The sequence below is a fragment of the Kribbella sp. NPDC049227 genome, assembly GCF_043197265.1.
Taxonomy (GTDB): Bacteria; Actinomycetota; Actinomycetes; order Propionibacteriales; family Kribbellaceae; genus Kribbella.
Genome location: NZ_JBICST010000002.1, coordinates 749,928 through 807,598, shown reverse-complemented (window position 1 = coordinate 807,598; position 57,671 = coordinate 749,928). Strand labels below are relative to the sequence as shown.

Annotated in this window: 48 protein-coding genes (1 of these 48 only partly in view); 24 read left to right on the top strand and 24 right to left on the bottom strand. The window is 69.9% G+C overall.

The annotated features are described in order from the left end of the window. Positions 1 to 488: the start of a CaiB/BaiF CoA-transferase family protein gene (locus ACGFH6_RS10635; RefSeq protein ID WP_238163955.1), read on the bottom strand. 649 nt of this gene lie to the left of the window's left edge; the window shows 488 of its 1,137 coding nt (coding positions 1–488); its start codon is at positions 486 to 488; its stop codon lies off the left edge, out of view. Positions 489 to 680: 192 nt separating this feature from the next. Between ACGFH6_RS10635 and ACGFH6_RS10630 the strand changes: the two genes are divergently transcribed. Together ACGFH6_RS10630 and ACGFH6_RS10625 are read left to right on the top strand one after the other, a co-directional pair. Beyond that, positions 681 to 2,159, top strand: a complete 1,479-nt coding sequence (locus tag ACGFH6_RS10630) for an amidohydrolase family protein (protein WP_393382406.1) — start codon at positions 681 to 683, stop codon at positions 2,157 to 2,159. A 64-nt stretch (positions 2,160 to 2,223) separates the two neighbouring features. Further along, the gene (locus ACGFH6_RS10625; RefSeq protein WP_393382405.1) at positions 2,224 to 3,048 is read left to right on the top strand and encodes an IclR family transcriptional regulator C-terminal domain-containing protein; all 825 of its coding nucleotides are present in this window, start codon (positions 2,224 to 2,226) and stop codon (positions 3,046 to 3,048) included. On the opposite strand, the gene ACGFH6_RS10620 is transcribed toward ACGFH6_RS10625, so the two are convergent. From ACGFH6_RS10620 to ACGFH6_RS10600, 5 genes are all read right to left on the bottom strand, one after another. Beyond that, the gene (locus ACGFH6_RS10620) at positions 3,045 to 3,443 is read right to left on the bottom strand and encodes a Rieske (2Fe-2S) protein (RefSeq protein ID WP_393382404.1); all 399 of its coding nucleotides are present in this window, start codon (positions 3,441 to 3,443) and stop codon (positions 3,045 to 3,047) included. The two genes, ACGFH6_RS10625 and ACGFH6_RS10620, sit on opposite strands and share 4 nt — an antisense overlap. Before the next feature lie 12 nt (positions 3,444 to 3,455). Continuing rightward, positions 3,456 to 4,004, bottom strand: coding sequence for a DUF6529 family protein (locus ACGFH6_RS10615; protein ID WP_393382402.1), 549 nt, complete (start codon positions 4,002 to 4,004; stop codon positions 3,456 to 3,458). A gap of 8 nt (positions 4,005 to 4,012) precedes the next feature. Further along, complete coding sequence (locus ACGFH6_RS10610) at positions 4,013 to 4,711, bottom strand: hypothetical protein (RefSeq protein WP_393382400.1); 699 nt, start codon at positions 4,709 to 4,711, stop codon at positions 4,013 to 4,015. 116 nt (positions 4,712 to 4,827) lie between these two features. Next, positions 4,828 to 5,604 (bottom strand): maleylpyruvate isomerase family mycothiol-dependent enzyme, encoded by a 777-nt coding sequence (locus tag ACGFH6_RS10605; RefSeq protein ID WP_393382398.1) that lies wholly within the window; start codon positions 5,602 to 5,604, stop codon positions 4,828 to 4,830. Positions 5,605 to 5,675: 71 nt separating this feature from the next. Continuing rightward, positions 5,676 to 6,680 (bottom strand): DUF2278 family protein, encoded by a 1,005-nt coding sequence (locus ACGFH6_RS10600; protein ID WP_393382396.1) that lies wholly within the window; start codon positions 6,678 to 6,680, stop codon positions 5,676 to 5,678. A 100-nt stretch (positions 6,681 to 6,780) separates the two neighbouring features. Between ACGFH6_RS10600 and ACGFH6_RS10595 the strand changes: the two genes are divergently transcribed. Then, complete coding sequence (locus ACGFH6_RS10595) at positions 6,781 to 7,614, top strand: LLM class flavin-dependent oxidoreductase (protein ID WP_393382394.1); 834 nt, start codon at positions 6,781 to 6,783, stop codon at positions 7,612 to 7,614. A 56-nt stretch (positions 7,615 to 7,670) separates the two neighbouring features. Next, the gene (locus ACGFH6_RS10590; protein WP_393382392.1) at positions 7,671 to 8,798 is read left to right on the top strand and encodes a hypothetical protein; all 1,128 of its coding nucleotides are present in this window, start codon (positions 7,671 to 7,673) and stop codon (positions 8,796 to 8,798) included. Between the two features lie 83 nt (positions 8,799 to 8,881). On the opposite strand, the gene ACGFH6_RS10585 is transcribed toward ACGFH6_RS10590, so the two are convergent. After that, entirely contained in the window at positions 8,882 to 12,307 is a 3,426-nt protein-coding gene (locus ACGFH6_RS10585) for an error-prone DNA polymerase (protein ID WP_393382390.1), read from the bottom strand. 64 nt (positions 12,308 to 12,371) lie between these two features. Here ACGFH6_RS10585 and ACGFH6_RS10580 point away from each other — a divergent pair, with 64 nt between their 5' ends. Then, positions 12,372 to 12,707 (top strand): hypothetical protein, encoded by a 336-nt coding sequence (locus tag ACGFH6_RS10580; RefSeq protein WP_393382388.1) that lies wholly within the window; start codon positions 12,372 to 12,374, stop codon positions 12,705 to 12,707. Between the two features lie 22 nt (positions 12,708 to 12,729). Next, positions 12,730 to 13,503, top strand: a complete 774-nt coding sequence (locus ACGFH6_RS10575) for an inositol monophosphatase family protein (protein WP_393382386.1) — start codon at positions 12,730 to 12,732, stop codon at positions 13,501 to 13,503. A gap of 9 nt (positions 13,504 to 13,512) precedes the next feature. Here ACGFH6_RS10575 and ACGFH6_RS10570 read toward each other — a convergent pair whose 3' ends face one another. Then, complete coding sequence (locus tag ACGFH6_RS10570; RefSeq protein WP_393382384.1) at positions 13,513 to 14,271, bottom strand: type 1 glutamine amidotransferase; 759 nt, start codon at positions 14,269 to 14,271, stop codon at positions 13,513 to 13,515. Between the two features lie 60 nt (positions 14,272 to 14,331). Between ACGFH6_RS10570 and speB the strand changes: the two genes are divergently transcribed. From speB to ACGFH6_RS10545, 5 genes are all read left to right on the top strand, one after another. Beyond that, on the top strand, positions 14,332 to 15,357 hold the full coding sequence (gene speB, locus ACGFH6_RS10565; RefSeq protein ID WP_393382383.1) for an agmatinase: 1,026 nt from the start codon (positions 14,332 to 14,334) through the stop codon (positions 15,355 to 15,357). A gap of 75 nt (positions 15,358 to 15,432) precedes the next feature. Then, a complete protein-coding gene (locus tag ACGFH6_RS10560) occupies positions 15,433 to 16,887 on the top strand; it encodes an amino acid permease (RefSeq protein ID WP_393382382.1) in 1,455 nt (484 codons plus the stop codon). Then, the gene (locus tag ACGFH6_RS10555) at positions 16,884 to 17,804 is read left to right on the top strand and encodes a universal stress protein (RefSeq protein ID WP_393382380.1); all 921 of its coding nucleotides are present in this window, start codon (positions 16,884 to 16,886) and stop codon (positions 17,802 to 17,804) included. Before ACGFH6_RS10560 ends, ACGFH6_RS10555 begins: the two co-directional genes overlap by 4 nt. A gap of 2 nt (positions 17,805 to 17,806) precedes the next feature. Beyond that, the gene (gene lysA, locus ACGFH6_RS10550) at positions 17,807 to 19,072 is read left to right on the top strand and encodes a diaminopimelate decarboxylase (RefSeq protein WP_393382378.1); all 1,266 of its coding nucleotides are present in this window, start codon (positions 17,807 to 17,809) and stop codon (positions 19,070 to 19,072) included. Then, positions 19,072 to 20,973, top strand: coding sequence for a primary-amine oxidase (locus ACGFH6_RS10545; RefSeq protein ID WP_393382376.1), 1,902 nt, complete (start codon positions 19,072 to 19,074; stop codon positions 20,971 to 20,973). The genes lysA and ACGFH6_RS10545 overlap by 1 nt, the downstream gene beginning before the upstream one ends. 3 nt (positions 20,974 to 20,976) lie before the next feature. On the opposite strand, the gene ACGFH6_RS10540 is transcribed toward ACGFH6_RS10545, so the two are convergent. Together ACGFH6_RS10540 and ACGFH6_RS10535 are read right to left on the bottom strand one after the other, a co-directional pair. Continuing rightward, positions 20,977 to 23,106, bottom strand: a complete 2,130-nt coding sequence (locus ACGFH6_RS10540) for a transglycosylase domain-containing protein (protein ID WP_393382374.1) — start codon at positions 23,104 to 23,106, stop codon at positions 20,977 to 20,979. 9 nt (positions 23,107 to 23,115) lie between these two features. Continuing rightward, positions 23,116 to 28,632 carry a carboxyl transferase domain-containing protein gene (locus ACGFH6_RS10535; protein WP_393382373.1) on the bottom strand — a complete coding sequence of 1,839 codons (5,517 nt, stop codon included), beginning with the start codon at positions 28,630 to 28,632 and terminating at the stop codon, positions 23,116 to 23,118. A gap of 194 nt (positions 28,633 to 28,826) precedes the next feature. Between ACGFH6_RS10535 and ACGFH6_RS10530 the strand changes: the two genes are divergently transcribed. After that, positions 28,827 to 30,182 (top strand): FAD-binding oxidoreductase, encoded by a 1,356-nt coding sequence (locus ACGFH6_RS10530; protein WP_393382371.1) that lies wholly within the window; start codon positions 28,827 to 28,829, stop codon positions 30,180 to 30,182. Here ACGFH6_RS10530 and ACGFH6_RS10525 read toward each other — a convergent pair. Then, positions 30,179 to 31,027, bottom strand: coding sequence for an NAD-dependent epimerase/dehydratase family protein (locus ACGFH6_RS10525; protein ID WP_393382368.1), 849 nt, complete (start codon positions 31,025 to 31,027; stop codon positions 30,179 to 30,181). The genes ACGFH6_RS10530 and ACGFH6_RS10525 overlap by 4 nt on opposite strands. Before the next feature lie 124 nt (positions 31,028 to 31,151). Here ACGFH6_RS10525 and ACGFH6_RS10520 point away from each other — a divergent pair, with 124 nt between their 5' ends. Next, the gene (locus ACGFH6_RS10520; RefSeq protein WP_393382365.1) at positions 31,152 to 32,294 is read left to right on the top strand and encodes a pyridoxal phosphate-dependent aminotransferase; all 1,143 of its coding nucleotides are present in this window, start codon (positions 31,152 to 31,154) and stop codon (positions 32,292 to 32,294) included. Here ACGFH6_RS10520 and ACGFH6_RS10515 read toward each other — a convergent pair. From ACGFH6_RS10515 to ACGFH6_RS10495, 5 genes are all read right to left on the bottom strand, one after another. After that, positions 32,284 to 33,459: a DegT/DnrJ/EryC1/StrS family aminotransferase gene (locus ACGFH6_RS10515; RefSeq protein ID WP_393382362.1), complete on the bottom strand. Its 1,176-nt coding sequence runs from the start codon at positions 33,457 to 33,459 to the stop codon at positions 32,284 to 32,286. The genes ACGFH6_RS10520 and ACGFH6_RS10515 overlap by 11 nt on opposite strands. Beyond that, entirely contained in the window at positions 33,456 to 34,211 is a 756-nt protein-coding gene (locus ACGFH6_RS10510; RefSeq protein WP_393382360.1) for an amidohydrolase family protein, read from the bottom strand. The genes ACGFH6_RS10515 and ACGFH6_RS10510 overlap by 4 nt, the downstream gene beginning before the upstream one ends. Further along, the gene (locus ACGFH6_RS10505; RefSeq protein ID WP_393382357.1) at positions 34,208 to 34,891 is read right to left on the bottom strand and encodes an amidohydrolase family protein; all 684 of its coding nucleotides are present in this window, start codon (positions 34,889 to 34,891) and stop codon (positions 34,208 to 34,210) included. Before ACGFH6_RS10505 ends, ACGFH6_RS10510 begins: the two co-directional genes overlap by 4 nt. Positions 34,892 to 34,895: 4 nt before the next feature. Then, a complete protein-coding gene (locus ACGFH6_RS10500) occupies positions 34,896 to 36,164 on the bottom strand; it encodes an ABC transporter substrate-binding protein (protein WP_393382355.1) in 1,269 nt (422 codons plus the stop codon). A 97-nt stretch (positions 36,165 to 36,261) separates the two neighbouring features. After that, positions 36,262 to 36,633 (bottom strand): DUF5997 family protein, encoded by a 372-nt coding sequence (locus ACGFH6_RS10495; RefSeq protein ID WP_393382352.1) that lies wholly within the window; start codon positions 36,631 to 36,633, stop codon positions 36,262 to 36,264. Between the two features lie 56 nt (positions 36,634 to 36,689). Between ACGFH6_RS10495 and ACGFH6_RS10490 the strand changes: the two genes are divergently transcribed. Then, positions 36,690 to 37,391, top strand: a complete 702-nt coding sequence (locus ACGFH6_RS10490; protein WP_393382351.1) for a LysR family substrate-binding domain-containing protein — start codon at positions 36,690 to 36,692, stop codon at positions 37,389 to 37,391. A gap of 70 nt (positions 37,392 to 37,461) precedes the next feature. Then, complete coding sequence (locus ACGFH6_RS10485) at positions 37,462 to 37,980, top strand: VOC family protein (protein ID WP_393382349.1); 519 nt, start codon at positions 37,462 to 37,464, stop codon at positions 37,978 to 37,980. 15 nt (positions 37,981 to 37,995) lie between these two features. Here the strand turns inward: ACGFH6_RS10485 and ACGFH6_RS10480 are convergent, their stop codons facing one another. After that, positions 37,996 to 39,996 (bottom strand): GMC oxidoreductase, encoded by a 2,001-nt coding sequence (locus tag ACGFH6_RS10480; protein ID WP_393382346.1) that lies wholly within the window; start codon positions 39,994 to 39,996, stop codon positions 37,996 to 37,998. A gap of 102 nt (positions 39,997 to 40,098) precedes the next feature. On the opposite strand from ACGFH6_RS10480, the gene ACGFH6_RS10475 reads away from it, so the two are divergent. Then, on the top strand, positions 40,099 to 41,196 hold the full coding sequence (locus tag ACGFH6_RS10475) for an aldo/keto reductase (RefSeq protein ID WP_393382343.1): 1,098 nt from the start codon (positions 40,099 to 40,101) through the stop codon (positions 41,194 to 41,196). On the opposite strand, the gene ACGFH6_RS10470 is transcribed toward ACGFH6_RS10475, so the two are convergent. Genes ACGFH6_RS10470 through ACGFH6_RS10460 form a run of 3 tightly spaced genes read right to left on the bottom strand, consistent with a single transcriptional unit; the run spans position 41,183 to position 43,774 of the window. Then, the gene (locus tag ACGFH6_RS10470) at positions 41,183 to 41,779 is read right to left on the bottom strand and encodes a TetR/AcrR family transcriptional regulator (RefSeq protein WP_393382342.1); all 597 of its coding nucleotides are present in this window, start codon (positions 41,777 to 41,779) and stop codon (positions 41,183 to 41,185) included. The genes ACGFH6_RS10475 and ACGFH6_RS10470 overlap by 14 nt on opposite strands. A 25-nt stretch (positions 41,780 to 41,804) precedes the next feature. Next, positions 41,805 to 42,764 carry an aldo/keto reductase gene (locus ACGFH6_RS10465; RefSeq protein ID WP_393382340.1) on the bottom strand — a complete coding sequence of 320 codons (960 nt, stop codon included), beginning with the start codon at positions 42,762 to 42,764 and terminating at the stop codon, positions 41,805 to 41,807. Continuing rightward, on the bottom strand, positions 42,764 to 43,774 hold the full coding sequence (locus ACGFH6_RS10460; protein ID WP_393382337.1) for a hypothetical protein: 1,011 nt from the start codon (positions 43,772 to 43,774) through the stop codon (positions 42,764 to 42,766). Before ACGFH6_RS10460 ends, ACGFH6_RS10465 begins: the two co-directional genes overlap by 1 nt. A gap of 74 nt (positions 43,775 to 43,848) precedes the next feature. Here ACGFH6_RS10460 and ACGFH6_RS10455 point away from each other — a divergent pair, with 74 nt between their 5' ends. Further along, a complete protein-coding gene (locus ACGFH6_RS10455) occupies positions 43,849 to 44,478 on the top strand; it encodes a TetR/AcrR family transcriptional regulator (RefSeq protein ID WP_393382335.1) in 630 nt (209 codons plus the stop codon). Here the strand turns inward: ACGFH6_RS10455 and cpt are convergent. Both cpt and ACGFH6_RS10445 read right to left on the bottom strand, forming a co-directional pair. Further along, positions 44,456 to 44,989 carry a chloramphenicol phosphotransferase CPT gene (gene cpt / locus ACGFH6_RS10450; RefSeq protein ID WP_393382332.1) on the bottom strand — a complete coding sequence of 178 codons (534 nt, stop codon included), beginning with the start codon at positions 44,987 to 44,989 and terminating at the stop codon, positions 44,456 to 44,458. The genes ACGFH6_RS10455 and cpt overlap by 23 nt on opposite strands. Further along, positions 44,986 to 46,239, bottom strand: coding sequence for an MFS transporter (locus ACGFH6_RS10445; protein WP_393382330.1), 1,254 nt, complete (start codon positions 46,237 to 46,239; stop codon positions 44,986 to 44,988). Before ACGFH6_RS10445 ends, cpt begins: the two co-directional genes overlap by 4 nt. Positions 46,240 to 46,339: 100 nt before the next feature. Here ACGFH6_RS10445 and ACGFH6_RS10440 point away from each other — a divergent pair, with 100 nt between their 5' ends. Next, a complete protein-coding gene (locus ACGFH6_RS10440; protein WP_393382328.1) occupies positions 46,340 to 48,265 on the top strand; it encodes a potassium transporter Kup in 1,926 nt (641 codons plus the stop codon). A 3-nt stretch (positions 48,266 to 48,268) separates the two neighbouring features. On the opposite strand, the gene ACGFH6_RS10435 is transcribed toward ACGFH6_RS10440, so the two are convergent. Continuing rightward, positions 48,269 to 48,901, bottom strand: a complete 633-nt coding sequence (locus ACGFH6_RS10435; RefSeq protein ID WP_393382325.1) for a maleylpyruvate isomerase family mycothiol-dependent enzyme — start codon at positions 48,899 to 48,901, stop codon at positions 48,269 to 48,271. A 126-nt stretch (positions 48,902 to 49,027) separates the two neighbouring features. Here ACGFH6_RS10435 and ACGFH6_RS10430 point away from each other — a divergent pair, with 126 nt between their 5' ends. From ACGFH6_RS10430 to ACGFH6_RS10405, 6 genes are all read left to right on the top strand, one after another. After that, positions 49,028 to 50,242: a helix-turn-helix domain-containing protein gene (locus ACGFH6_RS10430; protein WP_393382322.1), complete on the top strand. Its 1,215-nt coding sequence runs from the start codon at positions 49,028 to 49,030 to the stop codon at positions 50,240 to 50,242. A 90-nt stretch (positions 50,243 to 50,332) separates the two neighbouring features. Further along, positions 50,333 to 52,288: a PQQ-binding-like beta-propeller repeat protein gene (locus ACGFH6_RS10425; protein WP_393382319.1), complete on the top strand. Its 1,956-nt coding sequence runs from the start codon at positions 50,333 to 50,335 to the stop codon at positions 52,286 to 52,288. Positions 52,289 to 52,292: 4 nt separating this feature from the next. Further along, positions 52,293 to 54,248: a hypothetical protein gene (locus ACGFH6_RS10420; protein WP_393382317.1), complete on the top strand. Its 1,956-nt coding sequence runs from the start codon at positions 52,293 to 52,295 to the stop codon at positions 54,246 to 54,248. 30 nt (positions 54,249 to 54,278) lie between these two features. After that, the gene (locus ACGFH6_RS10415) at positions 54,279 to 55,511 is read left to right on the top strand and encodes a DegT/DnrJ/EryC1/StrS family aminotransferase (protein ID WP_393382314.1); all 1,233 of its coding nucleotides are present in this window, start codon (positions 54,279 to 54,281) and stop codon (positions 55,509 to 55,511) included. Further along, positions 55,511 to 56,239: a hypothetical protein gene (locus tag ACGFH6_RS10410; RefSeq protein ID WP_393382312.1), complete on the top strand. Its 729-nt coding sequence runs from the start codon at positions 55,511 to 55,513 to the stop codon at positions 56,237 to 56,239. Before ACGFH6_RS10415 ends, ACGFH6_RS10410 begins: the two co-directional genes overlap by 1 nt. Beyond that, positions 56,233 to 56,964, top strand: coding sequence for an amidohydrolase family protein (locus tag ACGFH6_RS10405; protein ID WP_393382311.1), 732 nt, complete (start codon positions 56,233 to 56,235; stop codon positions 56,962 to 56,964). Before ACGFH6_RS10410 ends, ACGFH6_RS10405 begins: the two co-directional genes overlap by 7 nt. On the opposite strand, the gene ACGFH6_RS10400 is transcribed toward ACGFH6_RS10405, so the two are convergent. Continuing rightward, entirely contained in the window at positions 56,954 to 57,493 is a 540-nt protein-coding gene (locus tag ACGFH6_RS10400; protein ID WP_393382310.1) for a GNAT family N-acetyltransferase, read from the bottom strand. The genes ACGFH6_RS10405 and ACGFH6_RS10400 overlap by 11 nt on opposite strands. Positions 57,494 to 57,671: the final 178 nt, after the last annotated feature.

The window sequence follows — 57,671 nt, the reverse complement described above, 5'->3', positions numbered from 1 at the left end:
AACGGCTCGCCGTCCGGATCGCCGGTCAGACTCATCAGCCCGGAGATGGCCTGCACGATCAGGTCGTACCCCGGCAAGGCTGCTCCTCGGGGCCCGCTCCCGAATCCGCTGATCGACGCGTAGACCAGCCGCGGATTGACCGCAGCGACCGACTCGTAGTCCAGGCCGAAGCGCGCCAGCCCACCCGGCTTGAAGTTCTCGATCAGTACATCGGCCCGCCGCGCGAGCTCCTGGGCGACGGCCACATCGCCGGGGTCCTTCAGGTCGAGCGCGATCGACCGCTTGTTCCGGTTGACCGCCAGGTAGTACGTCGAGATCCCGTCGCGGACCGGCGGCTGCCAGGACCGGGTGTCGTCACCGCCCGGCGCCTCGACCTTGACCACCTCGGCGCCGAGGTCGGCCAGCAGCATGGTCGCGTACGGGCCGGCCAGGATGCGGGAGAAGTCGGCCACCAGGACCCCGGACAACGGACCTTTCCCAGCGGGCACGACGCAACCTCCCCGACTATTCCGGACACTTGTCCGCATTGATCTCGTCGCCCCAGTCTCAGCGCGCCAAACCGGCACTGTCAAGGACCGGACGGCGAACCCTTGACACCGCCGACAGGCACTTCGATAGTGACCGTATCGCCGTGATGACCGGCATACGGACGTCTGTCCGACCGTTTTCTGGAGGGGATCATGACCACTGCCGAGACGCCGGTCGCGGGCCGGCCGCTACTGCTGCGCGGCGGGACCGTACTGACCATGGACGACAACCACACGGTGCTGACCGCGGGAGACGTGCTGGTCGTCGACGACCGCATCGCCGCCGTCGGGCCGTCGGTCGACGTCCCCGAGGGCACGCAGGTGATCGACGCCACCGGCGGCATCGTGATGCCCGGGATGATCGACACGCATCGGCACATGTGGCAGACCGCGATGCGCGCGTACGGCGCCGACTGGACGCTGACGCAGTACTTCGTCTGGTACTACCTCGAGCACGGCAAGACGTTCCGGCCCGAGGACATCCACGCCGGCAACCTCACGTCGGCCTGGGAGTCGCTCGAGGCCGGTGTCACCACGACCGTCGACTGGTCGCACGGGTTGCAGTCCGTCGATCACGCCGAGGCCGCCGCGGACGCTCTGCGCGCCGTCCCCGGCCGCTTCGTGCTTGCCTACGGCAACATCCAGGCGGGGCCGTGGCAGTGGTCCGCGGACCCGGCCGTGCGGGCGTTCCTGGAGCGGATCAGGGATGAGGACGAGCTCGGGCTCCAGCTCGCCTTCGACGTCACCGGCGACCCGGCCTTCCCCGAGCGGGCGGCGTTCGAGGTGGCTCGCGACCTCGGCGTCGGCGTCACCACGCACGCGGGCGTCTGGGGCGCGACGAACGACGACGGCATCCGGCTGATGCACGAGAACGGCTTCATGACGCCGCAGAACATCTACGTGCACAGCGCGACCCTGAGCGAGGACTCGTACCAGCGGATGGCCGCGACAGGCGGTTCGGTCTCGGTCTCGACCGAGTCCGAGCAGAGCGCCGGCCAGGGCTACCCACCCACCTGGCAGGTCCGCAAGTACGGCATCCCCGTCTCGCTGTCGATGGACACCAGCGTCTGGTGGAGCGGCGACCTGTTCAGCGCGATGCGTACGACGCTCGGCGCCGACCGGGCGCGTGAGCACCTCGAAGCCCACATGAAGGGCGACACCGTGACGCACAGCCATCTGCGTGCCGAGCACGTGGTCGACTGGGCCACCCGCGGCGGCGCGAAGGCCCTCGGCCGCGACGATCTCGGCAGTCTCGAGCCCGGCAAGAAGGCGGACGTCGTACTGATCAAGAACGACGCGTCTCCGGTGTCGTTCCCGATGGTGCACCCGTACGGCCAGGTCGCGTTCCAAGCGCAGCGCGGCGACGTCCACACGGTCATCGTCGACGGCAAGGTGGTGAAGTACGCGAACCAGTTGGTCGGCGTCGACCTGGCCGCCGTACGACGGGAGGTGGAATCGACCGTGGACTTCCTCCGGTCGGCGCTCGGCGAGGACGCGTGGGCGGCGGGGATGAACCCGGACCTGCCGAAGGACGAGGTGCTGGACAACCCGTACCAGTACACCGAGTACAAGTCGGAGTCCACCCGCGAGGCCCGCGGCACCATCTTCGGCGACCCCGGCTCCGGCGAGTGACAGCGGCCGGGTCGTAGGCTCTCGTCCGGAAACGGTACGTCGTACGACGGGGAGGCAGGAACTGATGGCAGGACGCGGTGCGGGTCCGGACTTCGTCGAGTCGCTGGCTCGCGGGCTGGACGTGCTCGCCTGCTTCGACGCGAACCACCGCACCATGTCGCTCAGCGAGGTGGCGACCGCGGCCGGGCTGGCCCGCCCGACCGCGCGCCGGCTGCTGCTCACGCTGGAGGAGCTGGGCTTCGTCCGCTCGGTCGAGGGCTCCTTCCAGCTGACGCCGAAGGTGCTGACGCTCGGCATGGCGTACGTCGGCGCGCTCGGGCTGTGGGACATCGCGCGACCGCATCTCGAGGAACTGGTGGCACGGACCGGCGAGTCGTCGTCGATGGCGCAGCTCGACGGCTCCGACATCGTCTACGTCGCCCGGGTGTCGGTGCCGAAGATCATCGCCTTGCGGGTCGACATCGGCACCAGGTTCCCGGCGGCCCAGACCTCGCAGGGCAAGGTTCTGCTCGCCGCCCTCTCCCCCGACGAGCTCGCCGAGACCCTCGCGCTGCCGAGCCGCGCCGGGCTTCCGGCGTACATCGGGCGCAGTGCGGACCAACTACGCGACGAGCTGACCGAGATCCGCGCGCGCGGGTGGGCGCTGGCCGATGAGGAGCTCGCGCCCGGGGTCCGGTCGGTGGCGGCGCCCGTCCGCGACCGGACAGGCACTGTCCGCGCCGCGATGAACGTGACCGTGCACGCGGCGGAAACCACGACGGAGAAACTGCTCCGAGACCATCTCCCGCTGCTCCTCCGCACCGCCGGCGACGTCAGCGCCGAGTGGGCGCTGTGGCAGTCGCGGCCACACCACGAAGTACCGCAGTCGACGAGTCAGTCCTCGGCCTAGGCCAGCGTGATCGAGTCACCCGAGACGGTGATCTGCCGGGCGGCGAGGGGCTGCGTGGCCGGGTCGTGGACGACCGAGCCGTCCTTGATGGAGAACTTGCTGCCGTGGCATTCGCAGTTGATGGTGCCGTTGGCAACACTCGCCACCTGACAGCCTTGGTGAGTGCACACCGACGTGAACGCCTTGAACGTGCCGGCGGTCGGCTGCGTGACGACCACCTTGCTGTCCCCGAAGATGACTCCGCCACCCACCGGGATCTGACTGGTCTTCGCGAGCGCAGCGCCCGCCGGCGGCGTACTCGCGGGAGGGCTGTTGGACTCGCCGTACGTGCTGCATCCGGTGACGGCGGCGAATGCGGCCGCGGCCAGGACGGTACGGCGACTTGGATCGTCCACGGGCAGGTCCCTTCAGCGAATGATGCCGAACGTGGTGAAGAACCACAGCGACGAGGTCAGCCACAGCCCGACCAGGCCGGCGAAGACAGCCCCGCCCACCACCGGCAGCAGCCAGCGGGGCGTATCGGTCCGGGTCAGGGTCAGCATCTTGGCGACGAACGCGCCGTAGAAGAAGCAGCCGAGCAACGAATGGATCAGCACGCGTGGCTGGTCGTACTGGAATCCCAACGCGTACAGGCAATGTGCGACCACCGGAAGCGTGGCCGCGACGGCGGCGCGGCCCGACCACCGATGCAACGGTCCGATCCAGCTCCGGCCCGCGAGCGATCCGAGATGCCCGAACAGCGCCAGGGCGGAGACCAGTTGCACCAAGGCGAGGACGAGCGCGAGCGATGCCAGCCACGCCTTGACCGACTGCGTGCTGGAGAACCCGGCCAGGTTCACGGCGACGCCGGTCGGCTCGTGCAGCCGCGCGTACAGACCGAGGACGACGGCGACCGCCGCGCCGATCGACAGCGGGATCGCGACCCTGCTCGTCGCGCCGATCGTTGCGGTCGACATGGCTCTCCTCAGAACGTCTCGTCGCCGGTGACCGACGTCGCCGTGACCGCGGTTCCGCCGACGGTCGACGTACCGGTGGACGGATCGAGCGGCGGGGCGGGCGCGGGCGTGCCGTCGTTGTCGATGCCGACCTGGCTGCCGTCGGCGAGCACGATCCAGCCGATGGTGTTGCCGGAGGTCTTCGCCCGGTACAGGCCGGCCGGTGGGTCGGCCTTGGAGATCGTGAAGCGCAGCGTGCGGCCGTGCACCGTGACTGTGCCGGTGACTGTGCCGGTGACTTGGCCGCTGCCCAGGCTTCCGGCCAGACGGTCACCGGCTCGGGAGCGCAGGGCGAGGGTGTCGCCGGTTCGTGTGCCGGTCAGCCAGGCCTCTACGCGACGGCCGTCGCAGACGTACGCCGCGGCCCGGCCGCCCTTCACCGCGATCGCGAGCGTCGCCTCACGGTTCGCCGTACGACCGGCGTACACGACGGCGCCCTGTTGGGACGGAGTGGGGGCCGCCTGCTTCGTGGCGGTCGGCTGTGGATTGGCCGATGACGGGCTGGCCGCCGGCCGGCCGGTGTTGGGCGGGGTGACCGGCGCGCTCGTCACGGCGGCCTCGGACGACGCCGGCCCGGTGGACGTGGTCTGCGTGCTGTTCACGACAAGCAGCGCGACGAGCCCGACGGCCGCGGCCGCGAGCGTCACCAATGGACTGCGTTGCCCCATCTCTCCCCCACCCCGGAGGCAGTATGTGTCGAGAATCGCCGCCGGGACGGGCCAGGTCAACGGCTGGGCGCCTCGCTCCTACAGAGCACCGCACGCCGAGCCTGAATCGGGGTCCCTCAGTCGCTGACCCAGTCCATGTGGTCGATCCAGCGATCGAGCAAGGCACGATCACCGTCCAGTTGCAGGCTGGGTGTCGCGTCGAGCCGGCGGCGCCTGCTCAGCACGAGCAGGAGGTCGGCGGCCGGGCCACTGAGCGTCACGTCGGCCGCGGTGTGGGTGTGTTCCAGCACCACCCGGTCGGCCTCCCGGCGAGCCAACCACTCCCCAGGCGCATCCGTGGCATGGAAGTGCAGGGTCTGGCCGTCACCGCGCATCCCCTCGGCGAAGTCCGACCGGTTCTCCCAATAACCACGCGACGTCAACGTGTCCAACCAATCCTCCAACGCCGCCACCGCCGGCTCCGGCGCCAACTCATACCGCCGCTCCAGCGCCACCGCCGCATCCGCACGATGCACACACGCCTCCCCGAACAACCGCCGCGACCAAAACGGCACCCCCGCCCCCGCACCAGATGGATCCCACACCGGCGCGTCAGCACCCACCGACTCCACCGCCCGCTGCGCCGCCGCCGCACCCTCGACCATCCACGCACCCCACCGGGCCGAATCGGCCGGCGCCCGAGCATAGGCCGCGAACGCCCTGCTCGGCTCGGTCAACTGCTCACCCACCAGCATCGCCACCATCCGATGCGTCGCACCGACATGATCGACAAGATCAGCCAACGTCCACTTCGGACACGTCGGCACCGGCATCGCCGCATCCCCGCCGTCCACCCACTCCGCGAACGTGCCCGTCTGCTCGACCACCGACCGCAAATACCCCGACGCGTCCATCACTGCCCCTCCAAGCGCTCCATCGTTACCTGCCGCCGCCCAGCCAAGCCGCCCGCCCTTTCATATTGCTTTCAGAAGACGACGCTCCAACCGGAGCGCTGTGCCTGGGCCGCGGTGTACGCGACGCCGTGGACCTTGAGGCCGGCACTGTTCAGCAGGGTGATCTCGCCACCCTTGTTGCCCAGCTGGACAGTGGACGGGAGGTGGACGAGGAGCGAGGCACCGGGTGGCAGCACACCCGCCGGGACCGGGCCGACGTGGAGTGCGCGATCGACGAGATGCCAGCCGGTCAGGTCGACCGCGTCCGGCGATGCGTTCAGCAGGGTGACCGTCTCGGCTTCAGGTGCGGGGCCGACCGGGTTGATCAACGCGGCGACGATCTGGACCGCCTCGGCGCCGAACTCCGCGACCGGTGCATCGACGAGAGCGTGACCGGTCTTGTCGTCGGTGTGCCACGACTGGCTCTGGAACGCGAGGAAGATGCCGACCCAGCGTTGCTGGTCCGGAAGCCCGATGATGATCGCACCGTCCTGCCACACCCCGTCGTCCTTGCGGAAGGCACCGACGTTGCCCTGGTTCATGTGGATGTCATGCACGCCGTTGCCCGGCCGGAAGCCGAAGACCTTGTCCGGTACGCCGTCCTCCGGACCCCACCGCTCGCCGAACGCGTACACGACCGCGGCCGGCTCGCGGATCGCCCGCTGCACCTGATCGTCCAGCAGGTCGGCCAGATCGTTGCCCGGCCCCTCGACCTCGGCCGGCAACGGCCGCAACAGGGTGCGATCGAACAACGTCTGCCGTACGTAGTCCAGGTTCACCCCGGCCGCACCCGTGTCGAGCCGATGCCAGCCCCGGGACATTCCGGTCAACTGTGCGGTGACCGGATGACGGAAGTCCTCGTCGACCCGGTAGAGCAACTCCGACGGGAACTCCTTCGACTTCACATTCACCGCGATCCGGTAGTCCACCCTGGCGTCGTCCACCAGCCGGATCTGGTAATGCGGCGTGTCCGAATCACCCTCCCGGCGTACGCCGACCGCCCGGCCGACCAGTACGCCGTACGTCTTCAACGGCATGGCTACCCCCTCCATCACAGCCCCACTACCTAGGAGCCCACGAGTCCGCGGGTAATACAACGGGCCGCGCTCTGTCGGTGGTGGCTAGTAGGAAGGGGGGATGAGATACGGACTGATTCTTCCGGGTGGGTCAGCGGTCGAGCAGCTCGAGCAGGCGGTCGCTGCGGAGGCGGCCGGCTGGGACGGCGTGTTCGTCTGGGAGGCGGCGTACGGAATCGATGCCTGGGGGTTGCTGACGGCGATCGCGGCCAGGACGAGCCGGATCCGGCTCGGCACGATGCTGACGCCGCTGCCGTGGCGACGGCCGTGGAAGGTCGCGAGCCAGGTCGCCACGCTGGACCAGGTGTCATCGGGCCGCGCGACCCTGGCGGTCGGGGTCGGTGCCGTCGAGACCGACCTGCCACGAACCGGCGAGGAGCTGGACCTGCGGACCCGGGCGGCCATGATGGACGAGGGCATCGACCTGATCCGCGAACTCTGGGCCGGGCGCGCCACCTATCACGGTGAGTACTACGACTACGAGTGCGCCCGCGACGACCTCGCGCAGGTCGGGCGGCCGGTGCAGGAGCGGATCCCGATCTGGGTCGTCGGCGTCTGGCCGAGACCCAAGTCGATGCGCCGCGTCCTGCGCTGCGACGGCGTACTGCCGCAGTACCCATCAGGCCAGGACTCGCCAGACGAACTGCGGCAGGTCCGCTCCTGGCTCACCGCCCAAGGCGGCTCACCGGACCTGGACATCATCGCCGAAGGCGAAACCCCGGCCGACAACCCAACCGAGGCGTCCGCCCTGGTCAAGCCCTGGGCCGACGCAGGAGCCACCTGGTGGCTGGAGACCCGCTGGGAAATGCCCCACCACTCCCCGGAACGCATGCACCAAGTCCACACCCGAATCACCGCCGGCCCGCCGGTCCAGGCGGAAGGCGCCGAAGAGTAGCCGAGGTCTTTACAGAGCGTGTCCGCGCGTCCATCCTCAGGCTGGGGGTGGGGGAAATGTCGGAGGATCAGAAGCAGCCGGACGCGCGCAGATGGTGGCAGTTGTCCGGGCGATTCTCGGCGATGTACGTCGTCGAGATCACCGCCGTCGTGGGCGGCCTGATCGCGACCATCGTGTACGCGGTGGCGGGACCGGGGACGAACTGGACCACGCTGTCCGCCGCGGTGATGATCGCGGTGGCGGCGCTCGGCACCGGAGGGCTGCTCGGCATCCTGTTCGGCGTACCCCGCACCGGCGCGGGCACCGACCGGCCGCAGCCGGTCGCCGGCATCGCGATCCCCTCGATCGGCGCGAACACGAACCTGGAACAGATCTCCGACTGGCTGACCAAGATTCTCGTCGGCGTCGGCCTGACCCAGTTCGCCGCCATCAAGCGCGAGGCCGGTGCGCTGTTCCGGTCCCTGGCCCCGGCGCTCGGTGGCGGCGAGGGCGCAGCGGCCTTCGCCGGCAGCATCGTGATCTATTTCTTCGTGATCGGGTTCCTGAGCGGCTGGTTGTACGCCCGGTTGCGGCTCGGACTGGCGATGAGCAGCGCGGACGCCATGCTCGAACTCTCCCGCCGGGCTGATCGGGCCGGTGACACCCAGACCGCGCAGGCCGCCAAGGAGGCGGCCAAGACCTTCACCCAACTCTCCCTCGGTGCCGAGACTCCGCCGGCAGCCGCCCGGACCGGGACGACAGACCTGATCAGCCGCTACGAGGAGCTGCGCGCGACGCTGCCGTCCGGGCCGCGCCGGACCTCGGCGATGGAGGATCTCGTCCGGCAGGCGCGGCGACTCACCCAGACGGAGCGCTTCACCGCACTCGACATCACCCAGCTGTTCAACCAGGGCACCGATGGCTGCCGGGTGGTGGCGTTGGCGCTGATGGAGGGCGACCTGGGTCTGGCCGATTTCGCGTCGGTCCTGACGGCGATCCGTACGCCGAGGTCCGCGTTCGAGCAGTACCACGCGCTGACCGTCGCCAACCTGCTGGTCTCCTCGCTGGGCGCAGCCGAGCGAACCGACCTGCAGCAGGCCCTCGCCTCCCCGGAGATCAGCCGCGACTGGGGCACCGACACCAGCCGTGCGTCCCTGGCCGACTCGATACGCGTCCGTCTCGGCTCCCTCCCGCCGGCCGGCTGATCAGGCCAACGGCCCCGGCCGTCTCGGCCCCTTCCGCCGACTGGTTGATTGAGGCAACCAACTGACTCATGCCGCCGGCTGGGTCAGCGGAAGTCTCGGGAGGGGGTTTTGGCGGCTAGGGGGAGGCGTTGGAGATGGTCGGCGGAGAGGTTGGTGACTTCACCGGCTCGTTCTACTCGGCCTCGGATGATGAGGGCTCCGGCGGTGCGGGCGACGGTGGCGTGGCGGTGCCAGCAGCCCACGGTGATGACGATGTTGGCCATGCCGGTCTCGTCCTCGAGGTTCATGAAGGTGACGCCGGAGGCGGTCGCCGGGCGCTGGCGATGGGTGACCACGCCGGCGACCCGGACGCGGGCGCCGTTCGGGGCTTCGCGGAGCTGGGCCGCGGACAGGATGCCCTCGGCACGGAGTCGCTCCCGGACGCGCTGCATCGGGTGACTGGTGGTGGTGATCGAGGTGGACCACAGATCCGCCATGTCGGCCTCGATGTCGCTCATCCCGGGCAGGGTCGGCGGCGGTCCGGCGGCGGTGATCCCGGCGAGTTGGCCCGGCCGCTCCTCGGCGGCACGACCGGCCTCCCACAACGCCTGCCGGCGATCGAGGCCGAAGCAGTCGAACGCCCCGGCCGTGGCGAGCGCCTCGACCTGCGCGGCGGTGATCCCGGTCCGCCGGACGAGATCGGCCATCTCCGTGAAAGGCCCACCGCGCTCGCGTTCCTCGACGATCAGTTTCGCGCCCTTGTCGCCGATCGTGCGCACCTCGGACAATCCGAGCCGGACCGAGAACACGCCGTCGCGGCGGTGCGCGGTGGTGTCGGACGGCGCCTTCGGATCGAACGGGCCGACCAGCGGCTGCGGATCCCTCAGGCAGTCGTCCGATCCCGTCGGGCCGGTGAGCTCCTGACCGTCGACCAGTTGCTCGAGCCCGGCGTCGACCCCCGACAGGTGCAGGTGCGGACGGCGTACCTCGACGCCGTGGCGGCGGGCGTCGGCGACCAGGGACTGCGGTGAGTAGAAACCCATCGGCTGGGCCCGCAGCAGGGCGGCCAGGAACGCGGCCGGGTAGTGCAGCCGCAGCCACGTGCTGGAGTAGACCAGCAGAGCGAAGCTGATCGAGTGGGACTCGGCGAACCCGAAGTTCGCGAAGGCCTCGATCTTGTCGTAGATCTCGTCGGCCAGGTCGCCGCTGATCCCGTTGCGCGCCATCCCGGCGTACAGCTTGTCCTTCAGCGACGAGATCTTCTCGATACCGCGCTTGGACCCCATCGCCCGGCGCAGCAGGTCGGCCTCGTCGCCGTCGATCTCGCCGACCGCCATCGCCATCTGCATCAACTGCTCCTGGAACAGCGGCACGCCCATGGTCCGCTCCAGCACCGGCCGCAGCTTCGGGTGCAGGTAGGTGATCGGCTCCTCACCGGTCCGGCGGCGGATGTACGGATGGACCGCGCCACCCTGGATCGGGCCGGGCCGGATCAGCGCGATCTCGGTGACCAGGTCGTAGAACCGGCGCGGCTTCAGCCGCGGCAGCGTCGCCATCTGCGCCCGTGACTCGACCTGGAACACGCCCACCGAGTCCGCGCGGCACAGCTGGTCGTAGACACCCGCCTCCTCCTTGGGGATCGTGTGCAGCAGCCACGACTCCCCGATGTGCTCGCGGACCAGCTCCATGCAGTACTGCAACGCGGCCAGCATCCCCAGCCCGAGCAGGTCGAACTTCACCAGCCCCATCCACGCGCAGTCGTCCTTGTCCCACTGCAGGACCGTGCGGTTCTCCATCCGGGCGTGCTCGATCGGCACCACCTCCCCCACCGGCCGCTCGGTCAGCACCATCCCGCCGGAGTGGATGCCCAGGTGCCGCGGGAACTTCAGCAGCTCGGTGGCCATCGCCACCACCTTCGGCGGGATGTCGTGCTCGGTCGAGGTGATCTCCGGGCTCCAGCCGTCCACCTGCTTCGACCAGGCGTCCTGCTGACCGACCGAGTACCCCAGCGCCTTGGCCATGTCCCGGACGGCGGACTTCGGCCGGTACGAGATCACGTTCGCCACCTGGGCGGCGTTGCGGCGCCCGTACTTGCGGTAGACGTGCTGGATCACCTCCTCGCGGCGGTCGGAGTCGAAGTCGACGTCGATGTCCGGCTCCTCGGTCCGGGTGGTGGCGAGGAAGCGCTCGAACGGCAGGTCGTAGAGGATGCTGTCCACCGCGGTGATCCCGAGCGCGTAGCAGACCGCCGAGTTCGCCGCCGAGCCGCGGCCCTGGCAGAGGATGCCGTTGTCGTGCGCGTACCGGACGATGTCCTCGACGATCAGGAAGTACCCCGGGAACTCCTTCTCCTCGATGACCGCCAGCTCACGCTCCAGCCGCTCGTAGGCGTCCGGCCGCTGGCCGCGGGTCCCGTACCGCTTGGCGGCGCCGTCGAAGGTCAGGTGCCGCAACCACGACATCGGCGTCTCCCCCTCCGGTACGTCACGCAGCGGCAGCTTGGGTTTCGCCCGGGCCAGGTCGAAGGCGAGCTGGTCGGCCAGTGTCACCGATCGCGCCACGGCCCCGTCGTACCGGCGGAACCGGAACGCCATCTCCTCCCCCGAGCGCAGGAACGCCATCCCGCTCGGCGGCAGCCAGCCGTCCATCGTGTCCAGGTCCCGCCGGGCCCGGACCGCGGCCAGCGCGGCGGCCAGCTTGTGCTGCGCCGGGGTGGCGTAGTGAACGTTGTTCGTGGCAACTACCGGGAGGCCGCGGTCGGCCGCCAGCCCGGCCAGGATCCGGTTCCGGGTCGTGTCGGCCGGAAGGTGGTGGTCGATCAGCTCGACCACCACCCGGTCCTTGCCGAACAACCCGGTCAGCCGGTCCAGCTCACGCCCCGCGGCGGCCGGACCGTCGGCGTGCCCGCCGAGCTCCAGCGCCTGCCGGACCAGCCCCTTGCGGCAGCCGGTCAGGATCAGCCAGTGGTCACGCCCCTCCGCGGCCAGCCTCTCCAGGTCGTAGACCGGCTTGCCCTTCTCTCCGCCGGCCAGTTGTGCCTCGGTGATCTCGCCGGCCAGCTTGTGATAGCCCTCCTGTCCCTCCGCCAGCACCAGCAGGTGACTGCCCTCGGGATCGGCCACGCCGTTCTGCGGGCCGGTCAGCTCGAGCGACAACTCCGCTCCGAACACGGTCGGCAACGTGTACGCCGCTGCCGCCTCGGCGAACCGGGCCGCGCCGTAGAACCCGTCGTGATCGGTCAGCGCCAGCGCGTGCAGCCCCTGCCGGACCGCGGCCTCGACCAGGTCCTCCGGCTGGGAAGCACCGTCCAGGAAGGAGAAGTTGGAATGCGCGTGAAGCTCCGCGTAAGGCACCGCGTGCTCCGGGCGACGGACGGTGTCAGGCACATACGGACCGCGGTGCTGCGACCACGCCGGGCTGTCGCCGCCGTCGCCCGTCACCGGCCGCCCGCCGTGACTGCCCGGCCGGGACCGGTCCGACAGCTTCCGCTCCAGCTCCGACCACTTGATCGGCGGATTGTTGTAGCCCATCCCACACACCTCCTCTCAGGATCAAGACTAGAACATGTGTTCGAAGAGGCGGTAATCTGAAAACATGCTTGGTCGGTTCACGGTGCGCCCGGCCGACGACGGATCGAACGGATTCGGCGTCTGGGACGGTGCGGTCAACGGGTGGCGTGCGATGGGTATCGACAGCGAGACGGAGGCCCAGCGGATAGCCAGCGATCTCGACGTCCAGTACGACGCTCACGGCCCACGTCCGGCGGACGCCGTACGGCGCGTGGACCCGGCCCAACCGGTCCAGCGCGCCGAGTGGCAGGACGGCGAGCTCGACGTCTGGATCCGCGACAACGGCGAGTGGCTCGGCCGGGTCTGCGACAAGGACGGCCACATCACCTGGATCCCCGGCACCGACCTGCGCCCGTTGTAGGCAGTCGGGTTGGATGGGCGGCATGAGCACCCAGACCGACGCGGAGGTGGCGATCCGGGCGGCCGAGGCCGGCGCCGCGGTCGTCCGCGCCAAGTACGGCGTACCGCTGGCCAGGTACGACAAGTCGCCCACCGACTTCGCCACCGAGGCGGATCTCGAGGCGGAGCGGGCAATCCTCGACGTACTGCGCACCGCGCGGCCCGACGATGCGGTGATCGGCGAGGAGTACGGCGCCGACGGTCAGGCGGCCCGGACCTGGTTGGTGGATCCGCTCTGCGGCACCCTCAACTTCGCCGCCGAGACACCACTGTTCTCGGTGAACGTCGCCCTCCAGGGACCGGGTGTCGCCGCCGTCGCGCAGCCGCTCACCGGTGAGGTGTTCTGGAGCGACGGGACGACCGCCGCGGTGCGCCGCGACGGTGCCGACTCGCCGGCCACACCCTCGGCGACCTCGCTCCTGATCGACGTCGATGTCGACGATCCACCCGGCAGCGACCTCCTCGGCGCCCGGATCCTGACCGACCCGGCCCTCCTGGCGACCTTCGGGCTCCGGGTGTCGTCGACCACCCTCACGCTCGCCTGGGTGGCTGTGGGTCGCCGGGCCGGCTACATCACCAACGGCTCGCTGGCCGACAGCGTGCACTTCACCGCCGGCATCCAGCTGTGCCAGGCGGCCGGCTGCGTCGTCACCGACTTCCGCGGACAACCGGTGCACACCGGCCCAGGCCTGGTCGTCGCAGCGGACACCGCAACCCACGATCGTCTGCTGGAGGTCGTGTCTCGCTGCCTGAGGTAGCCGTCGGTGTCAGCGGGCCGGCTCGCGCGAACCGGTGGCCAGGGCGGCGAAGGCGAGAGCAAGCGGACGCCATGCGGCGTACATCTCGGTCTCGGCCGCGCGGATCTCGGCCAGCCCGCGCTCCATCTCCGGACGAGCGGTGCCGGCCCTGCACTGCGCCTCGTACCACCCCTTGACGATGCCGTACGACGCCTCCGGGTGCCACTGAACGCCCCACGCCGATCGACCGATCCGGAACGCCAGCAGGTCGCCGTCATCGCTTCCGGCCAGTTCGATCGCGCCGGGTGGCGGTACGGCCACGGTGTCGGCGTTCCACGCCACCGCGGGCGGTCGGGCCGGCCCTGAATCGAGCCCTGAATCGAGCCCTGGACCGAGCCCTGAATCGAGCACTGCACCAAGCACTGGATCCACGGCGGCTTCGGCGGTCCAGACCGGCCGGAGCACGCGGGAGTTCTGGCCGTTCGGTCGGGAGATCACCTTGCCGCCCAAGGCGTCGGCGAGCAACTGGTGGCCGAGGCAGATGCCGAGCGTCGGCACCTCCTGTCGCACCGCGTCGGCGAGGAGCCTCTGGATCGGAGTCAGCCACGGCACCCGATCCGCGTCATGCACGCCGGGCAGACCACCTAGCACGATCAATCCGGAGATCCCGTCCGCGTTCTTCGGCACGGGATCACCGCCGTACGCGCGGCAGACCCGAAACGGTGACAACCAGTCGGCGAGATGGCCCGGCGGACAGAGTTCGTCCGGCTGCACGACGAGTAGATTCACGGCCGCCAGACTACGTCGCCGTTCGGTTGACATGTGGTGGCTGGCTGCCAGACTCCGACCATGACCCGCTACGGGCAGCAGTTCGGGCCGGACTTCACGTTTCTCGGCGTGCCGGCCTGCGATCTGGACGATCCGGCGTCGTACGCGGATGCGCAGGTGGTGATTCTCGGTGCGCCGTTCGATGGCGGTACGTCGCATCGGCCGGGTGCCCGGTTCGGGCCGATGGCGATCCGGATGCGGGACTACCTGGGCCACGACGGGTCGCGGCCGAGTCTCGCGTTGCGCACCGACGGTCTGGTCGAGCTCAACGTCGTCGACGCCGGTGACGTGGAGATGTACTCCGGCGACATCGAGGTCGCACTGCCCGCGCTCGAGGCGGCGGTCGAGACGGTGACCCGCTCCGGGGCGATCCCGGTCGTCCTCGGCGGCGACCACTCGATCGCGTTCCCGGACGCGAAGGGTGTCGCGAACGTGCTCGGCCACGGCCGGGTGTCGATGCTGCACTTCGACGCGCACGCCGACACCGGCGACATCGAGTTCGGGTCGCTGTGGGGCCACGGCCAGCCGATGCGCCGGCTGATCGAGTCCGGTGCGTTGCGCGGGGACCGCTTCTTGCAGATCGGGTTGCGCGGGTACTGGCCGCCGCCGGACACGCTGGACTGGATGGCCGAGCAGCGGATGCGCTCCTACGAGATGACCGAGATCGTGCATCGCGGCCTGGACGAGTGCCTGACCGAGGCGTTCGTGATCGCCACCGACGAGTGCGACGGCGTGTTCCTGTCCGTCGACATCGACGTCTGCGACCCCGGCCACGCGCCGGGCACCGGGACCCCCGAGCCCGGCGGTCTGACCGCTCGTCAGTTGCTCGACGCGGTACGCCGGATCTGCCTCGAACTGCCCGTAGTCGGGATGGACGTGGTCGAGGTGAGTCCGCCGTACGATCACGCCGACATCACCGCGGCGCTGGCGAATCGCGTGGTGCTCGAGGCAGTGTCCGCGATCGCTCGCAAGCGCCAGGACGAGCGCGATGGCACGCGGTGGGATCCTGCCCAGCCGCTGCTGAGTGACCGGCCGGAGCCGGGCTGACCTGTTCCGTCGGCGAATTCCGGGTGCCACACTCCGAACTGGGGGTGGGGAGACCTCCCTCGAGGGGAGGGCATCATGGCGATGACGCTGCAGCAACTGTTCCGTCGCAAGCCGGTCCCGGAGATGTCGCAGGAGAGCGGCACCGACACCGGAAAGAGCGAGCTCGCCCGGACGATCGGCTTGTTCCAGCTCTCGATGTTCGGCATCGGTGCCACCATCGGCACCGGCATCTTCTTCGTCCTCGCCCAGGCGGTGCCGGTCGCCGGGCCGGCGGTGATCTGGTCGTTCGTGATCGCCGGTGCGGTCGCCGGACTGACCGCGATCTGTTACGCCGAGCTCGCCAGCGCGGTCCCGGTGTCGGGATCGTCGTACTCGTACGCCTACGCGACGCTCGGTGAGCTGCCGGCGATCGGGGTCGCCGCCTGCCTGCTGCTCGAGTACGGCGTGTCCGCGGCCGCGGTGGCCGTCGGCTGGTCGCAGTACCTGAACGAACTGTTCGACAACCTCTTCGGCTTCACCATCCCCGACAGCCTGTCGCAGGCGCCGGAGCAGGGCGGTGTGTTCAACCTGCCCGCGGTGATCCTGGTGCTGCTCTGCACCCTGCTGCTGATCCGCGGTGCGAGCGAGTCGGCCACGACGAACGCCGTCATGGTGTGCATCAAGATCGGTGTCCTGCTGCTGTTCATCGTGCTCGGGCTGAGGGGCTGGGACGCGAACAACCTGTCCGACTTCGCCCCCTTCGGCATCAGCGGGATCACCTCCGCGGCCGGCATCATCTTCTTCTCCTACATCGGTCTGGACGCTGTCTCGACCGCGGGTGAGGAAGTGAAGAACCCCCGGCGGACGATGCCGCTGGCGATCCTGATCGCGCTCGTCACGGTCACCGGGCTCTACATCCTGGTCACCCTGGTCGCGGTCGCGGCCCAGCCCTCCGGCGAGTTCGAGAACCAGGAGGCCGGCCTGTCGGCGATCCTGGAGCAGGTGACCGGAGCGTCCTGGCCGGCCACCGTACTCGCCGGCGGCGCGGTGATCTCGATCTTCAGCGTCACGCTGATCGTGATCTACGGCCAGACCCGGATCCTGTTCGCGATGGCCCGCGACGGGATGATCCCGGAGCTGTTCCACAAGGTGAACCCGCGCACCCACACCCCGGTGCCGAACACGATCATCGTGGCGGTCCTGATCGCCCTGCTGGCCGGGCTGATCCCGATCAACTTCCTGGCCGAGATGACCAGCATCGGCACGCTGGTCGCGTTCCTGGTCGTGTCGATCGGGGTGATGGTGCTGCGGCGGACCCATCCCGAGCTGCCGCGCGGCTTCAAGGTGCCGGGCTACCCGGTCACGCCGATCTTGTCGATCCTCGGCTGTCTGTGGATCATCAAGGACCTGCGCGCGGTCACCATCTGGGTGTTCCTGATCTGGCTCGCGGTGGCCCTGGCCTGGTACTTCATCTACGGCTTCAGGCATTCGCATCTCGGCAGGCACGAGCACGTCGGGCTGATCCACGACGACGACGGGCCGGCGTCATGACGATGATCGTCGGCTACGCCTCCGACGAGCGTGGGAAGGCGGCGCTCCACCTCGCGGCGATGCTGGCCCGGTCCGCGCACGACGACCTGATCGTCTGCACCGTCGTACCGGCGCCGTGGACGCCCGGGATGGCGCGGGTGGACGCGGAGTACCAGAACTACCTCGCGCAGACCGCGGACCAGGCGCTCGAGCGCGCCCGGAACTACCTGCCGGGTGACGTGCCGGCGACATATGTCCGGTACGGCGCCCGGTCAGCGCCGGCGGGTCTGCTCGAGATGGCCGCCCAGAACGACGCCCGGCTGATCGTGCTCGGGTCGTCGTCGGCCGGCGCGTTCGGCCACATCTCGCTCGGCAGCGTCACCGACCGGCTGCTGCACAGCTCGCATGTCTCGCTCGCCCTGGCCACCCGGGGATTTCGCTGCCCGGCGGACGCCAACGTCCAGCGGGTGACCGCGGCCTTCGGCGGCACCGAGAGCGCGGAGGAGCTGGTCCTCGCCGCGGCAACGGTCAGCGCCGACGCGGGTGCTTCGCTGCGGATCGCCACGTTCGCGGTGTGGTCCCGTCCGGCGTACACCACCCGGCTCGGCACCGATTCCGAGGACCTGGTGATGGACGAGTGGCGAGCGGAGGTGGAGAAGACCGTTTCCGCCACGCTGACCCAGGTGAAACACCTGCCGCACGGGCCGCGAACGGTCGAGACGGTGATCGGCTCCGGTGCGAACTGGGCCGAGGCGATCGACGACGTCGGCTGGGAGCCCAGCGACATCCTCGTGGTCGGGTCGAGCGAGCTCGGGCCGGTCGCGCGGGTGTTCCTCGGCTCGCGGGCGACCAAGATCCTGCGGCACTCGCCCGTCCCGGTCCTCGTCGTACCGCGCAACCGGGCCGAGGAGCTGGCCGGACGCGCCACTGAGAACTGACCATGCACCCAGCCGACCGGAGCGACCTGCTCTCGCTCTTCCCGGCCGGCAGCGGCCTGACCGGCGACGGCATGCTGATCGTCGCCGGCTGCCGTGCGGACGACCTCGCCGCCGCCTTCGGTACGCCGGTCCTGGTCGTCGCCGAGGACGCGCTCCGGTCCCGAGCCCGCGAGTACCGCGACGAGCTGACCGCCCGCTGGCCGGACTCCCGCGTGGTCTTCGCGTCCAAGGCCTTCCCCTGTACGGCGGTCCAGCGGGTCATGGTCGAGGAAGGACTCGGCCTGGACGTCGCCGGCGGTGGCGAGATCCTGACCGCACTGAAAGCCGGTGCCGATCCCGGTCTGATCGTCCTGCACGGCAACGCCAAGAGCGACGAGGAGATCGCGCTGGCCGTCGAACACGGAATCGGTCTGGTCGTGGTCGACAACGCCGACGACGTCGACCGGCTGGAAGCGACCGGCAGCACCCAGGACGTCTTGGTACGCATCATCCCCGGCGTCACCGCTGATACCCACAGCCATGTGCTGACCGGCCACGAGGGCTCGAAGTTCGGCCTCGCCCCACCCGACGCGGCCCGGTTGATCCAGCGGATCGAACACAGCCCGCGGCTGCGGATGCGCGGTCTGCACGTCCACGTCGGCTCGCAGATCCTCGATGTCGAACCGTTCGCGGAGTCGGTGGAGCCGCTCGCGCGACTCGGCGAGTTCGAGGTGTACGACCTGGGCGGCGGCCTCGGCGCCCGCTACACGTGGTCCGACGAGCCGCCCACGGTGGCGGCGTACCTCGATGCTCTGATCGGCGCGGCGAAGCAGCACCTACCCGCATCCGCGCACCTCATCGTCGAACCTGGACGCAGCATGGTCTGTACGGCGGCGACCACGATCTACCGGGTCACCACGGTCAAGCGCGGTGCGATCACCTTCGTCGCGGTGGACGGCGGGATGGGCGACAACCTGGAGGTCGCGTTGTTCGAGCAGCGCTTCGAGGCAGGCATCGTCGGACGGTTCGAGGGTCCCGGGCTGGAGACCGTGACCGTGGTCGGGCGGCACTGCGAGAGCGGCGACGTCCTCGTCGACGGCGTACCGCTGGCGGAGCCGGCTGTGGGCGATCTGCTCGCGGTCCCTGCGACGGGGGCGTACTGCTACACGATGGCGAACAACTACAACGGCACTCGCCGGATCCCCGTGGTCTTCGCAACCGGCGGCCGCGCCCGGCTCGTCGTACGACGGGAGTCCTGGGACGACCTGATGGCCCGGGACGTGGACTGATGGCGACCCATCCGCTCGAACCGCTGGACGAGGACGAGTTCCGGCAGACCGCCGCGATCCTGCGCAGGGACCGGGAACTCGGCGGGTCATGGCGGTTCGCGGCGATCGAACTGCTGGAGCCGGCCAAGTCCGCGGTCCGCGCGTGGCGTCGCGGCGACCCGGTACCGCGGACCGCGTTCGCCGTCCTGTGGAACCGGGCCGACAACCAGACCTGGGAAGGCGTCGTCGACCTGACCGGCGACCGGGTGGTGTCGTGGATCCAGGTCCCCGGTGTCACCCCCAACTTCACCGGCGACGAGTACCACGAGGTCGACGAGGCGATGCGCGCCCATCCGGACGTGATCGCCGCGCTGGCCGAACGCGGCATCACCGACCTGTCGCTGGTGTTGATCGAGGTCTGGACGTACGGCAAGGCGCTGATGCCGGAGCAGTACCGCGACCGGCGGCTCGGCTGGTGCGACATCTGGTACCGCGAGACGCCCGACGGCAACCCGTACGCCCACCCGGTGTCGGGCCTCAAGGTCGTCGTCGACATGAACACGCTCGAGTTGCTCGAACTCGAGAACGACCACGACCACGGGCAGCCCGAGGTCGACGCGGAGTACGCGCCCGGACCGTGGACCGGCGCACTGCGCACCGACCTCAAGCCGCTGCACGTCACCCAGCCCGAGGGCGTCTCGTTCACCCTCGACGGCACCGAGCTGAAGTGGCAGAACTGGACCATGCGGCTGGGCTTCAACCACCGCGAGGGCCCGGTCATCCACCAGGTCACGTACGACGACCATGTCAACGGCCGCAGCACCACCCGGGACATCGCCTACCGGATGTCGTTCGCGGAGATGGTGGTCCCGTACCGGGACGCGTCCTTCGACCACTACCGGCGTACGGCGTTCGACATCGGCGAATGGGGTCTCGGCTTCATGACCACCTCGCTCGAACTCGGCTGCGACTGCCTCGGCGAGATCGTCTACCTGGACGCCGTTCTGCACGACACCCACGGTGAACCGGTCACGATCAAGAACGCGATCTGCCTGCACGAGGAGGACAACGCCGTCTTGTGGAAGCACGTCGACCACACGACCGGTGCCGAGGTACGGCGGATGCGCCGGATGGTCGTGTCGTGTCACGCGACCGTGGCGAACTACGAGTACCTGATCTACTGGCGCTTCTATCAGGACGGCAACATCGAGTGTGAGGTCCGGGCGACCGGGCTGATGGTCACCACGCCGTTCGCCGCGGACGGTACGCCGCCGGCCACCGGCACGGTCGTCGACAAGCAGACGTACGCGCCGTTCCACCAGCACTTCCTGGTCGCGCGGCTCGACCTCGACGTGGACGGCGACGGGAACACCGTGGAGGAGGTCGACTCCCGCGCCCTACCGGTGTCGGACGACAACCCGTACGGGCTGGCCGTCGTCACCGACGCGACCCCGATCCGGTCCGAGTCCGAGGCCGCCCGCGACTTCAACTGGGCGGCCCAGCGCACCTGGAAGGTGGTCAATCCGAACCGCGTGAACGCCGTCGGCACCAATCCGGCGTACAAACTGATCCCGAGCGCGTCGATCCCGGCACTGATGGACCCCGGTACGCCGCAGTACCTGCGGGCACCGGTGATCGGGCACACGGTGTGGGTCACCCGGCAGCACGACGAGGAACGCTGGCCGTGCGGCGACTACCCGACCCAGTCGACGGTCGACGACGGGATGACCCGCTGGATCGCGGACGACGAATCGCTGGAGAACACCGACGTCGTGCTCTGGTACGTGTTCGGCATCCACCACGTCACCCGGGTCGAGGACTGGCCGGTGATGCCGGTGGACACGATCGCCTTCTGGCTGAAGCCCTTCGGCTTCTTCGACCGCAACCCAGCACTCGACGTCGCCCCCAGCCACCAGGACTGAGGCCTAGCGGCGGCCGGGGCCACCGCCGTTCTCGTCGGGGCGTCTGCCCTCGTCCGCCGGGCGAGGCTCGGCGGCGCCCAGCATCTTGCGCGGTGGCGCCTTGAAGTGCCGCAGCGGCAGGCCCTTGAGGGCGCCTTGCATCGCGGTCTGCCACAGCGGGCCGGCGGTACCCGAGCCGGTCGGGTCGGAGATGTCCCGGCCGTCGAGGGTGTGGCGGTACATCAGGTTCGTGTACGGCAGGTTCGCGTCCGCCACGACCGCTGCCCCGGCCAGGTTCGGCGCGTAGCCGGCGTACCAGACGGCGAGGTTGTCCTGGATCGTGCCGGTCTTGCCGGCCAGGTCCCAGTTGCCGAAGTTCAGCCGGCCGCCGGTGCCGCCGGGCTCCATCACCGCGCTGAGCACCCGGTTGACGCCGTCGGCGACCTGCGGGGAGAGCGCCTGCTTGCAGTCGATCTGCGGCGTCTCGATGTACTTGCCGGCCTTGTCCCGCACGGAGGTGACGACCAGCGGCTTGCAGTACTTGCCGCGCGCCGCGAACGTCGCGTAGGCGTTCGACAGCATCAGCGGGGTCACGTAGCCGACGCCGAGCGTCATCGAGATGACCTGGTCGAGCGGATGCAGCGTCTGCGCGTTGTACATCCCGAGCTTGGACGCGACCCGGGCGATCGGGCACAGCCCGACCCGCTGCGACAACTGCAGGAAGTAGGTGTTGGTCGAGAACCGCGCAGCGTCGACCATCGTGAGGTTGCCGCCGCGGGTCGAGTTCTGCGGCCGGTAGTCCGGGTCCCGGGTCCAGCCCGAGCAGGTGCGGAACCGCTTCCCGCTCAGGTTGATCTGCTGCGGGGAGTTGATCCGGTAGTTCAGCGGCACGCCCTTCTGGATCGCGGCCGCGATCGTGAACGCCTTCATCGTCGAGCCGTTCTGGAACCCGCCGAACCCGCCGGCGTAGGACTTCTCGACGTTGTAGTTGTAGTTCGTGTGGTTGCGGCCGTTGCCGTACGGCTTGCTCTGCACCATCGCCTTCACCAGGCCGGTGCCCGGCTGGACGATCGTGATCGCCGCGATCGCGGTGTCGGTGGGTTTGCTGTGCTCGCTGATCGACTTCTGCGCGGCCTTCTGCATCCGTGGGTCGATCGAGGTCCGGATCTGCAGCCCGCCGGTCTTCAGATAGTGGTCGCGGTCCTTGGCCGTCGCACCCAGTGCCGGGTTGTCCAGCAGCTTCGAGACGACGTACTCGCAGTAGAAGGGATAGCGGGAGCTCGCGCAGCCGTTCGGCACCGGCAGGACCCGCTTCAGGTCGATCACCCGGGTCCTGAGTGCCTCGTTGGCCTGGCGCAGCGAGATCACCTTGAGCTCGAGCATCCGCTTCAGCACCACGTCGCGCCGCGCCCTCGCGCGCGCCATGTCGTTGGTCGGGTCGTAGCCGGTCGGGTTCTTCACCAGGCCGGCCAGCATCGCGGCCTGAGGCAGGGTCAGCTTGTCGGCGGTGGTCCGGAAGTAGTGCTGCGCCGCGGCCTGGACGCCGTACGCGCCGTCGCCGAAGTTCACCAGGTTCAGGTACCGCTCCAGGATCTCGTCCTTGGACAGCTGGCTCTCGATCGCGATCGCGTACCGCAGCTCGGTCAGCTTGCGCTGGTAGGTGACCGCGGTGGCCTGCCGCCGTTCCTCGGCGGTCTTGGCCTTCTCGACCAGGCTGAGCTTCACGTACTGCTGGGTGATGCTCGACCCGCCCTGCTGGACCTCCCCCTCGGTCTGGTTGCGGACCATCGCCCGGATCGTGCCCTTCGCGTCCAGGGCGCCGTGGTCGTAGAACCGCGAGTCCTCGATCGCGACGATCGCCCGGCGCATGATCGGGCTGATCCGGCTCAGCGGCACCGGGATCCGGTTCTGCTCGTACAGCGTCGCGATCAGGCTGCCGTCCGAGGCGACGATCCGGCTCCGCACCGCCACCGGATCGACGACGAGCTCGCGCGGCAGATCCTGCACCGACTTGGCCACCTGCTCGCTGCCCTGTCCGGCGAATCCGGCGAAGGGGATCGCCAGTCCGGCCGCCAGCGCGCCGGACAGTACGCTCACGCCGATGAACGTGATCAACGAGTGAGCCTTACTGCGACCGCCCCTCTCGGTCCGCATACCTCCAGGTTAGGCGAGTGGTCCAACTCCCGGTAGGCCGGAGATGATTGCCTCGATCAACCGTGGGCGCAGTTCGTTCGCACTGATCACCGCATCGACCGATCCGACTTCGACCGCACGCTGGATGTTGTGCACGCGATCGAACCCGACCGCGACCTCGCCCAGCTTCTCCGCGCGGACGGCGGTCCGCACCTCGGCCAGCTCGGTCGCGAGCGCAGCCCGCTCCGCCCCGGTCGCCTCGCCGACCCGCTCGGCCAGCGACGCGACCCGCTCGTCGGCCGCCGTCCGGGCGTCGACCTCACCGGCGAAAACGACAGCGGCCGCCGGCGCTCCGCCGATCACCGACGCGAACGAGCCGTCGACGGCCAGCACGGTCATCGACGGGTTGAGCGCCTTGGAGAAGACCACGAACGCTCCACCGTGGTAGCGCGACACCACGCAGAACACGATCGGGCCCTGGAAATTCACGATCGCGCGGCCGATCTCGGCGCCGTACTCGAGCTGGAGGTTCCGCATCGAGTCCGGCGAGCCGTCGAAGCCGGACAGGTTCGCCAGCACCACCAGCGGCCGGTTGCCGCTGGCCGCGTTGATCGCCCGGGCCGTCTTCTTCGACGAGAGCGGGAACAGCGTGCCGGCGGTGTAGGTGTCCGGCCCGTCGGTGGGCGGGAACCCGCGCCGCGGCACCGACTTGGACTCGATGCCGACCAGGCAGACCGGGTAGCCGCCCAGGCGCGCGTCCTGTACGACCGCGGTGTCGGCGTCGGCCATCCCGGCCCAGCGCTCCAGCACCGGGTGGTCCTGGTCCGTGACGGATCGCATCAGCGTGCGGATGTCGAACGCCTTCTTGCGGTCCGGGTTCGTCGCCGTGGAGAAGATCTCGCCGACGGTCCGGAAGTCGCTGCCGGGCGCGTTGTGCGGGTACGTCGTGACATCGCGATCCAGCGGATCCGACGTCTCGGCCCGGCGCGGGCCGATCTCCCCCGGGACGACGTACGAGTGGTCGTAGTGCGCCATCAGCACATCGCGGGCCCCCTTGAGGTCAGGAGCCCAGTACTGCGCCTGGCCGTTCGGGCCCATCACCCGGTCGTAACCGCCGATGCCGAAGTTGTCCTCGGCCGACACGCCACCGGCGAAGTCCAGCGTTTGCTTGCCGGTCAGCACCATCGCACTGTCCGGCGTCATCACCAGGATGCCCTTGGTGTGCATCAGCATCGTGGCCTCGGCGTTCCAGTACGGCTGCGCGCCGACGTTGATGCCGGCCACGACGACGTTGATCTCGCCGCCGTCCTGGGTGAACTCGACGATCCGCTTCAGCGCCTTGGCGACCCAGTCCATGTTCTCGGTGCCGGAGTCCATCGAGATCCGGGCACCGGCCGACAGCGAGTACCACTCGACCGGCACACGCATCCGCTCGGCCAGGTCGAGGGCTGCGATGATCCGCGAGCACTCCCCCTCGGCGACCGCGCCGAGCGCCTTGGTCGGATCGCCGCTGAGCGCGACCCGGGTGATGCCTTCGGGGTGCCGGGTGGTCGGCGTACTGACGATGCCGAGGATGACGCCGGCCTTGTTCAGGCCGCGCGGGCGGTCCACCGGGACCAGGACACCGCTGTCGTCGAGGTCGTACTCGACGAAGGAGCCGCCGGGGCCGGCGACCATGCCGCTGACCTCGTACGGGTAGATCGTGTTGCGCCGGCGCGACCGCTGCACCTTCTGGGCGTAGTCGTCCAGCGGCATCAGCCGTCCGGTCGGCGGCTGCTCGACCGAGGTGACGACGCCCGCGCCGGGCTGGTAGTAGAACCGCGCCGCCACCAGGTTGACGCTGCCGTCCGGCGCCGCGACCCGGCCCTGGACCAGAACCTCCTCGATCCCGGCGCCCGCGGTCATCGGCGCGATGTTGCGCTGCAGTGCGGTGACTTCGTCGACCTGAGCCTCGACCACCGGCCAGATGTGCACCCAGACGTGGTTCATGTCGAGCTTGGCACCGGCCGCGCCGCGGTCGGTCCGGGCCCGGCGGATCGCCTCCAGGCAGTTCGCGATCGCCCGCTCCGCGTGTGGCAGCGAGGTCACCTGCCCGTCCTCGTCCCGGACCACGACGAACTGGCGGACCTGCGCGAGCGCGACCAGCCGCTGGTCGGCCTCGTTCTCCCGCGACACACAGTGGTAGAGCAGTACGTCGTCCGGCCCGTCCAACCGGGTGATCCGGAAGTCCCGCAGCCGCCACAGGTTCAGCCGCCGGCCGACCATCGGGTGGACGCCACGGACGTTGTCGTCCTCGGCCACCGAACCTCCGGCCGGGCGGTAGGTGAAGTACGAGACCGGCCGCCCCTGACCCGGCGCGATCGCGACCGAGAACCGGCGTACCCGCTGGGCGACCGGCTGGTCGGCGACCATCCGGCGGTACAGGTCGGACGCCTCCTGCTGGGAGGCCGGCAGGTCCGGGCCGTACAGGTAGAGCTCGACCACGGCCTCGTGCCCGGGCGGGCGCGCGTCGATCTGCGCTGTCAGCACGCGGGACAGGCCGCTGTCCGGGTCGGCCAGCTCGGCCACCGTGCCCACCGAGGTGACCAGGTGGCTCGGCCGGTCGTCGATCGTGTAGTCGGCGGTCGCGAACGGCCGGCCGTCGACGGCGAACTCGCGCAGGTCGTGCAGTTCGTACTCGCGGTAGTGCCGACGGATCAGCACCTCGAGCATCGGCTCGCGCTCACCCCAGCCGCGCTCCAGCCGCTGCGCCAGGAACCGGACGATCGGCTCGGGGATGGTGGCCAGCGCGTCGACCCGCTCCTTGCGGTCCGGTGCCTCCGGATCCGCCGCCAGCGCGGCGACCTCGTCACCGACACCCTCCAGCACCGACGCCCGCTCCGCGTCCACCTGCGGCTGGTCGAACCAGCGGAACCGCACGCTCCGGGCCAGGTCGCCGATCACCGGGAACCGCAGCTGGGTCGCCAGCACCAGGCGGTCGAGCAGGTCGTGCGCGGACTCGTCCACCGGCGACACCGGCCGCGGCTCGGCGATCCAGCGCTGCAGCAGCGACGACACCAGCAGCACGTCCGGCGTGGAGCGCTGCTGGGCCAGGAAGATCCTGAAGACGGCCTCCTCGAGCTCGGTACTGCGCTCCAGGTCGGTCACGCCGTACTGGCCGAGCACCCGGATCAGCCGGGCGCGGAACTCGGCCGGCAGGCCACCGCGGTCCGGATCCAGGCTCTGCAGGTAGGTGTGGAAGTGCTCGCGCGGGCTGTGCACCCGGTTCTCGGTGCTGATCTCCTCACCGGCCGGCCGGTTGCGGCTCAGTTCGGCGAAGTCCGCGAACACGCGCAGCAGGTCGATCTCGGCGACGACCGGAGGGTCCGCCAGCTCGGACCGCGCGGACAGGTAGTCGGCCAGCATGCCGCCCTCGTCCGACGGGTCGATGTCGAACCCGAGCAGCATGCTGCGCAGGTCGTCCAGACCCCGCTCGACCCGCTCCGCCGCAGACTTCTCCCCGGACCCGTTCGGCAGATCCAGCTGTACGCCGTTGTCCGTCGGAGCAGCCGCCTCGGCACCGGACTCGTCCGCGACCGGCTCCAGCCGCAGCAGGGGCGCACCGGTCTCGACCTGGCTGCCGGTGGCGACGAGCAGTTCCTTCACGGTCGCCTTGAACGGCGCGTAGAGCACCGTCTCCATCTTCATGCTCTCCAGCACGAGCACCGGCGCACCGGCCTCGATCTCGGCCCCGGTCTGCACCGGCGTCGCGACCACGAGAGCCGGCGCGGGAGAACGCAGTACGCCGCCTTCGTCGCGGCTGACCCGGTGGGTCACACCGTCCACCTCGACCAGGTGGACCGGACCGTGCGTCGCGGTGACCAGGCGGAACCGCTGCCCGCCGACCACGAGCCGGCTGGTGTAGTCGTCGAGCCGCTCCAGCTCGGCGTCCACCACCTTGAGGTGGTCGTTGCCGGTCCCGACACCGACCCGGAACCGGTCCGGCCCGATCCGCGCCACCGTCACCCGGTAGCTCGCACCGCGCAGCTTCAGGTCGATCGCACGACCCACCTCGTGCTGGATCTGCGGACGGCCGCCGTGCGCGGTCTCCAGCAGCCGCACCCGCTCGACCTGCTCGGAGTCCTCGTACCCCTCGATCGCGGCCGCGACCAGAGCGACGCCCGAGTGCCGGTGCGAGACCAGCCGGCCCTCACCGCGGACCCGATCGATCCAGCCGGTGTCGGCGCTGCCGTCGATCACCTCGGGCTGGTCCAGCAGTTCGAGGATGAAGCTCTTGTTGGTGGCGCCGCCCTCGATCAGCACTGTCGTCGCGCCGACCGCCCGCCGCAGCCGCGCCAGCGCCTCCTCGCGGGTCCGCCCATAGCCGATGATCTTCGCGATCATCGAGTCGAAGTCGGCCGGAATGCTGTCACCGGCACTCACTCCGGTGTCGACACGGATGCCTGGTCCGGACGGCAGGTCGAGTACGGCGATCCGCCCCGGCGACGGGGCGAAGTCCCGGTCCGGGTCCTCGGCGTTCAGGCGTGCCTCGACCGCGTGCCCGCTCTCGACCGGCTTCGTGCCCTCCAGCAGGCCGCCGTTCGCGACGTGCAACTGGGCCTTCACCAGGTCGAACCCGGTGGTCAGCTCGGTGATCGGGTGCTCCACCTGGAGCCGGGTGTTCACCTCGAGGAACGCGAAGCTCTTCTCGCCGGGGTGATACAGGAACTCGACCGTCGCCGCGCCGCGGTAGCCGACCGCGAGCGCGAGCCGCTCGGCGGAGGCCTTCAGGTCCTCGACCTGGCCGGCCGACAGCAGCGGTGAGGCGGACTCCTCGATCACCTTCTGATTCCGGCGCTGCACGGAGCAGTCCCGGACGCCGAGCGCCCACGCCGTCCCCTGGCCGTCAGCGATGACCTGCACCTCGACGTGGCGGGCGCCGGTGACCAGGCGCTCCAGGAACACCACGCCGCTGCCGAAGGCCCGCGCGGCCTCGTCGCTGGTCCGCGCGTACGCATCGGTGAGTTCGTCCGCCGACCGGACCACCCGGATGCCGCGGCCACCGCCGCCGGCCGTTGCCTTGAGCATCAATGGGTAGCCGATCGCCCCGGCCGCCCGCAGCGCGGCCTCCAGCGACTCGACCGGGCCGCGGCTCCACGGCGCGACCGGTACGCCGACCTCCTCGGCGATCAGCTTGGACCCGATCTTGTCGCCGAGCTTGCGCATCGCCTCGGCCGACGGCCCGATGAAGGTCACGCCGATCCGCTCGCACAGTTCCGCGAAGGCGGGGTCCTCGGCCACGAATCCCCAGCCGACCCAGGCCGCGTCGGCCTTCGTCTCGAGCAGCGCGCGCTCGAGCACGGCGAGGTCCAGGTACGGGCGCGCCGACGCCGGCCCGAGCGGGTAGGTGATGTCGGCCTCGCGGACGAAGGTCGCGGTCCGCTCACCGTCGGTGAACAAGGCGACAGTCTCGATCGGGTCACCGCCCTCGGCGTTGACCTCGCGAACCGCGTTGATCAGCCGCATGGCGGCTTCACCCCGGTTCACCACTGCGATACGCTTGAACATCGACCGCCTCCGTGTCTCACCCTGTTGTCACAGTTGGGATCGCCAACCGCTGGCACAGGTTTTCAGCCTTGCCTGCCTACCGTCGAGTCGGCCCCCCATCCAAGCGTGTTTTCGCCGTCTTCGGCATGACCCCGCGCGTGCGGAAGACTGCGGGCCAAGGGTGGAGTCTCTGGAGGGGAGGCACTGTGTCGGGTGTGGATGAGTTGGTCGCGCGGCTGCGGGGCGAGGTCGGCGGGCCGGTCCTGGTTCCTGGTGACGAGGGATTCGCGGACGAGGTCGGCGGGTTCAACACGGCGGTCACGCACAGTCCGGCCGTCGCGGTCGGGATCACGTCGGAGGCGGACGCCACGGCCGTCGTACGGGCGGCGGCGGACAGCGGCCTGCCGGTCCGGGTCCTCGCGACCGGGCACGGAACGCCCGCGGTCACCGACGGCGTCCTGGTCACCACGTCCCGGTTGACGGGCGTCACTGTCGATCCGGACCAGAAGGTCGCCCATATCGCCGCGGGTTCCCGGTGGGCGGAAGTCATCGCCGCGGCCGGACAGCACGGGCTCGCGCCGATCATCGGCGCCTCCGACGCGGTCGGGTGCATCGGCTACACCCTCGGCGGCGGACTCGGTCCGCTGGCCCGGACCTTCGGCGTCTCGTCGGACTGGGCGCGCGGCTTCCGCGTCGTCACCGGCACCGGCGAGGTGGTGACGGCGAACGCCACCGAGCACCCCGACCTGTTCTGGGCGCTGCGCGGCGGCAAGGGCGGCCTCGGCCTGGTCACCGCGATGGACTTCGCACTGGTCGAGCTGACCACGCTGTACGGCGGTTCGGCGTTCTTCGACGCCCCGGACATCGCCAGGGTCTTCATGACGTGGGCGAGCTGGACCAAGACGCTGCCCGAGACCGCGAACTCCTCGGTCGTGATCCTGCGGCTGCCGCCGCTGGAGTTCATCCCCGAGCCGTTGCGGGGCAAGACCGTGCTCAGCGTCCGGTTCGCCTTCGTCGGCGACCCGGCCGAGGGCGAGCGCCTGTTCCGGCCGATCCGGGACGCCGGTACGGCGATCGTCGACACCGTCGGCGAGATGCCGGCCACCGACATCGCGCTCATTCACAACGATCCCAAGGACCCGACGGCCGCGTGGGACCAAGGTGTGCTGCTCCGTGACGTCGACGCCGGTTTCGCCTCGGCGTTCCTCGACGTGGTTGGGCCGGATCAGAAGGTGCCACTCGTCGCGGTGGAGATCCGGCATCTCGGCGGCGCGGCGCACCGCGACGTACCCGAAGGCAGTGCGGTGGGTGGACGTGGTGGCGCGTACAGCCTGGTGATGATCGGTGTGCCCGATCCGGGCTTGTTCGAGACGGTGCTGCCCGCTGTGGCGGGTGGCGTGCTGGATCGGCTGTCGGCGTGGGTCTCCCCCGAGACCACCGTCAACTTCGCGGCCGCCTTCTCGCTGCCGGGCTCGTACGAGGCGGCGTGGCCGTCGGACACCTTCGCCCGGCTGGCCGAGGTACGCGCGTCGTACGACCCGCAGAAGTTGTTCCCCTACGGGCCTGCCTAGTCGCGCCAGGAGTACTGGGGTTCGTAGCCGAGCAGGCGGCGGGCCTTGTCGATCGACAACAGGGTGTCGTTCGGGCCGAACGGGCGCTTGACGGGAACGCCGGGGAACACCTCGGCGAGGAGCTCCTCGTTCGTCCGGGACATCACCGTGTCGCCGTTCGCGACGATGAACACGTCGGTGCCGGTGAAGTCGTAGTCGAGCGCGCGCCGGACGGCCTGCGCGCCGTCGCGGGCGTCGATGTAGCCCCAGAGGTTCCACTTGCGCGCCCGCGCGTCGGCGTCGAACGCCGGGAAGCGTGCGTAGTCCTCGGGGTACATCACGTTCGAGAACCGCAGGCCGATCAGCTTCAGGTCCGGATGCCACCGGCACAGCTGCCGGGCCAGCTCCTCCTCGAGCGTCTTCACCAGCGAGTACGTGCTGTTCGGCCGCGGCGGGTAGTCCTCGTCGACCGGGACGTACGGCGGGAACTCGTCGAACGGCAGGCCGAGCACGGTCTCGCTGGACGCCCAGACGATGTTGCGGACTCCTGCCCGCAGGGCGGCCGAGAACACGTTGTAGGTGGCCGTCATGTTGTTGTGGAAGGTCGCCGCGTTCGGCCGCAGTCCGGGCGCCGGGACGGCGGCCAGGTGGACGACGGCGTCGACGCCGTCGTGGCGGTCGTCGATTCCGGCGATCGCCTCGTAGGTCTGGCCGAAATCGGTCAGGTCGACCCGCGACGCCACGACACCGGTCCGCGCCGGCGGTGCCTGGTCCAGGGCGACCACGTCCCAGCCGTTGTCCAGCAGGTGATCGACCACGGCCCGGCCGAGTTTCCCGCTGCTTCCGGTGACCGCTACCCGTGCCATCCGCACTCCTTCGAGTCGCTTGCTGACCGACCAACCGATGATGGCACGCGTCTCACGACACAGGACCGTTGGCCAGGAAGTGGACACTCCGCCTAGGCTCGAAGTCGTGAAGCTAGCTGGGCGGATGAATCGACTGGGTACCGAATCGGCGTTCGAGGTGCTGGCCAAGGCGAAGGCCCTGGAGGCACGCGGCCGCGAGATCGTGCACCTCGAGATCGGCGAACCGGACTTCGACACCCCGGAGCACGTCGTCGCCGCCGCGCAGCAGGCGCTGGACAAGGGCCACACGCACTACGTGCCGGCGCCGGGCATCCCCGAACTGCGGACGGCGGTCGCGGACTTCCTCGAGCGCACCGGCCGGCTGACCACGACGCCGGACAAGGTGCTCGTCACACCGGGCGCCAAGCCCATCATGTTCTTCACGATCATGGCGCTGTGCGAGGAGGGCGACGAGGTCCTCTACCCGGACCCGGGCTTCCCGATGTACGCCTCGATCGCGGCGTTCGCCGGCGCGAAGCCGGTGCCGGTGCCGCTGCGCGAGGAGAACGGGTTCGTCATCGACCCCCAGGAGCTCGCGTCGCTGGTCACCGACCGGACCAAGCTGCTGATCCTCAACTCCCCGCACAACCCGTGCGGCAGCGCCTCGACCCCCGAGCAGTTGGAGGCGATCGCCGAGATCGCGATCGCCAACGACCTCGTCGTACTCAGCGACGAGGTCTACTGGGCGCTGCGGTACGACGGGGACCACCACAGCGTGCTGGATGTCGACGGCATGGCCGAGCGGACCATCCTGCTCGACGGCTGGTCGAAGACCTTCGCGATGACCGGCTGGCGGCTCGGGTTCGGTGTGTTCCCGCAGCCGCTGGTCGAGCCGGTGACCCGGCTGCTGATCAACTCGGTGTCCTGTACGTCGGCCTTCAGCCAGTACGCCGCGATCGCGGCCTTGGAAGGACCGTGGGACGACGTCGAGCGGATGCTCGAGGCCTTCCGGGAACGCCGCGAGGTGATCGTCTCCGGGCTGAACGCCGTACCGGGTGTGTCGTGCATCGAACCGGGTGGAGCGTTCTACGCGTTCCCGAACATCAGTGAGCTCGGGCTGTCCGCGGCGACGCTGGCCGATCGGCTGCTCGAGGAGGCCGGCGTCGCCTGCCTGCCGGGCACCTCCTTCGGGGCGTACGGCGAGGACCACCTGCGGTTCTCGTACGCGAACTCGGTCGAGAACATCCGGCGCGCCCTCGACGCGTTCGAGGCACTGGTCACGAGCTGACGAACGCCTGCTGGACCTTCGTCGCGGCGGTGACGATGTCGGACAGCTCCGCCTCGTCGGCCATCAACAGACTCTGACGGATCCACACGACCGTGTCCGCCGCCTCCTCCGCGACCGGGCACGGCTGCAGGTCGGAGTACGCCTGGAGTGCCTTCTCTCGGGACAGCGAGCGGTAGCCGGAATCCAGCGGAACACCTTCGGCCGCCATCGCCGCGAGGAAGTTGTCCTTGCCGTGCCCACCGAACGCGGCCGGGTCGTAGCGGACCAGGCCGAGGTGATGGCTGCTGGCCGTAGTGCCCGGCGGCTCCGGCAGAACCTCCAGACCATCAACGCCGGCAAGCTCCCGGCGGAGGAACTCCACCGCGCGATGCCTCGTCTTGACCTGATCGTCCAGTACGCCGAGTTGCGGCAGCAGTACGGCGGCCTGGAACTCGGTCATCCGCAGGTTCCACCCGACATCCGGATGCTCGTACCACCCGCCCTCGAGACTCCGGCCGACGTTGTGCAGCGCCCAGGCCTTCCGGTACACGGCCTCGTCGTCGGTCACGATCAGCCCGCCCTCGCCGGCCGTCATCGCCTTGCTGGACTGGAAGCTGAAGCACGCGGCATCACCCAGCGTCCCGACCGGCCGATCGCGCCAGGTCGCACCATGCGCCTGCGCAGCGTCCTCGACGATCGGTACGCCGTACTCCGTCAAGGCATCGACGTCCGCGGGGGCACCGGCGAGATGCACCGGCATGATCGCCTTCGTCCGCGGACTGATCAGCCGCCCGACCGCGGCCGGGTCGAGATGGAGTGTCTCCGGCGTGACGTCGGCCAGGACCGGTCGCGCGCCGGCCAGCACCACCGCGGTCGCACTCGCGACGAACGTGTACGCGGGCACGATCACCTCGTCGTCCCGGCCGACCCCGAGCGCGCGCAGCGCGAGGAAGAGCGCGACCGTCCCGTTCACGACCGAGACGCCGTACCGCGCTCCGATCGACTGGGCGAAGGCGGTGGTGAACTCGGCCACCTTCTGGCCGGAGGTCGCACCCCAGTCGCCGCTGTCGAGCACCTCGAGCAGGAGTTCGCGCTGCTCCGCGGTCGCGGGCGGCGGCCAACTCGGCCAGCCCGCGGTCCGGACCGGCGTACCGCCGTCAAGCGCCAAAGTCGTTGCCACTGTCATCGACATCCCTCCAGGAGCCGGGTCATCGTGCCGAACAGCAACAGATCGCGGTCGGCCTGATCGATCGGCGCGAGTCGCACCCGGCCGACCCCGACCCGCAGATCCAGGAACAGCGCGTCGGACCCGAAGACCATCCGGTCCGCGCCAACCGCGTCGACCAGCCAGGCCACATGCCGCGCCGTGGTCCGGGACCCGCAGAGCTCCAACGTCACATTCGGGTACGTCGACGCCACCTCGGCCGCCGCGGGGAACCCGGCCGGGAACAGGCCGGCGTGACCCATCAACAGTTTCACGGCTGGATGCCGTGCGGCAACGGTCGCGAAGTGCGCCGGACCGCACCACGGCGAACCGAACATGCCGTGCGCGAGCACTACGCAGCCGCGGTCGGCCGCCAACTGGAAGGCGGGTTCGTACGCCGGCCCGTCGAGCGCGTGCTCATGCGTGTCCGGGTGCAGCTTCAGCCCGATCACCCCCGGTGTGTCGAGCAAGTCGGCCGTCCGTCGCGCCGCCTCGGGGTCGTGCGGGTCGTAGACGGCGTACCCGAGGAAGCGGCCTGGAAAGCGCTCGATCTCCTGGAGCAGCAGGGCGTTCCCGGCGCGAGAGTCCGGGCCGATCGCGAGCAGGTGCGAGACACACATCGTCGCGACGCCGCAGCCGTCCATCACCCGCACCAGGCTCTCGGTCGAACTGTCCGGGATCGCGAAGGCGAACCACGCCCCGAGATGACCGTGGGCGTCGATGATGCCGGTCATCCGACCAGCTCCAGGATGTTGCCGCTAGCAATCAGTTCGACCTCGTCGGCCGGCAGCTCGAGGTGGTCGAGCTGGAACCGCGGCCCGGCGTCGTCGGTCAGTGGCGCACCGGTCCCGAACAGCACCCGGTGGGCGCCGTACCGGCGTACGACCCATTCGACCGCGAGGTGACCGGACAACGTCGCCGTATCCACCCGCACCTCGGGATGCGCGTCCATCAGGTCGGCGAGCTCGCGCAACGCGCGGTAGCCGGTGTTGATCAGCACGATCCGCAGCGACGGCACCTCGGTCGCGAGCCGGTGGATCTCCCCCGGACCCACCGACTCCAGCGCCAGCAACACCGACACAGCACTCTCGGCCAACTCCCGCGCCGCCGCGATCCCGTGCGGCGCGGTCAGCAGGAACCGATGCTCGGCCGGACACATCCGCACCACCCGAGCACCCGCCGGCACGCCGGTTCCCAACGGCCCGGGTACGACGACCGGCACCCGGATCAGCCGTGGATCCGCCGGCAACTCAGCCACCACGGTCGGGTCGTAGTACAGGTCATGCGAATGCACCACACACGCCGCGTCGATCGCCAACCGGTCGAGCTCGGCCAGCAGACCCGGCGCATCCGTACTAGGTACGTCGCCCGTCGGTACCGGACCGACGATGCGATTGACGTCGACCACTCTCATCCGGTCAGCGCTGTCTGGAGAGCAGATCGTTGGACTGCTTGGCCGCCGCGTCCAGGGCCTCTTGCGGTGTCTTCTTGCCAGTCAGCACCGCCTGGATCTCGACCGACAGCAGTGTCATCACCTGACGGGCGGCCGGGTTGACCTCACCCGAGTAGGCGTACTGCAGCGCTTCCTCGAACTTCTTCGCCTGCTCGTCGGCGGCCGGTACTGGCGCGTCGGTGCGTGGGGACAGGAAGTTGGACGCGGTCGCCAGGCTGATCTCCTGCTTCGGCTGGGTCATGAAGCCGAGGAACTTCTCCGCCGCGTCGACGTCCTTCGATCCCGCGTTCACCGCGAGCCCGCCGGGCAGCCCGAACCCGACCCGCTTCTTGTTCTCCAGCGGTACGCCGACCACGACGTTCGCGGCGCCCCAGCTCGCGGCGACGGTCTTGGCGTCGATCAGGGTGTTGGTGAAACCCATCGCCACCTGCTGCTTGCCGAGCGCCTGGTCGGCCACCACGTTCGCGTTCGACAGGGCGCTCTTCGGGATCCCGCCGTCGTCGTACAGGCCCTTCAGGAACGTCAGCGCCTCGACGCCGGGTGCCTGGTTGAACGCCACCGATTTGCCGTCGTCGGCGAACACCTTCCCGCCGGCCTGCCACAGCAGCGGGTAGAAGCTGAGATTCAGCGAGGCCTCCGGCGAGGCGGAGTAGTCCAGCGTGGCGACACCGGCCTGCTTGAACTTCGGCACGGCCGCCTTGATCTCGTCCCACGTCTCCGGCGGCTTGGTGATGCCGGCCTTCGCGAGCAGTTTCTTGTTGTAGACCGTCGTGGTGACCGTGTGGTAGATCGGCACCGCGTACAGCTTGCCGTCGACCTTCAGCGCGTCCAGGGCGCCGGGCAGGAACTTGTCCTTGTCCGCGTCCAGCACCTTGTCGACCGGTTCGAGCGAGCCGGACGTGACGAACTGCGGGATCTGGTCCGGCCCGAGCAGCAGGACGTCCGGTCCCTTGCCGCCGGAGAACGCGGTCGCCAGCTTCTGGTCCCGGTTCGCCCAGGGCTGCTGCTCGATCCGCAGGTCGATGCCGGCGTTCGCCGCCTCGAAGTCCTTCTCGATCTGCGTCCAGTACGTCGTGGCCGCCTTCTCGTCCGCGATCACGGGGTACATCCAGACCGTCACGACCGCCTGGTCCGAGGACCCGCCGGATCCGCTGGAACCGCCGCACGCGCTCAATCCGGCCACCACCGCTACTGCGGCCACGGACCCCACGACCCGGCTGACTCCGACCCTCATCAGGACCTCCCAGACGTACGCACGGTCATGACCGCCTTTACGGTCATGACCGAAAATAGCGCCTGAGTGACGGGTCAAGTCAAGGGGTCGGGCCGGACTAGTCCGTCTTGTTCCTGAGCTCCGCGGCTTGGCGGCGGACGTCGGCCTGGGTGGCCCGTTCATGCTCGAGCCAGTCGGGGTTCTCCGACTTGATGGCCTCGATCTCGTCCGTGGTCAGCGCCTCGGTGATACCGGCCCGGGCCAGTCCGCTGATCGAGACACCGAGCTTGGCCGCGACGACGGGCCGCGGGTGCGGACCGGTCCGGCGCAGCTCGCGGAGCCACTCGGGCGGGTCGGCCTGGAGCGCGTTCAGCTCGTCGCGGGACACCGCGCCCTCCTGGAACTCCGCGGGGGTCGCCTGCAGGTACACCCCGAGCTTCTTGGCCGCCGTGGCCGGCTTCATCGTCTGGGGTGTCTTACGCGCCGTCATGCCGCAAGAGTAGCGACCATGCCCGTCCTGTCGTGACGCCCGGTAACCTGGCCACCGTGACCGGCCTCCGACCCACCTTCCGGCTGGGCTACGTGCCCGGCGTGACACCCGCCAAGTGGGTGCGGATGTGGGGCGAGCGCCTGCCCCGGATCCCGCTGGAGCTGATCCAGGTCACCGCGGCCGACGCACCGGCCCTGGTACGTCGCGGCGAGGCGGACGCCGTACTCCTCCGGCTCCCGATCGACCGCGACGGCCTGCACGCCATCCCCTTGTACGTCGAGCAGACGGTCGTCGTGGTTCCGAAGGACCACCTGGTGACAGCGGCCGACGAGGTGACCACCGGCGACCTGGCCGACGAACTCATGCTCCACCCGCAGGACGACGTCCTCGACTGGGAACGCCCACCTGGACGGGTGATCGACGACCGTCCCGCGACCACGGCGGACGCGATCGCACTCGTTGCCATGGGCACCGGGTTGCTCGTCGTACCGCAGTCACTGGCCCGGCTGCACCACCGCAAGGACCTCACCTACCGGCCGCTCCTGGCCGCGCCGGAGTCGCAGGTCGCGTTGAGCTGGCCCGAGGACGAGACGTCGGAACTGGTGGAGCAGTTCATCGGGATCGTCCGCGGCCGGACGGTCAACAGCAGCCGCGGCGCCCAGCCCGCCACGAAGACCCCGGCCAAGAAGGCCGCCGCCAAGAAAGCGTCGGCCACCAAGGGAGCGGGCAAGAAGCCGGGCAGACCTCGCCGCCGCTAGCGCGCAGCCGTGGCCTTATGTTGAGTCTTCAACTATCATCGGAAGGGTCCCGACGAGAGAGGTTTGTTCGATGGCGATCTTCCGCTTGAACCATGCGGTGCTGTACGTGCGGAACGTGGCCGAGAGTGTCGCCTTCTATCGCGACGTGCTCGGGTTCGGCTACACCGAGGGCGGCGACGCCTACCAGGGCGCGGCCTTCCTCCGGGCGCCCGGCTCGACCAACGACCACGACCTCGGCCTGTTCGAACTCGGCTCGCAGGCCGGCCCGTCCGGTGCCGGGCAGACGACCGTCGGGCTCTACCACCTCGCCTGGGAGGTCGACACCCTCGGCGACCTCCAGGACCTGTCCGCCACGCTGGCCGAGGCCGGCGCCCTGGTCGGTTCGTCCGACCACGGCACCACCAAGTCCCTGTACGGCAAGGACCCGAACGGGCTGGAGTTCGAGATCGTCTGGATCATCCCGGCCGACCTGCTCACCGACGAGGACCGGGCGAAGGCCGGAGTACGCCGACTGGACCTTGCCGCCGAGGTGGAGAAGTACGGCCGCGACGCCCGCAGCGGCGTCGGCATCTCCCGCATCCTGGCGTGACCCGGACCGGGCACCTCACCCGGTGAGGTGCCCGGCAATCCGCAGCGAGTTGGCCAGCACGGTGAGCACCGGGTTCACTCCCCCGTTCGTCACATGCACCGAAGCGTCGGCGATCCGGACGTTGTCGTGGCCCCAGACCCGGCCGTACGGATCGGTGACCGATCGCGCCGGATCGTCGCCCATCCGGCACGTGCCCGCCTGATGCTGCCCGCTGCTCGCCTGCCGCGTCGTACCGACCCCGCCGGCAGCCGTCCGGACCGCGCCCGCTTCCTCCAGCCACTCGCGGGCCTTCGAGCTCATGAAGGCCTGCGCCCGGACGTCCTCCGGGTGGATGGAGCCGCTGATCGTCACGACCGGATTGCCGAAGCGGTCGCGGACCCGCTGATCGACCCGCACCCGCGATTCCGCCGATGTGACCTCCTGGATCGGCCCGACGACTCGCAGCATGCGTCGCGCCTCCCGCCGCATCGCCTGCTTGCCCTCCGCACCGGCCCGCGGGATCAACCCGGCGCCGGTCAGATAGTCGTACGTCGCGGCCGGCGTCGGGACGAACTCGTTCGCCAGCATCCCGCCACCCACGATCCCGTCGTTCCCGTGCCGGAAGTCGCAGGTCGCGATCGAGACACCCGGGCCGATCAGATCGGCCAGCTCGTCGTCGAACAGCCCGACCGCTCCGGCGTACACATGCGCCTGCAGGTGCCGGCCGACCTGGTCGTGGTTGTTGCCGAGGCCGTCGGGTTCGCGGTCGTGGGCGCTGTTGAGCAGGAGCCGCGGTGTCTCGGTCGCCCCGGCGGCGATCACGACCTCTTCGCCCTGCACGGTCCGGCGCCAGTGCCCGTCCTCGGCGACCAGGGCGACACCGGTCACGCGGCCGGACGCATCGGTGACCAGTCGCTCCGCCGTCGTCTCCGTGACCAACGTGCACCGTCCGGTCGCGAGTGCGGCCGGCAGTGCCGTGTTGTGGGTGCCGGACTTTGCTTCGACCGGGCAGGCGAATCCGACGCACTGCCCACACCGCACACAGCCCGCCCGTCCTTGGTAGTCGACCGAGTTGATCAGCAGCGGTACGTCGAGAGTTCCCCAGCCCAGCCGCTCCGCGGCCGCCGCGAGCCGTGTCGCCGGACCGGTGCGTGGCATGGGCGGCATCGGGAGCTCCCGCGGCTCGTGCCACGGGTCCACACCGCCACCGCTCACCCCGAACCTCTGCTCGGCCAACGTGTAGTACGGCGCCAGGTCGTCGTACGTGATCGGCCAGTCCGACAGAGCGCTCCCTGACGGAACTCCGTAGGTACTCGCCATCGCGAAGTCGCGAGGCACGAACCGCCACGCCTGGGCGCCGTACACGCGGGTGCCGCCACCGACTGTGAAGGCATTGTTGCCCCAGCCACCGTCCGGCGGCAGCACCTGCCGAGGTACGCCGTCGATGACCGCGACCCGAGGGCGTCCGAACGGATCCGGGTCGGTCAGCGCGGGCAGCCCGGCCACCGAGCGCGGGTTCCGCAGGTGGTCGCGGGACAACGACGCGGTCGTCGGGTAGCGACCGGTCTCCACGACCAGCACCGACCGCCCGGACTCGGCCAGCACCTGAGCGGACGCACCACCACCCGCGCCTGAGCCGACAACGATGCAGTCGTAGCGATCCACCAACTCCGACCGCGGCGTGATGCGCAGGTCGGTCTGCACCGGCTCCCATGCCCCGGCCTTGTCCGCCTGCCAGCCGACCATGGTCCACGCCGACGGCCGGACCTGCCCGTCCCCCGCATAGAAGCCCTGCGCGATCATCCGCACCAACCAGGCGCCATCCGGATCAGCCAGCACCACGTCGAGGTCCGGCTCATCCCCCGCGACCGCCAGGGCCCGCTCGACCCGTTCGAGCCAGTCCGGCCGGTCCTCGGTCACCACTCGCTCGATGAACCCCACCGCTCCGGCCTCGGCCGCCGACGGGAAGTCGTCCGCCGGGATCGCGATCTCCGCCAACCGCCCGAGCACCATCCGCTGCCGTTCCGACAACCCCACAGTCCGATCCCTTCGCCGAAGGACACGAGCATCAGCCCCAACTCAATCACGCCGTCGCCGTTTGTACTTGCCGGTCCATTTTTCCCGAGGAACGCTGAGGGCATGGCACTCGACGACTACTACCTCCTCGGCCGGTCCGGACTGCGCGTCAGCCGGCTGGCACTGGGCACGATGAACTTCGGCACCGGCGGACTCCACGCGCCGTACGGGAAGACCGAGGACGACGCGCGATCGATCTTCCGCCGGTACGTCGATGCCGGGGGCAACTTCCTCGACACGGCGGACTTCTACACGGCCGGTGAGAGCGAAACGATTCTCGGCAAGCTGATCGAGGAAGCCGGACTCCGCGAGCGGATGGTGCTCACCACCAAGTTCACCAACAGCGTCGACCCCGGCGATCCGAACGCCGGCGGCAACGGCCGCAAGCACATGATCCGCGCGGTCGAGGAGTCGCTGCGCCGGCTGCGCACCGACTACCTCGACCTGTTCCTGCTGCACACCTGGGACCGCATCACCCCGGTCGAGGAGGTCCTGCGCACCTTCGACGACCTCACCCAAGCCGGCAAGATCCGGTACGCCGGCCTGTCCGACGTACCGGCCTGGTACGCCGCTCGCGCCCAGACACTCGCGGACGCGCATTCGTCGGTGCCGATGGTCAGCCTGCAACTGCCGTATTCGCTCGTCGAGCGGACGATCGAGACCGAGCACGTCCCGCTCGGCCAGACGCTGGGCCTCGGGATCACGGCGTGGAGTCCGCTCGGCAGCGGATTCCTCACCGGCAAGTACCGCCGCGACGACGCGCAGGGCGTGACCGGCGACGGACGGCTCACCGGCGACGCCGCTCCGGTGCGGACGTGGACCGACCGGCACTGGGACTTGCTCGACACGGTCCGGTCTGTGGCGGACGAGCTCGGTGTGACGATGGCCCAGGTCGCGGTCAACTGGGTGGCCACGCAGCCCGGCATCGCCTCGGCGATCGTCGGCGCCAGCACCCCGGAGCAACTCGGCTCCTCGCTGGCGTCTCTCGATTTCGAGATCCCCGCGGAGTTGCGATCCACGCTCGACGAGGCGAGCGGCGTACCGCCGGAGTCCGTGTACCGGATGTTCACGCCGGAGTACCAAAGCTGGCTGGTCAACGCCGGAGTCAAGGTCGCCGACAAGCCGGCCGGCTACCAGCCGCCGGTGCTCAACTGGCGGTGATGTCCCCGCGGAGGTAGTCCAGGCAGAGGTCCAGCGCGTACTCCAGGTGCTTGGCCGAGCCGGACGACATGAGGATGACGACCCCGCCCTGGACCGACGCGATCAGGGCCGCAGAGGCGCGGGCGGGGTCCACCTCGGCCCGGATCTTGCCGTCGGCCTTCATCTCCTCGATCCCGGCCTGGACCCGGCGCTGCCATTGCGCGAGCAGCTTGCCGGTCACCGCCTGCGCGGCCGGGGTGTGCCGCCCGATCTCGGTGATGAGCACACCGAGCGGACAGTTCACGCCCTGGCGCCGGTACTTCTCCACGACGACGTCACGCCACTCCCGCCACGCTTCCCACGTGGTCAGCCGCCCGAGCTGCGGCTCCTGGTCCTCGATCACTCGATCGGCTTCGCGCTCGGCGACCGCCAGCAGCAACTGCTCCTTGCCTTCGGGGAAGTAGTGGAACAGTTGGCTCTTGCCGGTCCCGCTCCGCCGCCCGATGTCGTCGAGCGTCACCGCCCCGACGCCACGTTCACGGATCTCCGCGGCCGCCGCGTCCACGATCCGATCCCGCGTCGCCGCACCCTTCGCCGTCAGCACACGTCGACTGTACCCGCCGGTCCAGTCAGGTGGTCACCGGATGCGGTCGGTACGGCGCTTCCACCAGCGCCCGCTCCTCCGCGGTGAGCGTGAGGTGCACAGCAGCCACCGCGTCGTCGACATGCTGCGCGCGGGTAGCGCCGACAACGGGAGCGGTGACGCCGCGGGCGCCGAGGAGCCACGCCAGGGCGACCTGAGCCGGGGGCACACCACGATCCGCGGCGACCGCGTGAACGGCCTTCACCACTGCTTGGTCGCTCTCGCCGTACAGGTCGTCGGCGACCGGGTCGCTGCCGGATCGCGCCGTACCTCCTCCGGTCCGGGCCAGCAGACCGCGGGCGAGCGGGCTGTACGGAATGACGCCCACGCCCTGGTCGACGCAGAGCGGGATCATCTCGCGCTCTTCCTCCCGGTAGACCAGGTTGTAGTGGTTCTGCATCGCCACGAACGGGATCTGTGTCACCTGCTGGGCGACCTGCTGCGCCTTCGCGAACTGCCAGGCGAACATGCTCGACGCCCCGAGATAGCGGGCCTTCCCGGCCCGGACGACATCCGCGAGCGCGTCCATCGCCTCCTCGATCGGCGTCTCGTCGTCCCACCGGTGGATCTGGTACAGGTCGACGTACTCGGTGCCGAGCCGGCGCAGCGACGCGTCGATCGCGTCCAGGATGTGCTTGCGGGACAGGCCGCGGTCGTTCGGTCCGGGGCCTGTCGGGTAGTACACCTTGGTCGCGAGTACGTAGTCCTCGCGGCGGCCGAAGAACTTCCGCAGCAGCCGGCCGGTCAGCTCCTCGCCGGTGCCCTTCGAGTACGCGTCGGCGGTGTCGAAGAACGTGACCCCGGCGTCCACTGCCCGCCGTACGATCGGCTCGGCGGCCTCCTCGCCCAGGTGCCACTCCCGGGCGCCACCGGTGCCGAAACTCATCATCCCCAGGCAGATCCGCGAGACCCGCAGACCGGTCCCGCCCAGCCGGACGGACTCCATCAACCGCGGCCGTCGTTCAGCTCGGCCAAGGCACCGAAGACGCGCTTCGGCCGCCAGCCACCGTCGTCGTCGGTCGCGACGAGCCCGTACGACGAGAGGTCGAGATCGTGCGCGGGGTCGCCGGGCCGGTGTGGCAGTTCGTACCCGGCGAAGCTGAACCAGAACGCGGCCGCGAGCTCGATCCGGTCGAACTCCTCGACGAGCTCCAGCAGGTACTCCACTTGTTCCTCCTCGTCGCGCTCGTAGTGTCCGTTGATCGCGGGCGGGTCGACGGACCGGTCGACGATCATCCAGCCCGAGCCGCCCCGCGCGGCGGCGCCGCGGTAGGCGCAGCAGCCGAACTCCGTGACGGCGACCGGCTTGCCCCACTTCTGCCGGGCCAGCAAGTCGTCGTGGAACGTCGCCGCGTTCTGCTGGTCGCGGTACGCGTCGACGCTGACGATGTCGAACAGCTCCCAGTTCACGTCCTCCCACATCCCGGCGGCGTAGGTGATCAGGCCGCCGAACTCGGCGCGGGCCGCGGCCACCAGCCGCCGCTGTACGTCGCCCCACCGCGCGAGACCCTCGTACAGCCGCGCGAGCTTGTCCTGATCGGTCCAGGTCGCCGGATCGGCCATCGTCGACAACCGCTCCCCCGACGTCTCGCCGGGCACGAATCCCTTGCAGAACACGGAAAGCTCGCAGCCCAGCACCAGGACGACGTCGCCCCGGCCGCTCGTCCGCAAAGCCTCGGCGCGGGTCGCACAGCCGGACAGGAAGGCGATGAACTCGTCCGGCTCGAGATCCATCGGGACCGGCGAGAACCACAGGTCCAGGCCGGCGTCGAGCGCCGCCTCGCCCGCGATGGTGAGCCGGTCCGGGTCGTTGCCCGACACCCGGACGGCGGGAGCGTGCAGGTCGTCGGCGATGGTTCGCAGTTCGTCGCGAACCGTGCCGGCGTCGAAGCGCCGGCGTGTCGAACGGCCGTCGTACTGCAGGCCGGTGTCGTAGTTCACCCCGAGAGGACGCATGGGCACTACGGTAGCAAGCAATCTCATACTCGGTACATCTTTTTATCGAGTACGAGTTCACCTACCCTGACGACGTGGACCAGCACCCAGCGCCCGGGCGCCGCGAGCGCAAGAAGGCCGAGCTCCGGACCCGGATCTCCGACGTCGCGACGGCGCTCTTCCTGGAGCGTGGCTTCGACGCTGTGTCGGTGTCGGAGATCGCCGAGGCCGCCGACGTCGCCCGGCCGACCGTGTTCGCCCATTTCGCCCGGAAGGAGGACCTGCTCTTCGACCGCTACCCGGAGGCCGAAGCCCTGGTGGTTGCCGCCGTCACCGATCGCCCGACCGGCACCTCCGCGGTCGCCGCGTTGTGCGAACTGATGATCAGGCTGGCCGACGAAGGGCATCCGCTGTCCACGATCCGCGGTCGTTTCGCGGCGTTCTGGCGGTTGGTCGCATCCTCACGTGCGCTGCAGTCACGCGCTCGCGAGCTGCTCGACCACCTCGAGCAGGCGATCGCAGCCGCGATGGAGGCCACCGACGTACCCGATGCTCGCCTCACCGCCGCACTGGCGGTCGCTGCGTATCGGACCGTCCATCTGGAATCGATCCGCCGGATTCTGGCCGGTGACGACGAGACTGAGGTCGCTGCTGATCACCGGGCGCGGATCGGCTCTGCTCTCGTGCGGGTCGAGGACGCTGTTACTTCAGGTGGCGGGCGATAGTCCGGGCGCAGTCCAGCGCCTCCATGTGGCTCGAGTCGACCTCGACGTCGTAGCTGACGCCCTCATGGACGAGGGTGGCCTGCAGTGCCGCCATCCCGACCGCCCGGTCGCCGCGGGCCAGTTCGCGCCCGGCAGCCACCTCGGGGTCGCAGCGGACTCCGACCCAGACGATCTCGACCTCGCCGGCCGCGTCCCGCCAGCGCTGCTGCGATGCGGCCCCGCCGAGGAACACGTCGTCGATGACGACGTTCGCACCGGCCCGGCACATCGCGACGATCCCGGCCGTCCAGGCCGCTTCCAGCCGCCTGAACTCGGGGCCGATCACGACCTCGCCGTTCGGGCCGATGTGGATCCCGTCGTCCGACGCCTGCATCGCGGCCGGCATCGCCTCGACGAAGCTGTCCGCCCCGAACGTCAGCCAGCGTTCGTCCAGGATCGCCTGCAGGCACCGGATCATCCCGGACTTCCCCGAACTGGACCCACCGTTGACCACCATCAGCCGACCCGTCACGCCGGCAACGATAGCGATTCCAGGGGTTTGCGATCGGTCCGGGCCCAGCTCCGTCCGGCCAGCAGCAGGAACGGTACGGCGAGGAGCTGGATCACCGCGCTGATCAGGTACGCCGAGCCGTAGCCCCAGACATCGGCGGACCGGCCGAGCGTGGGCTGGATGACCGCCCCGCCGCCGGAGGCGAGCAGGTTGTCCGACGACAACACCGTCGCACGCTGGGCCGACGGGATCTGACTGTTGAGCAGCGCCTGCCGGACCGGCCCGATCGCCGCGAACATGACGGCCCACAGGCTCAGCAGCACGAGCGCCATCCAGAAGCCCGAGACCAGGCCGATCAGCACCAGCGTGAGCACGGTGACACCGGTCGCCACGAGCATGAGGGTGGTACGACGGCGGAACAGGCGGCCCAGGTACGCCGCGGAGGCGCCGCCCACGATCTGCGCACCGGCGACGAGGCCGGCCGACAGCCCGGCGACCGCATACGAATCGGGGTTGCCGTACAGCTCGAGGAGATACGGCTGCGCGGCGTAGAAGCCGTAGACGCCGACACCGGCCCCGAACAGACCCGCGAGCATCAGCCAGCGGACCGGCGGATTGAGCAGCCCGTGGGTCAGCGATGCCCGGAGGATGCCGCGCATCTCACCGACCACCGACACCCGCGGCTTCGGCGTGAAGCCGACGTCGCGCATCGACCGCCACGCCACGACGAACGTGACCGCGAGCAGGACCGCGCGGACGACGTACGGGACACCGAGGTTCGTCCACTGGGCCAGCAGCCCGCCGGAGATCGAGCCGACCAGCATGGCGACGCCGTTCGCGATCTGGCCCTTCGCGAACGCGGCGTCCAGCTCACCGTCGTACCCGGTGGCGTGCAGGCCGTCGACCAGCCAAGCCTCGGTCGCACCGCTGAAGAACGTGAACCCCAGCCCGAGCAGCGCTGAAGCGCCCGCCCAGGCGACGAACGGCGCGTGGTGCTGCCAGAGCAGCAGGTAGAGCAGCGTGGACCCGAACAGGGTCGCCGCACCGAGGAGGTACGACGCCCGCCGGCCGACCGTGTCGGCGACGACACCGGTAGGCACCTCGAAGAGCATCATGCCGACCGTGAAGAACGCGTTCGCGGCGAAGGTCTCGCCGATGCTCAGACCGGCGTCGAGCAGGAACAGCGTGTTGATTCCCCAGATCATCGACGACGCCCCGGTCGCCACCGCACTCAGCGTGACGTACGTGCGCAGGATCCGCTCCGGACTCATCAGGTCCCTCCTTCTCGGTCATCTGGTACGTCGGAGCGGTCCGCCGGTTCTCGACGTCCATCCGCTGAATGGCCACCCCGGGGCGGTAGGGTTCGGGCCCGTGAACGCTTCTGGTGCGCCGCATGGCTCGGCGCGGGACACGGTGCGGCTGGCGGTGATCGTCGCGGCACTCGGAGTGGTGTTCGGCGACATCGGCACCAGCCCGATCTACACGTTGCAGACCGTGTTCAACCCGGAGGACCCGCATCCGGTCCCGGTCAGCACCGACAACATCTACGGTGTCGTCTCGCTGGTGTTCTGGTCGGTGATGATCATCGTCACGGTCACCTACATCCTGCTGGCGATGCGGGCCGACAACGACGGCGAGGGCGGCATCATGGCCCTCATCACCATGCTCCGCCGCTGGGGCACCCAGCGGGCCGGCCGCGCGGCGTTGATCCTCGCCCCGCTCGGCATCTTCGGCGCCTCGCTGTTCTTCGGCGACAGCATGATCACGCCGGCCATCTCGGTGCTGTCCGCGGTCGAGGGGCTCAAGACCGTCGAGGCCTCGCTGGCGGACTACGTCGTACCGATCACCGCGGTGATCATCGTCGTACTGTTCCTGGTCCAGCGGCGCGGCACCGCGGCGGTCGGCAAGGTCTTCGGACCGGTGATGATCGCCTGGTTCGTGGTGATCGGTGCCTGCGGCATCAGTGGGATCGTCCAGCATCCCGGCATTCTCAAGGCGCTGTCACCGACTTACGCGGCCAGCTTCCTGGCCGGTCACTTCCACCTCGCCTTCTTCGCCCTCGCCGCCATCGTGCTGTCGGTCACCGGCGCTGAGGCGCTGTACGCCGACATGGGCCACTTCGGGCGCCGGTCGATCACCCGCGGCTGGCTGCTCCTGGTCTTCCCGGCCTGCGCGCTGAGCTACATGGGTCAAGGCGCGCTGATCCTGCAGGACGAATCCAACATCAGCAGTCCGTTCTTCCTGCTCGTCCCCGACTGGGGCCGGTTGCCACTGGTGATCCTGGCAACCGCCGCGACCGTGATCGCCTCCCAGGCCGTCATCACCGGCGCCTACTCGGTCGCGTCCCAGGCCGCGCAGCTGGGCTACCTGCCCCGGCTGCGGATCGCCCACACGTCCGAGACGACGATCGGCCAGATCTACGTGCCGTGGATCAACTGGCTGTTGCTGGTCTCCGTACTGACGCTGATCTTCGCGTTCCGCAGCTCGGCGGCGCTGGCCTACGCGTTCGGTATGGCGGTCACCGGCACGATCACGATCACGACGTTGCTGTTCTTCTACGTCGCGCACATCCGGTGGAGCACCCCGCGCTGGATCATCGTCACCGGCGCCGTCCTCCTGCTGTCGGTGGACCTGCTGTTCGTCGCCGCCAACCTGACCAAGCTCCTGCACGGCGCGTGGCTGCCGCTGCTGATCGCGCTCACGGCGTTCACGATCATGACCACGTGGCAACGCGGCCGGGCGATCGTCACCGCCGAACGCGAACGGCTCGAGGGCCCGCTGGACCAGTTCGTCGAGGAGCTGCGCTCCGGCGAGCTGGTGGCTCAGCAGGTTCCGGGTACGGCGATCTTCCTCAACCGCGGCCGCACGACAGCACCCCTGGCGCTGCGGGCGAACGTCGAGCACAACCAGGTGCGGCACGAGCATGTCGTGATCGTCTCGATCGAGACCGAGCCGGTGCCGCGCGTCGCCGACGATCAACGGGTGACCGCCGACACGCTGGGGTACGGCGACGACGGGATCACCCACGTCACCGCGAGGTTCGGGTACATGGAGACGCCGGACGTTCCCGCGGCGCTGGCTCTGCTCGACCCGGAGGCGACCGAGGGCCGGATCGACCTGGAGCGGGCCTCCTACTTCCTGTCCAAGATCGAGCTGCGCAAGGGGCCGGCGGCGACCATGGCGACCTGGCGCAAGCACCTGTTCATCGCCACGTCACACATCACCGCGGATGCCGCCGAGTACTTCAACCTGCCTCGCGACCGGACGGTCATCATCGGGTCGCACGTCGAGGTCTGACGACTACAACCAGGGCGGCGGCGGTGGTGCCGGCTTGCCGTCGGGCGTGAGCACATCCTCGTAGCGACGGCCGGTCAGGTACGCCGCGCACTGGTGCAGCGGACCGTTCACCTGCGGGTCGGTCTCACTCTTCGCGCGGATGTCGGCGCAGAGTTCCTCGAGGAAGTCGGCCGGCAGGTCGGCGAAGGTGATGCCGGCGTCGAGGTCGACGGCATGGATCATCACCTCCATGCTGCGCATCCACGCCACCTCGGTCGCCGGGATCGGACGCCCCTGCGCGCTGCGCACCTGGGCCTGCCACTGCTCCTCGGTCAGCTCCGACATGGCCTCGGCCAGGGTCTGCGCAGTCACCTGGAACCGCTGCAGCAGTTCATCGGCGGGACGCTGCGCCCCGGCTTCGATGTCGGAGTTGCGCTGCTCCGGCGACGTGTACATCCGCCGCTCCTCGCCGGTCCGCGCCCAGTGCACCAGGTTGCCGAGGGCCTCCGCGTTGTTGGACAGGTGCGCGGCGACATGCTTGCGCGTCCATCCGGGCAGTGACGACGGGGCCTCGAGATCCGCGTCTGCAAGGGCTCTGGCGCAGAGCCCCGTACCTTGGGCAACCCAACCCTGACTGGTGGCGAGTGTGCGCGTCATGCTCGAAACCTAGCGGACCGCGGTGAACCCTCGGACGGCCGCGTACGGCGCGCGTTCTTGCAGGGGGTCGGTGATCTGGTGAGACTGAGCGCGCCGGACATATGCGCACAGTGAGGGGGACCGCGGATGGTGACGACGATCGGGGTTGTCGGTCCGTCGGATCTGGTCACGTCCACCGGCCGTGTCCTCGCTTCCCAGCGCGGCATCGAGGTCGTGCCGCTGCGCTACCGCCGCGAGACCGACACCCCGAAGGTGATGGCCGAGGCACCGCCCACGGTCGACGCCTGGCTGTTCACCGGAGTCGTCCCGTACCAGATCGCCGCGGCGAACAATCTCCTCGACCGCCCGGCCGTCCACGTCGAGTACACCGGCGCGACCCTGATGCGCGCGCTGGTCCAGCTCCTCCGCGAGGGCCGCGACATCACCTCGATGAGCATCGACATCCTGGACGAGGCGCAGGTCCACGAGACGCTCGACGAGGTCGGGCTGCCGACGCGCGGCATCCGCGTCCTCCCGTACCGCCCGGGCCTCAGCTCCGACGACGTCCTCGCCTTCCACCGCGAGGCCCGCGCGACCGTCGCCATCACGTGCATCCGGTCGGCGTACGAGAAACTCCGGACCGAGCAGACGACGCTCCGCCTGGCGCCTTCGGTCCACTCGGTCCGCGCGGCGGTCAACGGTCTGCTCCTGGTCCACGACGCTCTGCGCAGTGACGATGCGCAGATCGCCCTCGGCCTGGTCGAGATCGCGGCGGAGGGCGAGAGCGCCCTGCGACGCGAGGCCGGCTCGCTCGGCGGCAGCGTCATCCGGTACGACGACAAGCGGTTCCTGGTCGTGGCCACGCGGGGACCACTGGAGCAGGCGACCGCGGCGTTCACCGAGCTCGGCATGCTGAACAGGCTCAAGGAGCAGTTCGGACCGGTGCGCGTCGGGTTCGGCATCGGCGGCTCGGGCACCGAGACCGAGGCGCTGGCCCGCCGCGCCCTCGGCCGCGCGAAGACCGCCGGACGAACCGCCGCCGTGATCTCCCTCCGCAACGACATCGACCTGGTCCTCGTCGGCGGCGGCGCGCCTCGCGCGCAGCAACGCTCGAAGCTCCAACTCCTCGCGCAACGCGCCGGTCTGTCCAAGGCCACTCTCGAACGACTCCAGGAACTGGTCCACGCGGCCCCGGAAGCCGGCCTCACCACCCGGACCGTCGCCGATCACCTCGGCATCCAGCCGCGCACCGCCCGCCGGGTCCTCAACCGCCTCGAACGGGCCGGCCTGGCCGACGCCACCGGCACCCAGGCGGGCCCCAGCAGCGGCCGCCCGCTGATCATCTACCGCGTCCATCTCTGACCTGTTGACGCCCCGAATCGGGCCCGCGTAGGGTTTCGGGATAATTACAGCCATGACCGTAATAGCGGTCGGCTCATCCCGGGAGGCCTTGTGGACAAGCGGTTCACACGGAGACTGATCGGCACCGTCGTCGTTTGCGCAGCCCTGCTGAGTGTTGGCAGCTCCGCCACGGCCGCAGTTCCGGCCAAGTCCGAAACGCCGGTCACGATCGACACCTTCGGCCCGGCGTCCGCCGTCACCTCCACCAGCGTGGCCGAGCAGGTCGGTGACCGGATCTGGACCGTGACGTCCGGCGTCTCCCCGGTGCAGGTCGGTGCCTTCGACCCGGTCACGCGCACCGTCGATCGCAAACTCGCGCTCCCCACCGGCGCCGGCGCCTGGGCCATGGCGCACATCGGCACCGATCTGTACGTCGGCCTGTACACCCCAGGCGACGTCTACCGCATCGACACCGTGACCGGCACCGCCACCAAGGTCGCGCAGTTCGGCTCGTTCATCTGGTCGATCGCCGCCACCCCGGACGGCAAAATCGTCGCCGGTACCTACCCTGACGGCGCCGTCCACGAGTACGACCCGGCCAGCGGCACGACCAAGTCGTACGGCGCCGCGATCGCCGGCGAACAGTACGTCCGCAGCATCGCCGCCGACGCGACCACCATCTACGCGGGCGTCGGGACCAAGGCCCATCTGATCGCGATCGACCGCGCGACCGGCGATCGGCACGACGTCCTCCCGGCCAGGTACGCGGACCGCACGTTCGTCGCGACGCTCACCCTGTCCGGTACGACGCTCGCCGCCGGCCTCTCGCCGACCGGCACGATGCTGCTGTTCGACACCGCCGACCTCAGCAACCCGGTCGAGGTGCAGACGCCCGTCGGAGACCAGTACGTCACCGCCATCACGATCGACCCGCCGACCGGCGACGTCTACCTCGGGACCCGCCCGTCCGGGACGCTCTACAGGTACCGCGGCAGCACGCTCACACCGCTCGGTTCGCCGTACGACGGCGCGTACTTCAACCGGATCTTCGTCGACGGATCGACGATCCGGGCCGAACTGACGAGCCAGGTCGTCGACTTCGACGAGGAGACCGCCACGTTCAGCGGCACCGACCTCGGCCAGGCCGGACTGCCACCCGCGCCCGAGCAGGCGATGGGTATCGCGGCCACGAAGACCTCGGTGCTCGTCAGCGGCAAGGCCGGCATCCAGGTCCACGATCTCGCCACCGGCACCAGTACGCGGACCTTCCTGCCGGGTGAAGCCAAGACGCTGACCCCGGTCGGCGATGACGTCTACCTCGGCGTCTACACGCTCGCCCGGTTGTGGGCGATGAAGCCGAACGGCTCCGGCCTGCACGAACTCGGCCAGATCGGCAACGAGCAGACCCGCCCCACCGACGATGCGTACGACGCCCGCTCGCGGACCTGGCTCCTCGCGACCGAGCCCGACTACGGGAAGTACGACGGAACGCTCACCGAGCAGCACCTCGACACGGGTGTCCGCGAGGTCCACCGCGGCGTCGTACCTCACCAGTCGGTCCGCTCCGTCACCACGGACTCCGGCATCGCCTACCTCGGTGGGGCGACGCGCAACAGCCTCGGCACGACACCCATCTTGCCCGAGGCAACGGTTGTCGCCTTCGACCTGCGCCGCAACCGCACGCTGTGGGAGGTGGCACCGCTGGCCGGCGCCCAGAGCTTCAGCGATGTCATGATCTACCGCGGCAAGCTCTACGCGACCACCGACGACGGGCGGCTCGCGGTGCTGGATCCGCACACCGGCAAGCCGCTCTCGACCGTTGTCCTCGGCACCAGTCAGAGCCGGCTGACGATCGCACGCTCCGGGCTTTTCGGGACGGACAGTCAGCGCGTGTTCCAACTCGTCCCGAACCGCGAGGGCGCGCCGACGGTGACCACGGTCGTCGACGGACTGGCCGCGCAGATCTACAGCTACCCGCTGATCACGACGTCGCCCACCGGCGACGCCCTCTACACGATCAAGGGCCGGGATCTGGTCCGCATCGGCAACCTGCCCGGGGAGAAGTGAGCCGATGACCCAGCTCTCGCGCCGTACGCTCCTGGCCGGGGCCGCGATCACGACCGTGGCCACTGCCGTCCCCAGCGTCGCCGCGGCCGCAGACAGCCCGATCGACGGCAGCACACTGCCGACCTTCGGCCCCGCCTGCCTGACCGCCGCCGTCGTGGCGATGGCCGTCCACGACGGGCATGCGTACGTCGTCAGCCGGGGCATCGTGCCACCGCGACTGAGCGAGATCGACCTGACCACGCGAAAGGTCACCAGGACCGTCGAGCTCCCGGTCGGCGAAGGCGGCTGGGGCATCACAGTTGCCGCCGGCAAGGTGTACGTCGGGCTGTACCCGGTCGCCGACGTGTACTGCTTCGACCCGGCGACCGGATCGGTCGCCCGCGTCGGCAGCCTGGCCGGAGCCGGCGGGTTCGTCTGGGACATGGTGACCGCGCCCGACGGCCAGGTCTTCGCGGTCAGCTATCCGAACGGCACGATCTGGCAGATCGACCCCGGCACCAACGCCCTCACCCGCATCGGCACGCCGGTCACCGGAGCGCAGTACGGACGGTACGTCGGCGCCGCGGGCAACTTCGTGTACGCCGGGATCTACACGCCCTCGGAGCTGACCGGCTACGACCGGAGCAGCGGCGAGTTCCGCGATCTCACGCCCGAGCCGCTCCGCGGGCAGAAGTTCGGCCCGTTCGCGGCGACGACCGACCGGCTGTTCGCGGGCAGCGACGGAGCGCTGTCCAGCATGGCTCTCGACGGCACCGACGTCCGGACTGTCGCGCTGCCCGCAGGCGAGACGAGCATCGACGCGATCACAGTCGGCGCGGACGGTACGGCGTACGTTACAAGCCGCGGCTCGGGGACGGTCTGGTCCTGCGGACCGAATGACACGAGTTTGACCGCGGTCGCCACCCCCGCGCCGGCAGACGAGCACCGCAGGCTCCACCTCCTCGACGCGACCACACTCCTCGGCTCGACCGGGTCCGGGGTGCTCTGGTGGCTCGACCTCACCACCGGCGAGTTCGAACTGCTCGATCTGATCGACGCCGGCTTCACCCCGGCGGCGGACAAGCCCCAGTCGATCCAGCTCGGCGATCCGCACCTCTACGTCGGCGGCCACTGGGTCGTGACAGAGCACACCGTCCCGCCGGGTGCAGGCGCCGGCCGGCGCATCCGGGTGCCCGGTGAGGCGAAGACCCTGACCTGGCTCCGGGGAGAGCTGTACAGCGCTCTCTATCCGAGCACCGAGGTGGTGCGGATCAACCCGCGCAGCAACGAGGTCCACAGCTTCGGGACGATCGGCCACGACCAGCAGCGCCCGTGGCAGGCGGCGTACGACCCGAAGTCGAAGCTGCTCGCGATCGCGTCGGCACCAGGCACCGGCAAGCTCACCGGAGCGCTCACGCTCCTGGACCCGAGGACCGGCAGCCTGGACGTCCACTACGGCATCCTCCCGGACCAGAGCGTGATGACGGTCGCGATCGACGACGGCATCGCGTACATCGGCGGCGACGTCGTCGGTGGTGGCGGGATCACCCCGACCCGGACCTCGGCCGCGATCGCAGCGTTCGACCTCCGCCGTCGGCAGCTGCTGTGGACCGCCGAGCCACTCGCCGGTGAGCGCTCGATCCAAAGTGTCGCGGTCAAGGACGGCGTCCTGTACGGCGTGCTGAAGCGGACCAGCGGCGGCTGGTTCACGTACGACCTCAGGACGAAGGCGGTCGTCCGTGGCACCAACAAGTTGTCGGGCTACGGCCAGATCTTCACCGACAGTTCCGGGGTCTATGGTGAAACGAACTTCGGCGGCAACCTGTACCGGCTCGGGCCTGGCCTGGCCGAGGCGGAGCTGCTGGTGAACAACCTCGGCGACGGGTGGTACACGGTGCCTCAACTGACCCCGGTGTCCGGCCGGCGGCACGTCGTCTGGGGCCTGGCCGACCGCGATCTCGTCCAACTACCGTTGCCGTAAGCAACCTCAACCACGTGAGGACGCGTTTCGATGGACAACACCACGCTCGCCCGTGACGGCGGCACCCCGGTGCGCACCACTCCCCTGCCGTCGGTGTTCGACTCCTCCGGCCGCCGGTTCGGCGACGAGGAGGTCAAGGCCGTGGAGAGGGTGCTGCGCAGCGGCATGCTCTCGGCGACGTGGGGCACCGAGGTCCCCGCTCTGGAGCGGGAGTTCGCGGACCTGCTGGGCGCCGGGCACGCGGTCGCGTGCAGTTCGGGGACGGCGGCGCTGCACCTCGCGGTCGCGGCGGTGAATCCGGAACCGGGTGACGAGATCATCACCACGCCGATCAGCGACATGGGCACGGTGTTCCCGATCATGATGCAGAACGCCGTACCGGTGTTCGCGGACGTCGACCCGGTCACGGGGAACCTCGATCCGGCGGCCGTCGCCGCCGCGATCACGCCGAGGACGAAGGCCGTGATGGCCGTGCACCTGTTCGGCAAGCCGGCCCCGATCCGGGAACTGCGGGAGCTGTGCGAGCAGCACGGGATCGTGCTGATCGAGGACTGTGCGCAGGCCTACCTCGCTCCGGTCGGCGACACGTTCGCCGGGCGGATCGGGCACATCGGGTGCTTCAGCCTGCAACAGACCAAGCACATCAGCGCCGGCGACGGTGGCCTTGTGGTCACCGATGACGCGGCCCTGGCCCGCCGGATGCGGCTGTTCGCCGACAAGGGCTGGCCGCGCGACACCGACGAGCGGACCTATCTGTTCCTCGCTCTCAACTACCGGATGACCGAGTTGGCCGGGGCAGTGACCCGAGCGCAGTTGTCACGGGTGCGGGAGATCGTCGCGGATCGTCGTACCGGCGCCGCACGCGCCACGGCCGGGATCAGCGACCTGTCGGGCATCACGACGCCACCGGACAGCGGCGATCACGTGTACTGGCAGTACCCGCTGATCATCGACCCGGAGGTCGCGGGCGACCTGCACGAGTGGGCGGCGGCCCTGACCGCCGAGGGCGTGCCCGCGGTCGGTGGGTATCTCACCAGCCCGCTGTACGCCGCGCCCGCGGTGCGCGAACGGATCACCTACGGACAGTCCGGGTTCCCGCTGCAGGGCACCGAGTACCCGCCCGGCCTCTGCCCGAACGCCGAGGAGCTGATCAACCGCCGGCTGCTGGTCCTTCCCTGGAACGAGAACTACACCGGCGCGGACGTCGACGACATCGTCGCCGCGATCCGCAAGGTCCACAGCGCTCTGGCCCGGGAGGCCTGATGAACGACGCTCCGCACCTGCTGGACTGCGACGTACTGGTCGGGCACGACGTCACGACCGGTCGCTGGAGTCGCCCTGACGCGGTGCAGGACGTGTTCAAGGCCACCGGAATCTCCGGCGGTGTCGTGTCCTCGCTGCGGGCCGTGCACTTCGACGTACCGACCGGGAACGACGAGGCGCGGCAGGTTGCCGACAGCAACGGCTGGTCGGCCGGCCCGGTGCTCGACCTGCGCGACGTGCTGGGCGCCGAGCGGGAACTCGAGCGGATCCTGGCCCAGCCGGACCGGCCGCGAACCGTCCGGCTGGCGCCGACCGCGCAGGGCGTGGAGCCGGGTTTCCCGTCGTTCGCCCACGTGGTGCGGCTGCTGGTGGAGGCGGACCTGACGATCTTCGTGGAGGGCGACGTACGCAAGATCGGTACGCCGTTCCGCGGTCTCGGGGCGCGCGTTGTGTTCCTCGACACGCACTTCTACCACCTCGGCGACTTCATCGTGCTGGCCCGCGCGGAGAGCGGGTTCCACACCTCGACCCGGATGCTCACCGGGCCGGACTCGCTGGAGATCGTCGCCGGTGAGGTCGGCGCCGAGCGGTTGCTGCTCGGCTGCCGGACGCCGTTCCACGAGACCCACTCCGTGGTCCGTCGCCTGCTGACCTCGAAGCTCACGCCCGCCGAGATCGCGCAGGCCGGCAGCAAGTCCCTGACCAACCTCCTGGAGCCGGCATGCTGATCGACGTACACGCGCACTGGGGTCCGTGGTTCTTCTCCATGGACGTGCGCAGCATCGACGTCAACATCGACCTGATCGACCGCTTCGGCATCGACCTCCAGCTGGTCTCCGCGATCGAGGCGATCGTGTACGACGCGCCCGCGGGCAATCGCTCGCTCGCAGAGCAACTCCCGGCCGACTCGCGGTTGCGCGGCATGCTGGTGGTCGACCCGCGCCGGCTGGACGAGGCCCGGGCCGATCTCGACGAACTGCTCGCCGGCGACGGACGCTCCCGGTGGGTCGGCGCCAAGATCCACACCGAGTACAGCCGCACCCCGATCGCGTCTCCCGGCATGCAGGCCGCGATCGAGCTCACCACCGAGTTCGGGCTGCCCACCTTGGTCCACACCTGGGGCGAGAACGTCCTCGACCTCGCCGACGTAGCGGCCCGCGTCCCGGACGCTCAGGTGATCGCCGGCCACATGGGCGCCTTCGGCTGGCCCCACCTGCCCGAGGCCGCGTCCCGCTCGGACCGCATCTGGTTCGAGCCGTGCTGGTCCGCCCCCGACGCCCACCGGATCCGCTGGGTCCTGGACCAGATCGGGCACTCCCGCCTCATGTTCGGCACCGACGCCACCCTCATCGATCCCTCGGTCGCCCTGGGCGCCTTCGAAGCCGCCAACCTGACCCCGACCGAGCACGACGCCATCATGTGGCAGAACACCACCAGACTGTTCAGCCTCTGATCGACTGGTTCGGGGACACGAAGACGACGATGTCGGTCTCGGGGCCCCGGACGGGTGGTTCCTGCCAGCCGATCCCCCGGTAGAACGCGAGCGAGTCGTGATTCTGGTTCCAGGCCAGTAGCCAGGCGCGCGGTTGCTCCTGCGTCGCGGCCTCCAGCAGCCGCCGCCCGAGCCCCGTCCCGCGCGCGTGCCGGAGCACCCCCAACTCGTCGATCTCGAAGGCACCGACCAGCAACTCCTCGACCTGCTCCGGCCCGAGCCGCTTCTGCACGCTCCCGTAGGACCGATCGGTCCGGAACGGCGCAGGCGTGATCCAACCGGTCACGAACCCCGCGATCCGACCGTCGTCGGACCGTTCCACCCAGGCCTGGAACCCGTCCCGCCGAGCGTCGCCCTCCAGCCGCTGCCGGAACGCGACCCGCGTCTCGTCCGGGTCCCGGTGCTGCCACGGCGGCGCCGTGAACACCTCGACGTACGCCTCCGTCAACTCGTCCGCGATCTCCAGCACACCAGCCCCATGACTCTCCACGAGCCCAACCTAATCAACCCGTGGTGGGGGGGGGGGCCGGGGGGGGGGGCCCCCCCCCGGGGGGGGGGGGGGGCGGGGGGGGGGGGGGGGGGCCGGCCGGGGGGGGGGGGGGGGGTTTCGCGGGGGGGGGTGGGGGGGGGTGAATGGGGTGATGGGTGAGAGTTCGGGTGGTTGGGGT

Coding starts and splice junctions, on each gene's coding strand:
- ACGFH6_RS10630 (WP_393382406.1), top strand. CDS start 681: ATGACCACTGCCGAGACGCCGGTCGCGGGCCGGCCGCTACTGCTGCGC.
- ACGFH6_RS10625 (WP_393382405.1), top strand. CDS start 2,224: ATGGCAGGACGCGGTGCGGGTCCGGACTTCGTCGAGTCGCTGGCTCGC.
- ACGFH6_RS10615 (WP_393382402.1), bottom strand. CDS start 4,004: ATGTCGACCGCAACGATCGGCGCGACGAGCAGGGTCGCGATCCCGCTG.
- ACGFH6_RS10610 (WP_393382400.1), bottom strand. CDS start 4,711: ATGGGGCAACGCAGTCCATTGGTGACGCTCGCGGCCGCGGCCGTCGGG.
- ACGFH6_RS10605 (WP_393382398.1), bottom strand. CDS start 5,604: ATGGACGCGTCGGGGTATTTGCGGTCGGTGGTCGAGCAGACGGGCACG.
- ACGFH6_RS10600 (WP_393382396.1), bottom strand. CDS start 6,680: ATGCCGTTGAAGACGTACGGCGTACTGGTCGGCCGGGCGGTCGGCGTA.
- ACGFH6_RS10595 (WP_393382394.1), top strand. CDS start 6,781: ATGAGATACGGACTGATTCTTCCGGGTGGGTCAGCGGTCGAGCAGCTC.
- ACGFH6_RS10590 (WP_393382392.1), top strand. CDS start 7,671: ATGTCGGAGGATCAGAAGCAGCCGGACGCGCGCAGATGGTGGCAGTTG.
- ACGFH6_RS10585 (WP_393382390.1), bottom strand. CDS start 12,307: ATGGGCTACAACAATCCGCCGATCAAGTGGTCGGAGCTGGAGCGGAAG.
- ACGFH6_RS10580 (WP_393382388.1), top strand. CDS start 12,372: ATGCTTGGTCGGTTCACGGTGCGCCCGGCCGACGACGGATCGAACGGA.
- ACGFH6_RS10575 (WP_393382386.1), top strand. CDS start 12,730: ATGAGCACCCAGACCGACGCGGAGGTGGCGATCCGGGCGGCCGAGGCC.
- speB (WP_393382383.1), top strand. CDS start 14,332: ATGACCCGCTACGGGCAGCAGTTCGGGCCGGACTTCACGTTTCTCGGC.
- ACGFH6_RS10560 (WP_393382382.1), top strand. CDS start 15,433: ATGGCGATGACGCTGCAGCAACTGTTCCGTCGCAAGCCGGTCCCGGAG.
- ACGFH6_RS10555 (WP_393382380.1), top strand. CDS start 16,884: ATGACGATGATCGTCGGCTACGCCTCCGACGAGCGTGGGAAGGCGGCG.
- lysA (WP_393382378.1), top strand. CDS start 17,807: ATGCACCCAGCCGACCGGAGCGACCTGCTCTCGCTCTTCCCGGCCGGC.
- ACGFH6_RS10545 (WP_393382376.1), top strand. CDS start 19,072: ATGGCGACCCATCCGCTCGAACCGCTGGACGAGGACGAGTTCCGGCAG.
- ACGFH6_RS10540 (WP_393382374.1), bottom strand. CDS start 23,106: ATGCGGACCGAGAGGGGCGGTCGCAGTAAGGCTCACTCGTTGATCACG.
- ACGFH6_RS10535 (WP_393382373.1), bottom strand. CDS start 28,632: ATGTTCAAGCGTATCGCAGTGGTGAACCGGGGTGAAGCCGCCATGCGG.
- ACGFH6_RS10525 (WP_393382368.1), bottom strand. CDS start 31,027: ATGGCACGGGTAGCGGTCACCGGAAGCAGCGGGAAACTCGGCCGGGCC.
- ACGFH6_RS10520 (WP_393382365.1), top strand. CDS start 31,152: ATGAATCGACTGGGTACCGAATCGGCGTTCGAGGTGCTGGCCAAGGCG.
- ACGFH6_RS10515 (WP_393382362.1), bottom strand. CDS start 33,459: ATGACAGTGGCAACGACTTTGGCGCTTGACGGCGGTACGCCGGTCCGG.
- ACGFH6_RS10510 (WP_393382360.1), bottom strand. CDS start 34,211: ATGACCGGCATCATCGACGCCCACGGTCATCTCGGGGCGTGGTTCGCC.
- ACGFH6_RS10505 (WP_393382357.1), bottom strand. CDS start 34,891: ATGAGAGTGGTCGACGTCAATCGCATCGTCGGTCCGGTACCGACGGGC.
- ACGFH6_RS10500 (WP_393382355.1), bottom strand. CDS start 36,164: ATGAGGGTCGGAGTCAGCCGGGTCGTGGGGTCCGTGGCCGCAGTAGCG.
- ACGFH6_RS10495 (WP_393382352.1), bottom strand. CDS start 36,633: ATGACGGCGCGTAAGACACCCCAGACGATGAAGCCGGCCACGGCGGCC.
- ACGFH6_RS10485 (WP_393382349.1), top strand. CDS start 37,462: ATGGCGATCTTCCGCTTGAACCATGCGGTGCTGTACGTGCGGAACGTG.
- ACGFH6_RS10475 (WP_393382343.1), top strand. CDS start 40,099: ATGGCACTCGACGACTACTACCTCCTCGGCCGGTCCGGACTGCGCGTC.
- ACGFH6_RS10465 (WP_393382340.1), bottom strand. CDS start 42,764: ATGGAGTCCGTCCGGCTGGGCGGGACCGGTCTGCGGGTCTCGCGGATC.
- ACGFH6_RS10460 (WP_393382337.1), bottom strand. CDS start 43,774: ATGCGTCCTCTCGGGGTGAACTACGACACCGGCCTGCAGTACGACGGC.
- ACGFH6_RS10445 (WP_393382330.1), bottom strand. CDS start 46,239: ATGAGTCCGGAGCGGATCCTGCGCACGTACGTCACGCTGAGTGCGGTG.
- ACGFH6_RS10435 (WP_393382325.1), bottom strand. CDS start 48,901: ATGACGCGCACACTCGCCACCAGTCAGGGTTGGGTTGCCCAAGGTACG.
- ACGFH6_RS10430 (WP_393382322.1), top strand. CDS start 49,028: ATGGTGACGACGATCGGGGTTGTCGGTCCGTCGGATCTGGTCACGTCC.
- ACGFH6_RS10420 (WP_393382317.1), top strand. CDS start 52,293: ATGACCCAGCTCTCGCGCCGTACGCTCCTGGCCGGGGCCGCGATCACG.
- ACGFH6_RS10415 (WP_393382314.1), top strand. CDS start 54,279: ATGGACAACACCACGCTCGCCCGTGACGGCGGCACCCCGGTGCGCACC.
- ACGFH6_RS10410 (WP_393382312.1), top strand. CDS start 55,511: ATGAACGACGCTCCGCACCTGCTGGACTGCGACGTACTGGTCGGGCAC.
- ACGFH6_RS10405 (WP_393382311.1), top strand. CDS start 56,233: ATGCTGATCGACGTACACGCGCACTGGGGTCCGTGGTTCTTCTCCATG.